53 protein-coding genes and 1 pseudogene (2 of these 54 only partly in view) are annotated in these 55987 nt (G+C 71.6%); 27 read left to right on the top strand and 27 right to left on the bottom strand.

What is annotated here, in order from left to right:
- Both AC6I72_RS32960 and AC6I72_RS32955 read left to right on the top strand, forming a co-directional pair.
- On the top strand, positions 1-1735 hold the 3' portion of the coding sequence (locus tag AC6I72_RS32960) for a glycoside hydrolase family 3 C-terminal domain-containing protein (RefSeq protein WP_498005120.1). The gene continues 734 nt to the left of window position 1, outside the view; the window shows 1735 of its 2469 coding nt (coding positions 735-2469); its start codon lies beyond the left edge, outside the window; the stop codon is at positions 1733-1735.
- 1 nt (position 1736) lies between these two features.
- Positions 1737-2975 carry a serine hydrolase domain-containing protein gene (locus AC6I72_RS32955; protein WP_498005119.1) on the top strand — a complete coding sequence of 413 codons (1239 nt, stop codon included), beginning with the start codon at positions 1737-1739 and terminating at the stop codon, positions 2973-2975.
- A gap of 318 nt (positions 2976-3293) precedes the next feature.
- On the opposite strand, the gene AC6I72_RS32950 is transcribed toward AC6I72_RS32955, so the two are convergent.
- Complete coding sequence (locus AC6I72_RS32950; protein ID WP_392270381.1) at positions 3294-3872, bottom strand: TetR/AcrR family transcriptional regulator; 579 nt, start codon at positions 3870-3872, stop codon at positions 3294-3296.
- A gap of 10 nt (positions 3873-3882) precedes the next feature.
- Positions 3883-5196, bottom strand: coding sequence for a glycoside hydrolase family 1 protein (locus AC6I72_RS32945; RefSeq protein ID WP_498005118.1), 1314 nt, complete (start codon positions 5194-5196; stop codon positions 3883-3885).
- Between the two features lie 254 nt (positions 5197-5450).
- Between AC6I72_RS32945 and AC6I72_RS32940 the strand changes: the two genes are divergently transcribed.
- On the top strand, positions 5451-7076 hold the full coding sequence (locus tag AC6I72_RS32940; protein WP_498005117.1) for a family 20 glycosylhydrolase: 1626 nt from the start codon (positions 5451-5453) through the stop codon (positions 7074-7076).
- A gap of 368 nt (positions 7077-7444) precedes the next feature.
- Here the strand turns inward: AC6I72_RS32940 and AC6I72_RS32935 are convergent, their stop codons facing one another.
- From AC6I72_RS32935 to AC6I72_RS32925, 3 genes are all read right to left on the bottom strand, one after another.
- Entirely contained in the window at positions 7445-7849 is a 405-nt protein-coding gene (locus tag AC6I72_RS32935; protein ID WP_498005116.1) for a hypothetical protein, read from the bottom strand.
- A 324-nt stretch (positions 7850-8173) separates the two neighbouring features.
- Positions 8174-8584, bottom strand: a complete 411-nt coding sequence (locus tag AC6I72_RS32930; RefSeq protein ID WP_498005115.1) for a RidA family protein — start codon at positions 8582-8584, stop codon at positions 8174-8176.
- A 161-nt stretch (positions 8585-8745) separates the two neighbouring features.
- Complete coding sequence (locus AC6I72_RS32925) at positions 8746-9666, bottom strand: NADP-dependent oxidoreductase (RefSeq protein WP_498005114.1); 921 nt, start codon at positions 9664-9666, stop codon at positions 8746-8748.
- Positions 9667-9749: 83 nt separating this feature from the next.
- Here AC6I72_RS32925 and AC6I72_RS32920 point away from each other — a divergent pair, with 83 nt between their 5' ends.
- The gene (locus AC6I72_RS32920) at positions 9750-10322 is read left to right on the top strand and encodes a TetR/AcrR family transcriptional regulator (protein WP_498005113.1); all 573 of its coding nucleotides are present in this window, start codon (positions 9750-9752) and stop codon (positions 10320-10322) included.
- Positions 10323-10432: 110 nt separating this feature from the next.
- Here the strand turns inward: AC6I72_RS32920 and AC6I72_RS32915 are convergent, their stop codons facing one another.
- Positions 10433-11365, bottom strand: a complete 933-nt coding sequence (locus AC6I72_RS32915) for an XRE family transcriptional regulator (RefSeq protein WP_498005112.1) — start codon at positions 11363-11365, stop codon at positions 10433-10435.
- 232 nt (positions 11366-11597) lie between these two features.
- On the opposite strand from AC6I72_RS32915, the gene AC6I72_RS32910 reads away from it, so the two are divergent.
- Both AC6I72_RS32910 and AC6I72_RS32905 read left to right on the top strand, forming a co-directional pair.
- Positions 11598-11906, top strand: coding sequence for a hypothetical protein (locus AC6I72_RS32910; protein ID WP_498005111.1), 309 nt, complete (start codon positions 11598-11600; stop codon positions 11904-11906).
- Positions 11907-12116: 210 nt separating this feature from the next.
- The gene (locus tag AC6I72_RS32905) at positions 12117-12752 is read left to right on the top strand and encodes a hypothetical protein (protein WP_498005110.1); all 636 of its coding nucleotides are present in this window, start codon (positions 12117-12119) and stop codon (positions 12750-12752) included.
- Positions 12753-12795: 43 nt separating this feature from the next.
- Here the strand turns inward: AC6I72_RS32905 and AC6I72_RS32900 are convergent, their stop codons facing one another.
- The 4 genes from AC6I72_RS32900 to AC6I72_RS32885 form a co-directional block, all read right to left on the bottom strand.
- The gene (locus AC6I72_RS32900) at positions 12796-13884 is read right to left on the bottom strand and encodes a hypothetical protein (protein ID WP_498005109.1); all 1089 of its coding nucleotides are present in this window, start codon (positions 13882-13884) and stop codon (positions 12796-12798) included.
- Positions 13885-14252: 368 nt separating this feature from the next.
- Positions 14253-14783 carry a bifunctional DNA primase/polymerase gene (locus tag AC6I72_RS32895; protein WP_498005108.1) on the bottom strand — a complete coding sequence of 177 codons (531 nt, stop codon included), beginning with the start codon at positions 14781-14783 and terminating at the stop codon, positions 14253-14255.
- Complete coding sequence (locus tag AC6I72_RS32890; RefSeq protein ID WP_498005107.1) at positions 14780-15079, bottom strand: hypothetical protein; 300 nt, start codon at positions 15077-15079, stop codon at positions 14780-14782. Before AC6I72_RS32890 ends, AC6I72_RS32895 begins: the two co-directional genes overlap by 4 nt.
- Positions 15080-15581: 502 nt before the next feature.
- Positions 15582-16376 (bottom strand): SDR family NAD(P)-dependent oxidoreductase, encoded by a 795-nt coding sequence (locus AC6I72_RS32885; protein WP_498005106.1) that lies wholly within the window; start codon positions 16374-16376, stop codon positions 15582-15584.
- Between the two features lie 282 nt (positions 16377-16658).
- Between AC6I72_RS32885 and AC6I72_RS32880 the strand changes: the two genes are divergently transcribed.
- Complete coding sequence (locus AC6I72_RS32880; protein WP_498005105.1) at positions 16659-16805, top strand: hypothetical protein; 147 nt, start codon at positions 16659-16661, stop codon at positions 16803-16805.
- A gap of 159 nt (positions 16806-16964) precedes the next feature.
- Here the strand turns inward: AC6I72_RS32880 and AC6I72_RS32875 are convergent, their stop codons facing one another.
- The 4 genes from AC6I72_RS32875 to AC6I72_RS32860 all read right to left on the bottom strand — a co-directional run bounded on the left by AC6I72_RS32875 (position 16965) and on the right by AC6I72_RS32860 (position 23064).
- On the bottom strand, positions 16965-20060 hold the full coding sequence (locus tag AC6I72_RS32875; protein ID WP_498005104.1) for an FG-GAP-like repeat-containing protein: 3096 nt from the start codon (positions 20058-20060) through the stop codon (positions 16965-16967).
- Positions 20061-20779: 719 nt separating this feature from the next.
- Positions 20780-21073: a DUF1330 domain-containing protein gene (locus AC6I72_RS32870; protein WP_498005103.1), complete on the bottom strand. Its 294-nt coding sequence runs from the start codon at positions 21071-21073 to the stop codon at positions 20780-20782.
- A 198-nt stretch (positions 21074-21271) separates the two neighbouring features.
- Positions 21272-22705: an MFS transporter gene (locus AC6I72_RS32865; protein WP_498005102.1), complete on the bottom strand. Its 1434-nt coding sequence runs from the start codon at positions 22703-22705 to the stop codon at positions 21272-21274.
- Positions 22702-23064 (bottom strand): MarR family winged helix-turn-helix transcriptional regulator, encoded by a 363-nt coding sequence (locus tag AC6I72_RS32860; RefSeq protein WP_498006416.1) that lies wholly within the window; start codon positions 23062-23064, stop codon positions 22702-22704. Before AC6I72_RS32860 ends, AC6I72_RS32865 begins: the two co-directional genes overlap by 4 nt.
- A 458-nt stretch (positions 23065-23522) precedes the next feature.
- On the opposite strand from AC6I72_RS32860, the gene AC6I72_RS32855 reads away from it, so the two are divergent.
- The 3 genes from AC6I72_RS32855 (at position 23523) to AC6I72_RS32845 (ending at position 26774) form a co-directional block, all read left to right on the top strand.
- Complete coding sequence (locus AC6I72_RS32855; protein WP_498005101.1) at positions 23523-24539, top strand: serine hydrolase domain-containing protein; 1017 nt, start codon at positions 23523-23525, stop codon at positions 24537-24539.
- Positions 24540-24758: 219 nt separating this feature from the next.
- Positions 24759-25430, top strand: coding sequence for a hypothetical protein (locus AC6I72_RS32850; protein ID WP_498005100.1), 672 nt, complete (start codon positions 24759-24761; stop codon positions 25428-25430).
- Between the two features lie 201 nt (positions 25431-25631).
- The gene (locus AC6I72_RS32845; protein WP_498005099.1) at positions 25632-26774 is read left to right on the top strand and encodes a hypothetical protein; all 1143 of its coding nucleotides are present in this window, start codon (positions 25632-25634) and stop codon (positions 26772-26774) included.
- 121 nt (positions 26775-26895) lie between these two features.
- On the opposite strand, the gene AC6I72_RS32840 is transcribed toward AC6I72_RS32845, so the two are convergent.
- The 5 genes from AC6I72_RS32840 to AC6I72_RS32820 all read right to left on the bottom strand — a co-directional run bounded on the left by AC6I72_RS32840 (position 26896) and on the right by AC6I72_RS32820 (position 31077).
- Positions 26896-27135, bottom strand: coding sequence for a hypothetical protein (locus AC6I72_RS32840; protein WP_037853543.1), 240 nt, complete (start codon positions 27133-27135; stop codon positions 26896-26898).
- Between the two features lie 174 nt (positions 27136-27309).
- Positions 27310-28503 (bottom strand): ABC transporter permease, encoded by a 1194-nt coding sequence (locus AC6I72_RS32835; protein ID WP_498005098.1) that lies wholly within the window; start codon positions 28501-28503, stop codon positions 27310-27312.
- A complete protein-coding gene (locus AC6I72_RS32830; protein WP_498005097.1) occupies positions 28500-29279 on the bottom strand; it encodes an ABC transporter ATP-binding protein in 780 nt (259 codons plus the stop codon). Before AC6I72_RS32830 ends, AC6I72_RS32835 begins: the two co-directional genes overlap by 4 nt.
- Positions 29276-30358: a peptidoglycan-binding protein gene (locus AC6I72_RS32825; protein WP_498005096.1), complete on the bottom strand. Its 1083-nt coding sequence runs from the start codon at positions 30356-30358 to the stop codon at positions 29276-29278. Before AC6I72_RS32825 ends, AC6I72_RS32830 begins: the two co-directional genes overlap by 4 nt.
- Positions 30355-31077: a hypothetical protein gene (locus tag AC6I72_RS32820; protein WP_498005095.1), complete on the bottom strand. Its 723-nt coding sequence runs from the start codon at positions 31075-31077 to the stop codon at positions 30355-30357. Before AC6I72_RS32820 ends, AC6I72_RS32825 begins: the two co-directional genes overlap by 4 nt.
- A gap of 95 nt (positions 31078-31172) precedes the next feature.
- Between AC6I72_RS32820 and AC6I72_RS32815 the strand changes: the two genes are divergently transcribed.
- From AC6I72_RS32815 to AC6I72_RS32800, 4 genes are all read left to right on the top strand, one after another.
- Complete coding sequence (locus AC6I72_RS32815; protein ID WP_498005094.1) at positions 31173-31865, top strand: response regulator transcription factor; 693 nt, start codon at positions 31173-31175, stop codon at positions 31863-31865.
- Positions 31862-33391, top strand: a complete 1530-nt coding sequence (locus tag AC6I72_RS32810; RefSeq protein ID WP_498005093.1) for an ATP-binding protein — start codon at positions 31862-31864, stop codon at positions 33389-33391. The genes AC6I72_RS32815 and AC6I72_RS32810 overlap by 4 nt, the downstream gene beginning before the upstream one ends.
- Positions 33388-33882: a GerMN domain-containing protein gene (locus tag AC6I72_RS32805; protein WP_498005092.1), complete on the top strand. Its 495-nt coding sequence runs from the start codon at positions 33388-33390 to the stop codon at positions 33880-33882. The genes AC6I72_RS32810 and AC6I72_RS32805 overlap by 4 nt, the downstream gene beginning before the upstream one ends.
- Positions 33883-34123: 241 nt before the next feature.
- The gene (locus tag AC6I72_RS32800) at positions 34124-34915 is read left to right on the top strand and encodes a COG4705 family protein (RefSeq protein WP_498005091.1); all 792 of its coding nucleotides are present in this window, start codon (positions 34124-34126) and stop codon (positions 34913-34915) included.
- 30 nt (positions 34916-34945) lie between these two features.
- Here the strand turns inward: AC6I72_RS32800 and AC6I72_RS32795 are convergent, their stop codons facing one another.
- From AC6I72_RS32795 to AC6I72_RS32785, 3 genes are all read right to left on the bottom strand, one after another.
- The gene (locus AC6I72_RS32795; RefSeq protein ID WP_498005090.1) at positions 34946-36328 is read right to left on the bottom strand and encodes a sensor histidine kinase; all 1383 of its coding nucleotides are present in this window, start codon (positions 36326-36328) and stop codon (positions 34946-34948) included.
- Positions 36325-36987: a response regulator transcription factor gene (locus AC6I72_RS32790; RefSeq protein WP_498005089.1), complete on the bottom strand. Its 663-nt coding sequence runs from the start codon at positions 36985-36987 to the stop codon at positions 36325-36327. The genes AC6I72_RS32795 and AC6I72_RS32790 overlap by 4 nt, the downstream gene beginning before the upstream one ends.
- Before the next feature lie 640 nt (positions 36988-37627).
- The gene (locus AC6I72_RS32785; protein ID WP_498005088.1) at positions 37628-38662 is read right to left on the bottom strand and encodes a bile acid:sodium symporter family protein; all 1035 of its coding nucleotides are present in this window, start codon (positions 38660-38662) and stop codon (positions 37628-37630) included.
- A gap of 91 nt (positions 38663-38753) precedes the next feature.
- Between AC6I72_RS32785 and AC6I72_RS32780 the strand changes: the two genes are divergently transcribed.
- The 3 genes from AC6I72_RS32780 to AC6I72_RS32770 all read left to right on the top strand — a co-directional run bounded on the left by AC6I72_RS32780 (position 38754) and on the right by AC6I72_RS32770 (position 42661).
- Complete coding sequence (locus AC6I72_RS32780) at positions 38754-39593, top strand: COG4705 family protein (protein ID WP_498005087.1); 840 nt, start codon at positions 38754-38756, stop codon at positions 39591-39593.
- Between the two features lie 377 nt (positions 39594-39970).
- Positions 39971-41218 (top strand): MFS transporter, encoded by a 1248-nt coding sequence (locus AC6I72_RS32775; protein WP_498005086.1) that lies wholly within the window; start codon positions 39971-39973, stop codon positions 41216-41218.
- Positions 41219-41440: 222 nt separating this feature from the next.
- Positions 41441-42661: an FG-GAP-like repeat-containing protein gene (locus tag AC6I72_RS32770; RefSeq protein WP_498005085.1), complete on the top strand. Its 1221-nt coding sequence runs from the start codon at positions 41441-41443 to the stop codon at positions 42659-42661.
- A 302-nt stretch (positions 42662-42963) separates the two neighbouring features.
- On the opposite strand, the gene AC6I72_RS32765 is transcribed toward AC6I72_RS32770, so the two are convergent.
- Both AC6I72_RS32765 and AC6I72_RS32760 read right to left on the bottom strand, forming a co-directional pair.
- Positions 42964-43884 carry a hypothetical protein gene (locus tag AC6I72_RS32765; protein ID WP_498005083.1) on the bottom strand — a complete coding sequence of 307 codons (921 nt, stop codon included), beginning with the start codon at positions 43882-43884 and terminating at the stop codon, positions 42964-42966.
- A gap of 538 nt (positions 43885-44422) precedes the next feature.
- Positions 44423-44953: a GNAT family N-acetyltransferase gene (locus AC6I72_RS32760; RefSeq protein ID WP_366729419.1), complete on the bottom strand. Its 531-nt coding sequence runs from the start codon at positions 44951-44953 to the stop codon at positions 44423-44425.
- Positions 44954-45069: 116 nt separating this feature from the next.
- Here AC6I72_RS32760 and AC6I72_RS32755 point away from each other — a divergent pair, with 116 nt between their 5' ends.
- Together AC6I72_RS32755 and AC6I72_RS32750 are read left to right on the top strand one after the other, a co-directional pair.
- Positions 45070-45576, top strand: a complete 507-nt coding sequence (locus AC6I72_RS32755; protein WP_498005082.1) for a PP2C family protein-serine/threonine phosphatase — start codon at positions 45070-45072, stop codon at positions 45574-45576.
- A gap of 9 nt (positions 45577-45585) precedes the next feature.
- Positions 45586-46359 (top strand): class I SAM-dependent methyltransferase, encoded by a 774-nt coding sequence (locus AC6I72_RS32750; RefSeq protein ID WP_498005081.1) that lies wholly within the window; start codon positions 45586-45588, stop codon positions 46357-46359.
- Positions 46360-46734: 375 nt separating this feature from the next.
- Here the strand turns inward: AC6I72_RS32750 and AC6I72_RS32745 are convergent, their stop codons facing one another.
- Positions 46735-47691 (bottom strand): AraC family transcriptional regulator, encoded by a 957-nt coding sequence (locus AC6I72_RS32745; RefSeq protein ID WP_498005080.1) that lies wholly within the window; start codon positions 47689-47691, stop codon positions 46735-46737.
- A 96-nt stretch (positions 47692-47787) separates the two neighbouring features.
- On the opposite strand from AC6I72_RS32745, the gene AC6I72_RS32740 reads away from it, so the two are divergent.
- The gene (locus tag AC6I72_RS32740) at positions 47788-48594 is read left to right on the top strand and encodes an SDR family NAD(P)-dependent oxidoreductase (RefSeq protein WP_498005079.1); all 807 of its coding nucleotides are present in this window, start codon (positions 47788-47790) and stop codon (positions 48592-48594) included.
- Between the two features lie 171 nt (positions 48595-48765).
- Here AC6I72_RS32740 and AC6I72_RS32735 read toward each other — a convergent pair.
- Positions 48766-49043 (bottom strand): annotated as a pseudogene (locus AC6I72_RS32735) (IS701 family transposase); the annotation flags it as partial.
- Positions 49044-49152: 109 nt separating this feature from the next.
- On the opposite strand from AC6I72_RS32735, the gene AC6I72_RS32730 reads away from it, so the two are divergent.
- The 3 genes from AC6I72_RS32730 (at position 49153) to AC6I72_RS32720 (ending at position 52199) form a co-directional block, all read left to right on the top strand.
- Entirely contained in the window at positions 49153-50250 is a 1098-nt protein-coding gene (locus tag AC6I72_RS32730; protein ID WP_498005078.1) for a serine hydrolase domain-containing protein, read from the top strand.
- Positions 50247-51026 carry a MerR family transcriptional regulator gene (locus AC6I72_RS32725; RefSeq protein WP_498005077.1) on the top strand — a complete coding sequence of 260 codons (780 nt, stop codon included), beginning with the start codon at positions 50247-50249 and terminating at the stop codon, positions 51024-51026. The genes AC6I72_RS32730 and AC6I72_RS32725 overlap by 4 nt, the downstream gene beginning before the upstream one ends.
- 144 nt (positions 51027-51170) lie before the next feature.
- On the top strand, positions 51171-52199 hold the full coding sequence (locus AC6I72_RS32720) for a phosphotransferase (RefSeq protein ID WP_498006414.1): 1029 nt from the start codon (positions 51171-51173) through the stop codon (positions 52197-52199).
- Between the two features lie 473 nt (positions 52200-52672).
- Here the strand turns inward: AC6I72_RS32720 and AC6I72_RS32715 are convergent, their stop codons facing one another.
- Positions 52673-52978, bottom strand: coding sequence for a transposase (locus AC6I72_RS32715; protein ID WP_498005076.1), 306 nt, complete (start codon positions 52976-52978; stop codon positions 52673-52675).
- Positions 52979-53449: 471 nt separating this feature from the next.
- Between AC6I72_RS32715 and AC6I72_RS32710 the strand changes: the two genes are divergently transcribed.
- The 4 genes in view from AC6I72_RS32710 to AC6I72_RS32695 are tightly spaced (each overlapping or abutting the next) and all read left to right on the top strand, a layout consistent with a single transcriptional unit that may run on beyond the window.
- On the top strand, positions 53450-54640 hold the full coding sequence (locus AC6I72_RS32710; protein WP_498005075.1) for an ATP-binding protein: 1191 nt from the start codon (positions 53450-53452) through the stop codon (positions 54638-54640).
- On the top strand, positions 54637-55038 hold the full coding sequence (locus AC6I72_RS32705; RefSeq protein ID WP_498005074.1) for a roadblock/LC7 domain-containing protein: 402 nt from the start codon (positions 54637-54639) through the stop codon (positions 55036-55038). The genes AC6I72_RS32710 and AC6I72_RS32705 overlap by 4 nt, the downstream gene beginning before the upstream one ends.
- A complete protein-coding gene (locus tag AC6I72_RS32700; protein ID WP_498005073.1) occupies positions 55035-55418 on the top strand; it encodes a DUF742 domain-containing protein in 384 nt (127 codons plus the stop codon). Before AC6I72_RS32705 ends, AC6I72_RS32700 begins: the two co-directional genes overlap by 4 nt.
- On the top strand, positions 55393-55987 hold the 5' portion of the coding sequence (locus AC6I72_RS32695) for a GTP-binding protein (RefSeq protein ID WP_376365844.1). The gene runs 11 nt beyond the window's last position; only the first 595 of its 606 coding nucleotides appear in the window; it begins with the start codon at positions 55393-55395; its stop codon lies off the right edge, out of view. The genes AC6I72_RS32700 and AC6I72_RS32695 overlap by 26 nt, the downstream gene beginning before the upstream one ends.

The raw sequence follows: 55987 nt of genomic DNA, 5'->3' as shown, positions 1-55987 counted from the left end.
CCGGGTCGCCGCGCTGCGCGCCGGACTCGACCTCCAGATGCCGGGCACGGACGGCCGCACCGACCGCCAGGTCGTCGCCGCGGTGACCGGCGGCGACCTCGACGAGGCGGTGCTCGACACCGCGGTGGAACGGCTCGTCCGCTTCGCCCGGCGCACGGCCGGCGCGGTGCCCACCCGCCGCCCGGTGCCCGTCGACGAGCACCACCGACTCGCCGGAGAGGCCGCGGACCGGTGCATCGTGCTCCTGAAGAACGACTCGGCGCTGCTGCCCCTCGATCCGGCGTCGGGAAGTGTGGCGGTCATCGGTGAACTGGCCCGCACCCCGCGCTACCAGGGCGCGGGCAGTTCCCAGGTGACGCCGACCCGCCTGGACACACCCCTCGACTGCCTGCGCCGCCTCTCCGGCGGCGCCCGGGTGGACTTCGCCGCCGGCTACGTGCTCCCGGGAGCCGCGGCGGCGGACACGGCCGGGAGCGCGGCCCCGGGCCCGCACCCGGACGCGAACGCGGACACGGAGGTGGCCCTGGCCGGCGAAGCCGTACGGCTGGCGGCCGCGAGCGACACCGTGGTGCTCTTCCTCGGCCTCCCCGCCCAGGACGAGTCGGAGGGCTTCGACCGCGACCACATCGACCTGCCCGCCGTCCAACTGCGCCTGCTGGAAAAGGTCCGGGCCGTCAACCCGCGCGTGTGCGTGGTGCTGTCCAACGGCGGCGTGGTACGCACCGCGCCCTGGCAGGCGACCGTACCCGCCCTGGTCGAGGGCTGGCTGCTCGGCCAGGCCGGCGGCGGGGCGCTCGCCCGGGTGCTCTTCGGCGTGGTCAATCCCTCGGGCAAGCTGGCCGAGACCGTCCCGCTGCGCCTGGAGGACTCGCCCAGCCACCTCTCCTTCCCGGGCGAGGAGGGCCGGGTCCGCTACGGGGAGGGCGTCTTCGTCGGATACCGCGGCTACGACGCCCGCCGCAGCGAGGTGGCCCACCCCTTCGGCCACGGGTTGTCGTACACCACGTTCGCGTACTCCGGGCTGCGCGTCGTCCAGGACGAAGAGGGCGCGGCGTTCACCGTGTCGTTGACCGTCACCAACACCGGGGACCGCACGGGACGCGAGGTCGTCCAGATCTACAGCAGCGGCCCGGCCGCCTCCGTGGTCGCCCGGCCGCCGAGGGAGCTGCGCGGCTTCGCCTCGGTGTCCCCGGCCCCCGGCGAGAGCTGCGAGGTGGTGGTGGAGCTGGCGCGCGACGACCTCGCGTACTACAGCGAACGCGAGGGCCGCCGGCGGGTGGAGGGCGGTGTCTACCGCATCGAGGCGGGCTCCTCCTCGCGTGACATCCGCCTGTCGGCCGAGGTGAGCGTCGCCGGTGACCCCTCCCGGCTGCGTCTGAGCGGACGCAGCACGCTCGCGGAGTGGCTCGCGCACCCCGTGGGCGGCCCGCTGCTGAGCGAGAGGTTCGCCCGGGCCAGGCCGCGGGGGGCGGGAGCGGGCGCCATGGACGATCCGGTGATGCGCAGGTTCCTCGCAGGGATTCCGCTCGACGTGATCTCGGAGTTCCCGCAGAGTCCCGTACCGCCCGAGGAGGTGGCCGAACTGGCCGCCATGGTCGCCGCCGCAGCGCACGGCCAGGACGGCCAGGACGGCCAGGACGACCAGGACGGCCATGGCGGCCTGGACGGCCGCGGAAGGCGAGGCGGCGAAGACAGGCAGGGCGGCCAGGGCGGCCGGGACGGGGCAGGGGAGTGACGTGACGAACGGGGCGGTGGCCGGGGCCGGGACGGTCGACGGGAGTGTGCAACCCGGCTGGGAGCGGGTGCGGGACGCCTTCGCCCGGGGACAGGCGCACGATCCGGGCGCCGCTCAGCTGGCCGTCCATCACCACGGCCGGCTGGTCGTGGATCTGTGGTCCACGGGCACCGCGGCGCGGCCGGAGACACGACCGTTCGGGCCGGACCGGATCGGCGTGCTGATGTCCGTGTCGAAGGCCATGGTCGCCGTCTGCGCCCATGTGCTGTGCGAACGGGGCGTCCTGGACCTGGACGCGCCCGTCGCACGGTACTGGCCGGAGTTCGCGGCGCAGGGCAAGGCGGACACGACGGTGGCCGACCTGCTCGCCCACCGCGCCGGGCTGCCGGCCTTCACCGACGATCCCGCGGGTGCCGGGATGCCGGGGCTCCTGGACTGGGAGGCACGCGTCAGCGCCCTCGCGGCGATGCGACCGGTGTGGGTTCCCGGATCGGCCTGCCTCTACCACGCACTCACCTACGGCCATCTGGTCGGCGAGGTCGTGCGCCGGGTGTCGGGGACGAGTGTCGGCTCCTTCTTCTCCCGGGAGGTGGCCGGACCGCTGGGACTCGACCTGTGGATCGGGCTGCCGGAACGGATGGAGCACCGGTTCGTCCCCCAGTTCGCCGTCAGGGACGCACCCACGGCCGAACAGGTCGTGACGGCGATCGCGGGTCTCGGACTCTCCCCGGACGGCAGGCTGGCCGGCGTGCTGCGGGCGTCGGCGGCCGAACTGCACGCGGTCGTCGAGGCGTTCGGCACGCGACAGGGCAGGGCCTGCGAGTTTCCGGCCGCGGGGGGCATCGGCAACGCCCGCTCGCTGTCCCGGCTGTACGCTGCGCTCATCGGCCCGGTCGACGGGGTACGGCTGCTGTCCCGGGCCACCCTCGACCGGGCACGCACTCCGCACACCGATCACCTGCCGCCACCAGCGCCCCTGGACCGGGTCGACGGCCCGGACCGGTCGCGCTTCGGGCTCGGCTTCGAACTGCCCCGCCCGGGTGAACCCCTGCTGGGCGAAGGCTCCTTGGGACACGCCGGAGCGGGCGGCCGGCTCGGCATGGCCCATCCGGAGAGCGGGCTCGCGGTCGGCTACGTCTGTACGGCGATGTCCTGGGAGCCGTCCTCGGGACCCGATCCGCGCTGGGCGCGGTGGACGGCGGCCGTCAAGGAGGCGGCGGGCATCCCCGCCGTGACCTGACGTCGCTCCTCACGCGGCACTGGCATCGGCCACGGCAGCACGGCGACTCGCACGGCGGACGCTGCGCGGCAGGCCGCGAACGGTGCAGGGACGGGGCGGGAGCCGGTACGAGACCGGCTCCCGCCCCGTGCCGCTCCTGGACCCGACCCGGCCACCCTCGGCCTGGCCCGGCTCCCCCCGACCGCCCCTCTCGACACGACCTGGCCGCCCTTCGACCCGACCCGGCTGTCCCTCGACCCGGATGTCACCCGGGCGTCGCGGCCGCCCGCCCGTGGTGGACCAGGCCGGGCGCCGCGCGTCCCCTGCGCCTCTCCGCGGTCAGGCGCTCGGTTCCGCTGCGAGGAGCCGCATGATGTCGTCGATCGGCTGCTCCATGTCCACCGACCGGTCGATGAGCCACTGCAACTGGATGCCGTCGGCCACCGCCAGCAGCAGGACCGCCAGGCGTTCGGCGGGGACCACGGTGGTCATCCGTCCTTCGTCCATCCGCTTCTGGACGAAGGCGGCGACGCGGTCCCGCAGGACCGGATAGCGCTGGGCGAAGTGCTCGTGCGCCGGGTGACCGGGATCGCTGGCGGCCGCCGCCATGGACACGAACAGCTCGACCAGCCCGGGGGTCCGGGCGCTCTCCCGGATGATCTCCCGGTAACTCTCGGGGTTGGTGCGCTCGTCCTGCCGGACGCGGGCCGTCTCGTCGCGCATCCGCAGCACCTGCGTCAGCAGGTCTTCCTTGGAGTCGAAGTAGTGCATCAGGCCGGGCAGGCTGAGATTGCACCTGGCGGCGACCTTGCGCAGCGAGGTCCCCCGGTACCCTTCGGCCGCGAAGATCTCCAGAGCCGCGTGCAGGATCTCGGTGCGCTTCGCCTCGCCCTTCTCGTAAGGACCCCGTTTCGCCATGCCGACCAGCCTAACCCGCGGCCGGGACGCCGGCGGGGGCGGTGGCCGGTCCGCCGGGGATGCGTCCGGCGCGGGCCAGCGAACCCAGCCAGCGGGCCGACTCCTTGGGCGTGCGGGCGAAGGTGTGCGGGTCGACCGAGATGAGTCCGAACGTCGGCCGGTAGGAACCCCACTCGTAGTTGTCCAGGGCGCTCCAGTGCAGGTAACCGCGCACGTCGACGCCGTCGCGCATGGCCGCCGCCAGGCTTGCCAGGGCATCCGTGGTGTACGCGATCCGCAGGGCGTCGTCGCCGGTGGCGATGCCGTTCTCGGTTACCAGGACGGGCACGTGCGGGCCGACGACTCGGGCCGTGTGCCGCACCGCCTCGCCCAGGGCCTCCGGATAGACCTCCCAGCCGGTCAGCGTGGTGGCGGCGCCCGTCGGCACGGGCAGCGGTCCGTCGGGGCCGATGCGGTGCCGGGTGTACGCCTGCACACCGACCCAGTCGTCCTCGCGGGCCGCCTCCAGGAAGACGTCCTCGCGCGGCCGGGCGTAGGCGGCGGTGACGTCCTCGGCTCCCGGCTCGGCGTGGTAGACCTGGTTGGCCACCGTCCAGCCCACCTGCAGTCCGGGAACGGACGATCTCAGGACGGCGGACGCGGCCCGGTGGGCGCGGATCAGCGCCTGGGTGACCTCGGCGTCCGGTTCGACCGCGCCGGGATCGAAGACCGCGGCACCTTCCTGGCGTTCCTGAGCCGGGGCCGCGGGAGCGGACGGAGAGCCCGTGGCGGTGCCGCCGGAGCGCCGTGCGGCCCGGCGCACCAGGGTGTGGATCAGCGCGACCATGTTCGGCTCGTTGATGGTGGCCGCGTAACGCACGCCGGCGCCGAGGATCTCGCCGGCCGTCTGAGCGTAGGCCGCGAAGAGCTCACTCGAATCCGGTGACGCCCAGCCCCCGAGTTCGCTGAACCAGCGCGGCGAGGTGAAGTGGTGCAGTGTCACCACGGGGGTGAGACCCCGTTCCAGGGCACCGTCCACCATCGCGCGGTAGTGGGCGACGGCCGCGCGGGACACCTGACCGCGCTCGGGTTCGATGCGCGCCCACTCGATGCTGAACCGGTAGGCGTTGAAGCCGAGTTCACTCAGCATCCGCATGTCCTCCGGCCAGCGGTGGAAGCTGTCGGCCGCGTCCCCGCTGCGCTCGGCGACGAAGCTGCCCGGCCGGTTCTCCAGGGCCCACCAGTCACTGGAGACGTTGTTCCCCTCGACCTGGTGGGCGGAGGTGGAGGCACCCAGCAGGAAGCCGTCCGGCAGCACGAGACCGGGCTCGTTCGAGGGGGTCATGGACAGACTCCTTCCGCAGGGAGCCGGGGCGGCGGACGGCCGGGACACGACTCCGTGAAAAGCGTTCATTGATCGGTTTTCGTGTTAGCGTACAGGCGGACCCGGCCCGGCAGGAAGAGGCGACAGGGCCTCCCGCGGGGACACGGCCCGCCGCACCAGGGGCCCGGCGCCGCCCTGACACGGATGCCGGGCCCCTGGCCCCGGCTCGCCCACGCGGCCGGTACAGGTCCCGGACCAGCCCGTTGGAGGAGACCATGAACGCCGTCATTCCCCGTCCCGCGCGGCAGGCAGCGGCAGCCGGCGGCGGGGACCTGTCCGTCGCCGGACCGTGGCGGATCCGCACCCCCGACGGCCGGCTCGCCGCCGTCGCCGAGACGGTGCGCGCACTGCTGGAACCGCACCTGGGCGAGCGTCTGCTGCCACCGGGCCCGGACGACAGCGCCGCGGACGCCGGTCCGGCCGCCCTGACCCTCACCCTCGACCTGGACGAGGCGTCGCCCGCACCGCACCGCACCCCTGTGGGCATCAGCCCGCGCGGCCTGCCGGAACCGGTGGACGAGTCCCACCGCCTCACGGTCACCGACCGCGGCATCACATGCCGGGCCGCCACCCCCGAGGGCGTCTTCCGGGCCGCCACCACGGCCGTCCAGCTGCTCACCGCGTCCGACGGCACCCTTCCGCCCCAGGAACTGACGGACGCACCGCACTACGCGTGGCGCGGCCTCATGGTCGATCCGGCGCGCGGTCACCTCACCCCGGACGAACTGCGCCGCCTCGTCGACCTCGCGGCGCTCTACAAACTGAACGTGCTGCACCTGCACCTGACGGACAACGAGGGCTGGCGGCTGCACATCCCCGCCGAGCCCCGGCTGACCGCCCCCGGTGACGACGGCACGGTGCGCCCGTTCTACACCACCGAGGACTACCGCGACCTGCAGGAGTACGCGGCGGAGCGCTTCGTGACCGTCGTCCCCGAGATCGACCTGCCCGGCCACTGCGCCGCCCTGCGCGAGGCCGTGCCGGGACTTCCGGCCGCGCCCGCCCCGGAAGAGCTGGCGGACCGCTTCCCGTTCGTGCCGCCGCTCGACCTGGCGGACCCGGCGACCCATGACGTCGTGGCCGCGATCCTGGCCGACGTGTGCCGGCTGACCGTCGGTCCCTACGTGCACATCGGTGCGGACGAGGCCGTCGGGATGACCGCGGAGAGCTTCGCCCTCGCGGTCCGCGAACTGCGCGCCCTGGTCGAGGCGTCCGGGAAACGGCCGCTGGCCTGGCAGGAGTCCTCACGGGCGGGAGTCACCGAGGACACCGTCGTCCAGTTCTGGGTGGACGTGGCGATGATGGACCTGCCCGACACGGAGGAGGAGCTGAGCCATCGTCCCGAACTGCTCAGGGCCGGACTCACCCCCGGGCTCATCAAGGCCATGAAGACGTTCTTCGCCCCCGCCGATCACGACGTCGCCCGCGTCGTCGAGGGCGGCGGACGCATCCTGCTGTCCCCCCAGTCCCACCTCTACCTGGATCGTGCCTACGCCCCGGACGTGACGCCGCCCGACCAGGCCGCGACCGCCGCCCGCCTGGGATTCCCCACCTACCGGCCGCGCGGGGTCCGGCACGCCGCCGCATGGGACCCGGCCGCCCACGCGATCCCGGATGAGCGGATCGCCGGGATCGAGGCCACGCTCTTCGGCGAGTCCGTCGAGGGACTCGACGACGCGACCACGCTGCTGCTGCCGCGCCTCGCGTCCGTGGCGGAGACCGCATGGACCGGCCGGACGCCGGCCTGGCCGGACCACCGGGCCCGCCTGGCCCGCCACGCACGGATCTGGCAGGACAGGAGCCTGGCCTACTTGGCCTCCACGGAGATCCCCTGGCCGTGACCGGGCCCGTACACCGGACCGAAGCCGCTCCGCCAGCCGGCTCGTACGCCTCCTCCAGGAGCCGTACGAGCCGGCGGGCGGCGGCGGAGAACCGACGGCCGCCCCGCGGAGAATCCGTCCGCGGGGCGGCCGTCGCTCACCTCACCCGGTGAAGTAGAAGTACCTCCAGGCGCCGCTGGTCGTGGAGTTGACGGTGTCGCCCGACGCGCCGTTCACGTAGGAAACGCGCACGCGCATCCGGTAGCCCGGGTCGTGCGTCGCGGGGGTACGACATCGAAGAAGGCGACGGCTCGCCCCTCACGGCCGACCTGACCGCCGGGATCGCGACCGACTCGTGGCGGGGCACGGCTGACCGGCCCAGTCCGCCCTCACAGCCACCGTTCGGCCGCTTCGACGCTGTCTCCGCCGCTGGTGTTGAACGCGACCGCGGCCTTCGGCGCATATCGCCGGACCAGGTTCACGACCTGCTCGAAGAGCGGCAGGAGAGGCTCCGGCTTGCGAATCCCGCCGCCGATGACGACGACGTCCCACTCGCGTGCGGACAGCGCCGCGATCAGCGTGGGCTCTGCCGACCCGTCCACTGAGATCAGTGTCATGGAGGCATCGATGGCATGGGCACCAAAACGCGCCAGCTCCTGGTCGAGGCCCGCCCGGATGGCGTCCCCGTCCATACCGGGCACCGTGTTCGGATCGACTCCGAGAATGAGAACGGAGGGCACGCCCGGGAAGACGGTCAGCTGCCTGCGCTGGTTCCCCGACGCGCAGACGCACATGCTCACCTTCCCGCGGACATGCGATGGGAGTCTTCTCGCGGCAGACGGTTCTGCCGACGTCACAGCGGGGTGCCCGGGTGTACACAGCACCGCGTCCCGCCAGCTCGAACAGCTCATCGCCCCGCACGGTCCCGCGTACAACTCGCCCCGGAAGCGTGACACTTCCGCGAACGCTTCCCTTGCAGCAGCATCAGGCAGCAGACTCACCCTCACGGCCTTCGTCATGGTCACGTGCACTCTGGTCGGAGCACATGGTCGGACGAAGGCCGCCCCAGCGTCCGGTGAATGTCCGGCCGGGCTACCCAGTTCGCGGTCCGTGCGAAGTCAGTCCGGCAGCGCCACGGTGAGGTCCACCTCGACGAGCTGTCCGGAAAAGCCGAGCTGGGCAACGCCCAGGAGCGTGCTGGCGGTGGTGAACGCCGGGCCCAGGGCAGACTCGGTGAGCCGACGCCATGCGGCTCCGAGAGCGTCCCTCTCGTCGCTGCGCACGTAGATCACCGACCGGACCACGTGGTGTGGCTGGGCATTCGCCGCGGCCAGGGCAGTGAGCGCGTTCGCGACCACCTGGTCGACCTGCGTCTCGAGGGAACCGGCACCGACGAGATCGCCGTTCCGGTCAAGCGGGCACTGTCCCGCCAGGTAGGCCGTGCGCCCTGCCTCCACCACCGTGATGTGGTGGTAGCCGGGCGTCTGATGCAGCTGCTCGGGGTTGATGCGGGTGATCTTCTCAGTCATGTCCGCGAGTCTGCCTAGCGTGGGGCCGGCGCGCACCGCAATTTCCCCAGCGGCAGGCACCCCGCAGCAACCTGAAGGGGCGCAGTGCGCACTGAAGGCCGGCGCTGGTCCGGCACGGGACCACCACTGAATGCCGCTCGCTCGGTCCGCCTTGTGCCGGTTCACAGCGCGATCACGATTTTGCCGTGGACGTGCCGCTCGGCCTGCGTCGTCACGGCTTCGCGAATCCGCTCGACCGGGAAGGTCGCCGCGATCGGCACCGTGATCTCGCCGGAACGGATCGCGTCGGCGATCCGTTCCAGGGTGCCCGGGGCCGCGTCTAGGGCGCCCAGCTTGCGCACACCGCGCGGCGGGGCGGGGCCGTCGGCCACGACGGTGATCCGCTCGGGTGCCACGCCGAGCTTGAGCGCGGTCTCGGCCGCGTCCCTTCCGAACAGGTCGGTCGCGGCGGTGATCCCCTCGGGCGCCAGGTCCCGCACCCGGTCCGCCAGTCCAGGACCGTACGCCACGGGTTCGGCGCCCAGCCCGCGCAGGAATCCGAACGTGCCCCCGGAGGCGGTGCCGAGCACCCGGGCGCCCGCGAGCTTCGCGAGCTGCACGGCGAAGATGCCCACGCCGCCCGCAGCCCCGCCGATCAGGACGGTGTCCCCGGGGCGGAGCCCGAGCGCGGCGAGCGCGGCGGCGGCCGTCAGACCGGACACCGGAAGCGTGGCCGCCACCTCGTCGCCGACACCCTGCGGGGTGTGCCAGAGCGTTCCCGCGGCTGCCTTGACCAGCACGAAGTCGGCGACGGACCGGCCGATCGCGGCCCCGTACACCCGGTCGCCGATCGCGAATCCCGTGGCTTCGGCGCCCGCCTCGTCCACCACTCCGGCGAAGTCGCTGCCGAACCCGGCCGGCAAGGTGATGCCGAACCGCGCCGCCATGTCGGGCTGCGTGGAGATCTGCCAGTCCATCGGGTTCAGCCCGGCGGCCGTGACCCGGACTCGGACCTCGTCCGGCGCGGCGTGCGGCTCGGGTATCTCCTGCACTTCGAGAACTTCGGGACCGCCGAAGCGCCGGTAACGCACAGCTCTGCTCATCGGTGACCTCTCCTGGTCAGTGATGGGACTTGGTCCCATGAACCGTACACCAGTGATGGGACCAAGTCCCGTACACTGCTCCCATGGCTCGCTGGCAACCCGACGCACCAGGACGACTCGCCGCCGCCGCCCTCGACCTCTTCGAGGAGCGCGGCTACGAGAACACGACCGTGATCGAGATCGCCGAGCGCGCCGGGCTCACCAAGAGCACGTTCTTCCGGTACTTCCCGGACAAGCGCGAGGTGCTCTTCGGCCGGGGCACGATCACCGGCCTGCTCACCGAAGGCATCGCCTCCGCGCCGCCGACGGCCGGGCCGCTCGACGCCGTGGCGGACGCCCTCGATGCGCTCGGCCGCACGTTCTTCACCGTCGAACGCCGCGAGTTCAGCCGCCGGCGCCAGACCGTGCTGAACGCCAACACGGAACTGCGCGAGCGCGAAGCCCTGAAGCGGATCGACCTCACCGCCTCGATGATCGAGGCCCTCGACCGCCGTGGAGTGCCGAGCCTGAGCGCGCGCGTGGCCGCGAATCTGGGCAGCCTCGTCTGGGAGATCGCCTACGATCGGTGGATCGCCACCGACAACACCGAGGGTTTCGGCCGGCTGGCACGGCAAGCGCTCGCCGAAGTACGCGCGGCCGGGGCCTTGGGCCACTAGGGTCCGTCTTCAGAGATCATCCTGGTGGTGGATCATGGTGCCGAGGTGCGTCGGCGCCGGGACTGGCGCGCACCGGCCCCGCACGCCCGGCCGGCCGCGACCGGTGCCGCTCAGTCCCGTCGTACCAGGAACCGCTGGTCCGCGGAGTCCGCGCACCGCTGCTCCGACGCCTCCGCCCCCTCCTGGGAGTCGGCCAGCCCGACGCACCGGCCGCTGCCGACCACACGGAACCGGAACCCGTCACCGAGCGGTTGGAGCCGGAAGAGCGTGCCCTGGGCGCAGTCGTTGCGGGGTTCCAGCATCCCCTTGACCGGGCCGGTGTTCAGGACCGTGAGGCAGCCCTTGCCCTCCTGCGGGTGGTGCCACTGGATGCGGTACAGGTTCTCACCGGCCGGTTCGAGATACGTCCGCGGGACGGTCGCCTCCCCGCACGGGAGCTGGACCGCGACGGCGTTCGCGTAGGCACCCGCGCGGTCGCGGCCGTCCGTGAGGCAGAACTCCGGCGTACGGGCGGGCCGGAGGGTGACCCAGCCGCCGAGAGCCGCCGCGCGCTCGTCACCGGAACTCCCGTCGCCCCCTTCGGACAGCAGCCACCACAGACCCAGGCCGAGCAGCGGCACGACGCACACGGCGACGAGGCCGGCCGTACGGAAGTGGCGCCACAGCGAGGACGGAAGCGGCCTCGGGGAAGTCAACTCCGCGTACTCCGAGCCGGGTCGACTCTCCACGGGCGTCGGCCGCGCGGGCCGCTCCTGCTCGACCGTCCCCGAGGCGATCCGCTCCCGCGCGTCCTGCCACATCCCCACCCGCTCACCGTCCCCGCACGCCCTGACGAACGCGGCGAGCACATCGGGCCGGGGCAGATTGGTCCGCCCCAGGACGTCGGCCAGCGTGCTGCGCGCCAACGTGTCCCCGTTGCGCGCGGCCTTCACCTCCAACTCGCGGTAGGTCAGACCAGAACGTTCCTTGAGCCGTCGCATCGACTCGACGAAGCCGGCCGGGTCCCGGGCGTTGTACGGCGACAGATCCCCCAGGTTGCTCATGGACGTCATCCTGCTGTGCCTCCGGAAGCGGGGACAACGCAGGATTCCGCCATGTCCTGCCGTCCGGGTCCGTCCCGGACAACTCTCTGACCAGCACGGACAGCCGTTCCTTGTCCGGGACGGCCGACGCCTCTTGCCTCCCGGCGCCGCCGATCAGCAGTCTCGGTGACGTCCCGGCCGACAGAGAGCCGGACCGGGCACCATCCACCCACCACGAACGAGGAGCATCCGCATGCGCATCCGTCGACTCATGGCGACCGCCGGCCTCGGTACGGCCCTCGCCCTCGGCGCCACCGTCATCCCCGCGGCAGCCGCCCCCACCGTGACCGGCTCCTACCCGTCCTCCTGCAGCGGCTGGACCGACTGGTACGCCGGCCACGGCCGCGGACACCTCAACTGCGCCGGCGCCGGCCGCGACATCAGGGTCACGGTCGAGTGCGGCGGCGGCGTCGCCAAACGCAGTGCCATCGGCTACGAGTACGCCAAGGCCGAATGCCCCCGGGGTCTCGGCGCGACCGGTCTGAGCGGACGGTTCGTCTAGGCCGGACTTGGCCCGCCAAGGGCGGTCGCAGCGAGAGGCTGGGGCCGCCCTTCCCGCGCTCGTGGAAAATACCCGGCTGTCGGCTGTCGGCTGTCGGCTGGGGCCACTAGTGAGTGCCGCGGGTTGGACGGGTAAGTGCTGCCCTGCGGGACCGGTGGCTGCCTGGGGGTGATTACGGATTGCTGGCAACCGTTGCGTAGGGTGATCGTCATGAGATTGAAGATTGTCATCACCTTGGGTGTGGCCGGGCTGCTGGCCACGGGATGCGGCGGGAAGTCGGATTCGAGTGCCGCTGACGCCAAGGCGTCGGCGTCGGCGTCTGCCCCGGCAGCGATGGCGCAGAAGCTGACGCGACCGGCCGCAAGCCCGGAGCTGGAGCCGTCCCCCTCGCCCGCCGGCAGCGCGCCGTTCTCCGACCAACTCGCCTACGAACTGCGCTCCAAGACGCTGAAAATGGCTGATGCTCCGGGCAGGACGACCGCTCAGTGCCCGAAGGCGACGGGGTCGAAGAAGGGCACGAAGGTCACGTGCACCACCACCTACGAGGGCCTGGAGATTCGGTGGGAGGTGACCCTCGGCGACAAGGCCCCCTGGTCGGCCACCGGTGACTACGTGTCCTACGAGGCCACCCCCAGCACGGGGATCCTCACCCGGGACGGCGTGGCGCGGGTCCTCTACGGCAACTTCAGTCCCGAGTACGTGCTGTGCAACGACATCCCCAAGGCGGTGCTCGCGCCGCTGAACGCCCCGTCCAAGTACAGCTGCGAGCCGGTCGACAAGGGCAAGAAGCCGACCGGCTACGGGACTCCGGTCCGTGCCACCGAAGGAGGCCCTCGCGCCTACTGACCGGCCCGCCTTTGCCCTGAGCCGGGGCGACCGAGGCCCGAACTCACGGAGTGGCTGGCGGCCGCCGGATGAATCCTGACGTTCCGTCACCCATCTGATCGGGCCTCGCCGTTGCCGTGGCCCCGGCGTCGGCGCAGACGGGGCGGGTGCGGGCGGCATAGGAACGAGCGGCCACGACGAGACCGATGCCCAGACCGCCGAACGCGAGGCCGCCGAACTCGACGAACCAGGTGATGCCCGAGCTGGAGGTGAACGGCGGTGACGGCTTGATCCTGGGCAAGGCGCCGAGAGCCATGAGCGGGGCCATGATGATGAGGAAGACCCCGTACATCGTGAGTGGGACACCGGTCAGCCAGGCCGGGATCAACGGCAGCAGGCGCGGGACCCGTCGTCCGGACAGGAACAACGTCCAGCGGGGGAACACCTGGCCCCACACGTGCAGCAGCCCCAGCAGCAGGAAGATCCCGGCCATCGCGGCCAGCACCGTCACGTCGATCCCCGCCGACGCGGTTGCCTTGGCCGGGCCCGACGCGCCGGCGTTCGTCGTCCTCTGCCAGTCGTCGCCCGCGACGCCGAGCGCGCTGCCGCCCAGGGTCCAGATGGTCTTGGCCCCCGCCCACGGCAGAAGTCCGCACATGAGCAGGTACACCGTGACGCGGGTCCGCCTCGGGGCTCGGGAGACGGCTGGGTGGGCGAGCGGGCCGTCGCCGGCGCCGGTGTGCGGACGCCCGCAGCGGGGGCAGTCGCCGCGCAGCCGCCGGCGATACGACAGGCCGACGAGGAGCAGAAGGGCCGCGCCGGCCGTGTTCAGCAGCACCTGGGCCAGTCCGGTGGCGCTTTCCACTCCCGAGAGCGTCGCGATCGTCACGAAATAGATCGGCAGCCCGTTCATTCCCATGACGAACACCAGGAGCGCCACGATCAGCACCGTTGCCACCGCATTCTGGCCGGTTTTGGCGAGAGTTCGGGTGCCGGCCAGGCAGGCGCCGCCGGCCAGGAGCGCGAGGGCCGCCAGGAAGAGCTGGACCCCCGGCGCGTACGCGGAGTGCTCCTTCCATTGCACGGTTGTGTCCGTCACCGCCCAGGTGACCTCGACAGCGGCGTACAAGACCCCCCACAGTGCCGCGACCATGGGCGTCCACACCGGCCACCGCCGCCACCACACCATCCGTCCCGGGCCTGCGGCCGGCGGCTCGGGAACGCCACCTGCCTGAGAGTGCGCAGGAACAGCCATCGTGACCCCCGTACATCCGGATTGCCGACGCTCCAAAATTCCGCGTCACCCGCGCCGATCACATCGGTCCCGCGGATCATCCGGCTTCCCCCGCGCGGGGGAAGCCGGACCGTGAGTGTCAGCCCGGCCGGTGATGTGTGTCGCCTCCCCTGCCGAGTTCACGCAGCCGGCCGAGGGCGGCCCGGGGCGCGGTGATGCCGGGCAGGCGCGCCGGTGTTACCGGACGCCGCACTGCGTCCACCGGGTCTCATTTCGGCAACTGCCCGTCAGATTCCGCAGGTTGCGGGAGGCACCTCCTGCCACCGTTTCCGGAGACGACCGGCGAGCCAGTCGGGCAGCGGGGCCACCGGCACATCGTGCACGACCAGGTACGGCAGGCCGCCCACGACGGAGCCGGGCCCGACCAGGTACCCGCCGCTCCGGCGGCCAGGGCCTCGGACGTCGATCCGGGGGCCGAGCGGCGACCGCGGTCCGGAGAAGCTGCCGATGGTGCAGTCCGCCGGCACCCGGAAGTACAGGTGCAGTCCGCCGCGAGGCGTGGAGACGGTGAAGGTGCTCGGCCAGTCCTTCATGCTGCTGGACGGGTCGTCCAGGTCCAGGGCGACGGCTCGTGAGGCGCGGCAGCCGACGCCCACGTTCCCGCCGCCGGCGAGCAGTTGAGGGAGTTGGGCCTGGTCCAGGGTGGTGCGCTGCTGCCACCCGGGTGCCGGGACTCTGCTGCCGGCGGGAAGGGGGAACAGCGCCAGGCCCCGGTCCATCGCCCGTGCGGCGGCGGCGATGCCGGCCGCCGGGGTCACGATGCCTCGTCCTCGGTGTCGTCGTAGTAGCAGACGCAGGTGCCGTAGGGGCCACCGTCCTCACTCCCGCACTCCGGGCAGGGGGTGGGGTCGTACTCCTCGTAGTAGCTGCGGAGGTTTGCTGCCGCGACGTCGACAGCCTCCCGGTACGTGGTGACGTTCGGATGCACGGCGAGGAGGAAGCACAGGCTCTCGCGGTCCTCGGACTCCAGGAGCGCGATGGCGTCAGTGTGTTTCACGCCGTAGCGGCCCTTGAGGGAGGCCAGGGCCTTCTTGCGTGCGTGGTTCTGCGGCATCTCGAACTCTTTCCTGCGGCTGTGGCGATCCCAGACTCACCGGCCGCTGAAGAGCGAGGCCAGCGAAGTGAAGTGGTGACGATGACTCGGCGCGGAGCACCTTTGGCGTGAGTGTTCGTTCTGGGCCGAACGCACCGGGCCACGAGCCGGGCCCACGGTCATGCGACCGCAAGCATGACTGTAACGCATCGAGACCCACGGCGCGATCCGTACGGAGATCGATGAGCCGTGGTCAGGAGCGGCGGTGCACGCCCGGGGAAGCGAAGGACCTGCTGGCCGAGGCCGGGGAAGCGAAGGACCTGCGGGCCGAGGCTGTGGAAGCGAAGGACCTGCTTGCCGAGGCGGCCGTGGCCAGGGCGCAGGAGACCGTCCAGGACCACCCGCGCCCGTGCGGACCTCGCAGCATCCTTTCTCCCGTCCGTCCGGCTGCGAGCGCCTCAGCGGGGGGCCTGACGGGCGCCGCTCGGCGGAGCCCCCGGCCGGGGCGGGACCGGATCCGGGCTCAGGGGAGGATCGAGTCGACGTAGCCGCCGTCGACGCGTACGGCGCCCCCGGTGGTGGCGGAGGCGTAGGGAGAGGCGAGGTAGACGACCAGGTGGGCGATCTCCTCCGGCTCGATGAGGCGTTGCAGCAGGGACTGCGGACGGTACTTGACCATGAACTCGTGCTGCGCCTGCTCCCAGGGCAGCGCGTCGCCGACGAGTTCACGGACGAACGACTCGACGCCGCCGGTGTGGGTCGGCCCGGCGATGACGGAGTTGACGGTGACACCGGTCCCGGCGGCGTCCTTGGCGAACCCGCGGCTGACGGCGAGCAGCGAGGTCTTGGTCATGCCGTAGTGGATCATCTCGGCGGGGATGGCCACGGCCGAGTCGCTGGCGAGGTTGAGGACGCGGCCCCAGCCGCGCTCCTTCATACCGGGCAGATAGGCGCGGATGAGCCGGACGGCGGAGAGCACGTTGACCTCGAAGTAGCGGCGCCACTCGTCGTCGTCGATCTCCAGCGGCGGGGCGGCGCCGAAGATGCCGAGGTTGTTGACGAGGATGTCGGCCGTCGGCACGGCCTCCAGCACGGCGGCGGCGCCCTGCTGCGTGGCCAGGTCGCCCACGGCGCCGGTGACGTCGTCGCTGCCGGATTCGGCACGTACCGCGCGGACGGCCTCGGCGACGCGCTCCTCGCCGCGTCCGTTGACGGCGACGCGGGCTCCCGCGCGGGCCAGGCCGGTGGCGATGGCCTGGCCGATGCCCTGGGTGGAGCCGGTGACCAGAGCGGTACGGCCGGAGAGATCGATCTGCATGACGGGTTCCCCTCGTCGAGGTGGTGGAGTTTTCGCGGCGGTTCCCGGCATCACCGGTACCCGGCCCGTCCGAGGGGGACACACCGGTTGCTCCAGGGACTCCCAGGGTGTCGGCCACGACGCCGGGCCCCGTCAGCTTTCGGGTGTGCGGTCGGTTCAGGGTGTCGCGAGCGCCTTGCCGACGTCCGCACCAGGGCGAAGCCGGACCTAGGAGCAGGCCGCGGCACCTTGGAACGGAAGGAGCCCGTGGACCGGCCGACAGAAGATCAAAGGGAGGGTGTCGTGACGAGGCAGGTATCCGAGACGAGCGGCGTCGACCCGCCGGCCTTCGGGGACGACGAGACCGTCCGGCCGGTGGTGGGCGACGAGACCACCATGAGCCGGCGCTTCAAGGGCGACGGCCCGGACGGCCGCTCGCTCTACGGGTGACCGCTCGGACGGCCCCCCCGCCCGCACCGCGCTCGCCAGCCTGCACCGCCCTCCGTTCCTCCCGCCTGCTGCGCCCGTTCCCCCCGTCTGCGCTGCCCCGGACACGACGACCCCGGCCGGGCGATGCCGGCCGGGGTCGCAGGGGGTGTCCTGGCGGGATCAGAACAGGCCCTTGTACGTCTGCCAGCCGGTGCCGATCTTCGCGCGGGCGCCGAACGATCCCTTGCCGTTGCCGTTGTTGCGCCACAAGGCGCCGGAGGTGTCGCGGGAGACGAGGTCCGCCTTGCCGTCGCCGGTGAGGTCACCGACGCCGACGACGACGTTGTACGACGCGCCCCAGCCCGTGGCCACCTTCACGCGGGCCTTGAAGACTCCGGTGCCGGTGCCGTCGTAGCGCCACAGCGTGTTGGAGCGGTCCTGGACCAGGAGGTCACCGCGGCCGTCGCCGGTCAGGTCGCCGGCGCCCACGATCTTCTTGTAGCCCGACCAGTTCGTCGCGAGCCGGACCCGCGCCGACAGCTTGCCCGTGCTCGTGCCCTTGTAGAGGAACAGCTCGCCCGTCGACGCGTTGCGCGCGATCAGGTCCGCACGTCCGTCGCCCGTGAGGTCCCCGGGCGAGGTCAGCACGTCGTACTGGTTCCAGCCCTTGCCCAGGGTGATGTGCGGGGTGCTCGTCAGGAAGGACTGCCCGAGTATCGTGTGGTACACGCGTAGTTCGCCGCTGCTGAACCGGACGAGGATGTCGTTGCGGCGGTCGCCGTTGAGGTCGCCGAACGGGACCAGCGTCACGGAGGACGGCCAGCCCGGGGCCCGCAGGCTCTCGCCGAGGCCGCCCGTCCCGTTGCCCGGCCGGTAACTGACCTCACCGGACGAGGCGAGGGTCACGAGGTCGCCCGTCCCGTCCGGTTCCCTGCTGGCGAAGTCGGCGAAGTCGTGGCGCACGGCGGCCCCTGCGAAGACCCGTACCGTCTGCGTCACCGTCGTCGCCGGTCCCGAGCCGTCGGCCGGGGGCGCCGTCAGCCGGAAGGTGTACGTGCCGTTGGGGACGAGCGCGCCCTTGGCGTCGCGCTCGTCCCAGTGTGCCGTCAGGTTGCCGGCCACCGCGCCGCCGGAGAGCGTACGGACCGTGGCGCCGGTGACCTTGCTGGTCAGCGTGGCCTTCCAGGAGGCGGCGGGCTTGGAGAGCAGGCCGCGCCACTGCCACCACGGGCCGGTGGCCGGGCCGCTCTGCGAGAGGTGGTTGCTCACCTCGGACTCGATGACGCTCAGCGGCTGGGTGGCGACGCCGCTGGGTACCAGGTGGATGCGGCGGTCCGCGTCCACGTAGGCCGCTGGCCCGCCGAACTTGTCCACGGTCCAGGTCACCCCGCGCACACTTGAGCTGCTCGCGGCGCGGTCGGCGATCTCGCGGGTGGTGGTGGCGCCGCCGGCGAAGGAGGTGAGCAGGAGCGCCCGGGTCGAGGAGTCCTGCCGCACGAGGTAGCCGTCGCCGAGCAGCGCCTGGCCGGCGGGGACGGGGATGTTCTTCTTCGCAGTACGGTCCCAGACACCGGCCGTCGCGGTCGGGCCGCACGACCAGTAGATCCAACGGCCCACCGCCTGGAGCTCCTTGGGAGTGCACGGAGCTTTGGTCGCGACGGTGTCGACGGTCTTGCCGGTCTTCAGGTCCTTCGCGGTGAGCACACCGGCGCCGGAGCCCGGCGTCCACAGTCTGGTGCCCCAGACGGAGGCGGCCGTGACGGAGCGGGTGACAACGGGCTCCAGGTCGGAGTAGACGCCGAGGTCGCCCACGTACTGCTTGGCCGGGGAAGAGCCGTTGACGAGGGCGTAACGGCCCGTGATGTCGAGGACCGAACCGGCGGCCGAGGGCAGGTAGAAGGCGGCTTTGCCGTCGAGGGACTGGACGTATGATCCGCTGCCGTCGGGGTCGGAGTCGGCGGTGAACGTCACCACCTGTCCGTCGCCGGTCGCGTACGGGCCGGTCCCGCGGCCGATGTCCCAGGCCCGCCAGGCCGGTGCGCCCGGCGTTCCGTCGGCGGCGATCCGGCGCGTGACGTAGGAGCCCAGGAAGCTGCTGTCGGCCTCGTCGGTGGCCAGCGTGCCGTTCTGCAGCGACAGCCGGTTGATCCGCGCCGCCACCGCCGGGACGTCGGTCACGTCGGTCACCGTCGGGGCGCCCGTCCCCGTGTCGGCGATCCTGCGCACCGCCCAGTGTCCCGCGTCGGCGCCGCCGACGGTCAGCAGAGTGCCGTCCGGCGCCGCGACCAGGGAGTCGTTCGCGTGCCGGAGCAAGGTGACCGCCTCTCCGCCGGCGAGGGGGACGGCCATGAGCCGCTCACCCCGCTTGTCGACCGAGTCGGACGGCTCGGGCGGCACGGAACGGGCCACCACCAGCCAGCGTCCTGCGATGCCGACGGACGGGGCGCCCTCGGTCCCGGGCAGTTGCACCGTGGTCTCGGCGGCGGACAGGTCGGCGCGGTCCAGGACGTGTGCCGTCGTACCACCCGCCCCGTATCCCGTCAGGAACCAGACCAGCCGGTCCGCGCTCAGCGCGACGGACGTCGGGGCGACGGGCACGGTGACGTCACTGGTGACCTTCGCGGCAGCCAGGTCCACGAGGGCCAGGTGCCGCTCCCCGTTCGCCAGCCCGTAGCTGACGACGGCGGTGCCGGCGTCGCCGGCCAGCACCTGGAAGTTCGTCTTGATCCCGGTCGGCCAGCCCTCGACGAGGGTGCCCTCGGCGGGCGCGCCGTCGCCGTACAGCCACAGCACGCCGCTGCCGTCGGCGGTGCGGGCCGGGCTCAGCACATGGCCGCCGTAGGTGCCCCAGTACGTGCCGTGGGTGAGGGAGACCTCGGTGGCGGTGCCGGTGGACATGTCCTTGAGGACGACCGTCCGGGTGGACGGCACGGCGTCGGCGACGATGTCGGACGACGCCCCCAGGTAGGCGGGGATCACGGACGGGGGCAGGGTGCCCAGCTCGGTCGTCGCGCCGGTGGCGTACGACGTCCACAGGTAACCGGAACGGCCCTCCTGCACATGCAGATAGCCGGTGGCACCCGCGGTGTGGATCCGGTCCGCGCGCGGTGTGTAGCGGTCGGCCTGGAAGACCTTTTCCGCCGCGAAGGCGGTGCTTCCCACGGCGTTACCGGCGTTCTCCGCGTCGGCGCCGACGGCGAGCGAGCCGGAACCGGCCGTCACGGTCAGGACGGCCAGCGCGGCGACGACGCCACGGGCGGTGGTACGACGGGGCATTGACGCCTCCTGGGCCTCTCAAGGAAAAGGCGTGACGGGATGGCGACGCAGCTCAGACATGCGTCGACGACTGCAGAAAGTTCCCGGCCCCCCGGCCGCCCCCCGTGCACAGCTGCACGAATATAACAGCAAGCCCAGTGGCCTCAAGCGCCGTTGTGATGTGCCAGGCAGCACCCTGAAGGCGTGTCAGTTCCGAAGGGGCTCCCGACTGCCTTCCCGGACCGGTTCCGGCGTCGCCCACCATGGCGCCTCGCCCCGAGGCCGGCGGCCCGGAACCGGCCGCGCCCGGCCGTGGAACCGCACGCGCCTCCCCGGCTCCACCACCGGCCCGCCGGACATCGCGCGACCCCGTCCTCGTCCCGCCGCCGCGCTCGGCGAACCCCCGCGTCACCACCGCGGCGATCCGCTGCCTGGTCTGTTCCTTCTTGCGTTCACGAAGACCTGCCGCCCAAGCGCACCTAGCCACAGTCGGTTCAGAACAAGCTCGGTCCGGCATCCGGTCCGGATGCGTCGGCCTTCTGCCCGGCACGACCTGGTCGCTCCCGCTCTGGTACCCGAGTGCGACGAGCGGCACAGGCAGCGGCAGTTGACCGGTGAGGTACGGCGCAGCCGGAGCCGGAGCCGACCCGGCGCACGACGGCAGCGTTCGCGTGTGGCGGCCGTCACCTCGTCAGAGCTGCGGATGACGGAGCTTCAGTGGAGATCCGACCGGACCTCGGTCAGTCGACGCCTTCGACGATGCGGAAGTCGCGCTCGACGCCGTCGGAGAGGGCGGCCAGCGCCTCCTGGCAGGCCGCACTCTCGTGCGCCGCGACGGCCTGCTCGAAGCTGTCGAACTCGATCAGGACGGTGCGCTCGGCGATTCCGGCGTCATGCGCCACGACCCGGCTGCCACGGGCGAGGATCCGACCGCCCCCCGCCTTGACGGCCGGACCGGCCAGCTTGTTGTAGGCGGCCAGCTTCTCAGGGTCTGAAATGGTGCGACAGGCGCTGACCCAGTAGCCCTTGGGCATGGAACCTCCAGTGTTGGGACGAGTGCATCTGACTTAGAGCTGCGAACAAAAGTGGGCCCCGGCGGCCGGCGCCCGGCACGCGCCCTCGCCGCGTTGCCGAAAGGCCCTGGTAGCTCCGCTACAAGGACCTTCCGGCGCCTTGCGATCGCACGCACCGGACACCGCCCGCTGATCGGAACCCACTTTTGTTCGCAGCTCTTACGGGTTGGTCTCCGACGAGCGTCGGCGGGCGAGAGCGAGGCTTGTCAGCGCTGTGATCGCCATGGCGTCGATGCCGGCCAGCGCCGCGGTGGTGTAGGCGCTGTCGTCGGGGAAGAGGTGGCCGGGGCCCGTGCCCGCGGCGAGGATCAGGCCGCCGATGGCGCTGCCCAGGGAGTACCCGACGCTGCGGACGACGTAGTTGAAGCTCATGGCGCTCGACGTCTCGCTCTTGGGGGTGACGGCCAGGATGACGCCGGGCATCGCGGCCGAGAAGCCGCCGACGCCGAAGCCGAGCACGCCCATCGCCGCGAACAGTTCGGCCAGGTCCGACCGGGCCGCCGCGAACAGGGCGAACCCGCCGCCGACCACGACGGCGCTGCCGGCCAGGAGCAGGGGGCCGGCGATCCGCGTCCGGACCCGCGGCGTGAGCTTGCCGGCGACGAACCCCAGCACCGAGAACGGTATGAGGACCAGCCCGGCGACGAAGGTCGTCAGCCCGAAGCCGTAGCCGGCGCCGTGCGGCGTCTGCGCGTACCGGGTGATGAGCGTGAGCAGGAGGTACATGCCGATCCCGCCGACGAACATGGCGAGGTTCGCCCCGGCGACCGCCGGGTGCCGCACCGCCCGCACATCGACCAGGGGCGTCGTGCTGCGCAGCTCGATGACGGCCCAGACGCAGAGCAGTACCACCGCGACGACGGCGAGGCCCGCCGCCACGGCGAGGTGCCGGCTCCACAGATTCCGTTCGCCGGCGAGGAACAGCACCAGGAGCAGCGCAGCGGCCAGGACGGCCGCGCCCGCCGCGTCCACGTGGGCGGAGCGGCCTTCGGGGGCTTCGGGCAGGGAGCGCCAGGCGGTCAGGAGGGCGGCGGCGGTGACGACCAGGCCGAGGCCGTAGGCGGCCCGTACCCCGCCGAGCTCGGCGAGCAGTGCGGCCAGCGGATAGCCGACGCCGGCCCCGATGATCGAGATCACCGAGATCAGGGCGATCACGGCCGCGCTGCGCTCCTCGGGGAGGTGGTCCCGGGCCACGCCCATCATCAGCGCCGTCAGCCCGAGCCCGACGCCCTGGGCCGCCCTGCCCGCCAGCAGCCACGCGAACGGCAGCGGCAGCACGGTGAGCGCGCTGCCGGCGGCGACGACCGCCAGCGTGGCGAGGATCGTGGCCCGCCGGTGCGGGCCGGCTCCGAGCCGGCCCAGGACCGGCGTGGCGACGGCGCCGCTGAGCAGCGCGACGGTCAGCGTCCACTGCGCGCTGCCGAGCGAGACGTGGAACGAGGTCGCCACGCTGGTGATGAGCGGCGTCCCGAGGCTGGCGACCGCCGCCACGACCAGAGCGATGAACATCAGGGCGGGGACCAGCAGCCGCGCCTCGGAACGCGCCACCGGGGACGCCTTCACCGCGGCCCCGCCGACCGGTCGCCCGGTCACTGCTTCGGCCCTTCGCGGTCCTGGCTTTCGAGCTCCGCCAGATGCTTCAGCGCCGGAAGGGCCGCCACCAGCGCCTCGACCTCGTCGCCGGTGAGTTCGCCGATCAACCGCTCGAACGCGTGGACGCCCGTCTGGTGCCGCGTCCGGACGTAGGAGGCGCCGGCCTCGGTCAGGCACACCAGCGTGACCCGCTTGTCGGACGCGTCGCCCCGCCGCTCGACCAGGCCGGACTCCTCCATCACCCGGACCAGGGCGGTCATCGCGGGCTGGGTGACGCCCTCGACCGCGGCCAGATCGGTGATGCGCCGCGGGCCGGTCCGGTCCAGGGTGGCCAGGGTGGCGGCGGACGTCAGGCTCATGTCCCGGGGCAGGCGTCTCGCGGCCCTGGTGGCCAGGCCGTAGAGGGCGGCCCCGATGGCGGCGGACGCGCCGGAAGCGGTGTTTTGACGACGACTCATGCTCGAAGCATAGCCTTTTTATATTCATAGTCTATGGAAATGTCAGCCGGCGCCGGCCGGACGTGAGGCAGCACAGGCAGCACACTGTGGAGAACCCGACCGCGGAACTTCCGGTCAGCCGGATGGTTCGCCGGACGCGCCGTTCCTAGCGTTGCCTCATGTCGATCACGCGGAGTCGGATCAGTCGTCGGGCAGTGACCGTGCTCGCTGTCGTCTTTCTGGCGTCACTCTCCACGGCGGAAAACGGAGCGGCGGCCCCCGCTCACCCGTCCCGGTTGCAACGGGACGCCGACGCCCTGCGCGACGACGGCGTCACAGGCGTGTCGGTGAGGCTGGAGACGCCCCACGGAACACGGACCGTGAGCAGCGGGGTCGGTGACCTCCGCACCGGGGAGCCCGTGGCCACGGACGGCTATGTGAGGATCGGCAGCACCACCAAGACGTTCGTCGCGGCCGTAGTGCTCCAGCTCGTCGGCGAAGGGCGCCTGTCGCTGGACGACACGGTGGACACGTGGCTGCCCGGCCTGGTCCGCGGTCACGGCAACGACGGTCACCGGGTGACGGTACGTCAGCTGTCGCAGCACACCAGCGGGTTGCCCGACTACATCGGCGACGTCGTCCCCGATCTCAGCGCGGCCGGGTATCGGGAGAACCGCTGGAACACCTACACCTCCCGGCAGCGGGTGGCCCTCGCGATGCGGCACCCGCCGTCCTTCGCGCCCGGTGCCGGCTGGGAGTACTCCAATACCAACTACGTGCTCCTTGGCATGGTCATCAAGGCGGTCACGGGCCGTTCGTGGGAGCACGAGGTCCAGGCCAGGATTCTTCGGCCACTGCGACTCACCCGCACCCTCACTCCCGGCGACCGGCCGTTCCTGCCCGGCCCTCATGCCCGCAACTACCAGCAGTTCGAGCCGGGTGGCGCCCTGACCGACACCACCGTCGCCTACCTGCCCTTCGACGCAGACGCCGACGGATCGATGATCAGTACGGCCGCGGACGTCAACAGGTTCTTCACGGCCCTGCTGCGAGGCAGGCTCCTGGCCCCCGCGCAGCTGGCCGAGATGCAGCGCACGGTCGAAGTCCCCGCCGGCCGCGGCTTCCCACCAGGCACGCGCGACGGGCTCGGCCTGGATCGGACGCCGCTGTCCTGCGGCGGCGGATACTGGGGGCACAGCGGTGATGGATTCGGATACCTGGTGTGGCCCGCCACGACTGCGGACGGCAGGACCACCGTCACGGTTTCCTTGCACAGTCGGCCGGGGGAGGAAAGCAGCGCCGCGCGGCAGCTCCAGGACGTCACAGCCCTCGTCGATCGTGCACTGTGCTCCGCCCGCCGCTCTTCCGGCACCCACCTGGACAGCCGGTCACGCTGAACGCCAGTCGCGACACCCCACCCGCACAGCCTGCCCCGGTCCGCCGCCGGAGCCCGACCGCCATACTCCGGCCGGTACCCGACCGCCCGTGCGAGGGCGGCCGGATCACCGGACGCAGCGGCCCACTGCGACGGGGCACGGGGGCGGGGCATGTGGCAAAGGCGCCTTCACCGAGCCGGCCGCGCTGTGTTGTCAGTGGCGTGCGCTTGGATGGGCCGCATGACCGTTCACGACGTTGCCGAGGCGCTTCCTGACATCCCGACGCTGCGGGACCGGTGCCGGGCGATGGCCATGCTGGAGACCGTGCTGAACCCTGACGGTGCGCGCTGCCACTCCTTCAGCCGGGCCTGGTCCGAGGCGGAGGAGGTCGCCTCCATGCGCAACGGCTCGGGGGACGAGTTCGACATCATCTTCTCTCCGGCGGGGGCGTACGTCCGAGGCTTCGACCACGAGTGCGCGATGAGCCCGTATGCCGACGGCGCGCCCTGGCCGGGCGTAGTGGATTCGGTCCCCGAGGTGTTCCGGAGTTGCGTCGAAGAGCCGGCCTTCACAGACGACGGAATGCCCATAGTGACGGCCTGCATGTGGCGCGAGACGGGAAGTGAGCGCTGGGAGGCAGGAGAAATCGACTTCCCCGAGGACGACGCCGACCCTGACGGCTCGGGTTGGCTGTTCCAGCTGCTGGTCGACCCGTCGCCGGAGGCTTTCCAGGAGTTCGCCGAGGACTATTACGAGATCCCGGTCGACATCCACGCGGTGCGCCACATACATGCCCTTCGCCCACTGACCCAGGACGTGGTCACCGCTCTGAACCACACGGTGTCGTTGGGGGACCTTGCCGACGCGGCCGCCGCGATCGGCTACGCCGTCGCGAGCAGCCCGGCTCCCTGACCCGAGCCTGTCACCGCCGAAGCCCACACTCAAGAAAGTCCATGAGTACTCGCGTGAGTACTCGTGAGTGCCCGTACTCAAATCCCGCGCATCAGGCTGACCTTGTCTTCGGTGTCTGATACACCTGTCGCCGTTGTCATGCTCCGTCGACCGGCGGAAGCGGGGGACCCGCAGGAGCGGGCAGAGGGTGGGTACAAAAGGATGACGTATCGGCGTGTGTTCGGGCCGGCGCTCTTCGGGTCGCTGTTGCTGGCTGCACTGCTCTGGTGGGCCGGCTCCAGCGTGCACGCACTCACTCTGCCCGGTGCCACACGGTTCCTCGGCCCCGACCAGGCGAACCGTCTGGTGGCGTGGACGATGCCGTGGTCGACCGGTCTCCCGTCCTCGAACCGGTTCGCCGATCCTGTCGGCGCGGCCGGTCACGGCGGGGACTACGCGGCTCTGAGGCAGACCGCCATGCGGGTGCGGTACGCCGCGCTCGTCCTGTTCTTCCCCTGCGGCGCGCTGCCGTTGCTGCGCCGGCTCTCGGGCCGCGGCGTCGGGCGCGCCGCGGTCTGCGCGGCGGCCCTGTGGGGATGGGGCATCGTCGCGGCCGTGCTCGCTGTCACTGTCTCGGCGCCCTGGATGGTCGCTTCCGGCGGATCGGCGGCCTTCCGCCTGCTGCCCCACCTCGCGGGCGCCATGTCCCAGGGCCGTGAACTCCCGGTGGGCGCCGCCCTGGTGGCCGCAGCGGCGACCACCGGTCTCATGACCCTCCTGCGGCGCGAAACGACGCCGCAACCACGCCCGGCCGTACCGACCACGGCCACCGCACGGCTCGCCGCGACCCTGGGCACCGCCGTGGTCGCCCTCGCCCTCGTCGTGCTCTCCAACGACCGGGTCGCCGGGCACATCCAGACCGCGTTCGGGGGCGGCGGGCGGCTGTCCGAGCCCGGTGACCTGCTGCGGCAGTGGATCCAGCTCAGCGCCTGGACCATGCCCACCGGCTCCACCTTCGGGCACTGGCTGCTGTACCGGCTCGGCGACGTGGCACTGCTCGTCATGGTCTGGTGGGGGCTGCGGCTGCTGCCCGTCCTGCTCGACCGCGTCACCTGCCCTGCCTGTGCGCTCGGCGCCGTCGCCGCCACCACCCTCGGTGTCGAGGTGAGTGAGATCTGGACGTCGCTCCTCTCCTGCCGGGGCAGCACCGCCGGACCCCTGCTCTACTACGTCTCCCTGGGATCAGGCGTGTCCGCGGCCCTCGTCTTCGGCATCCTGGCCGGCTGCGTGTGCGCGGCGACCGTGCGGCTGCGCGGCCGCACGCAACCGCCTGCCCCAGCCCCGGCACAGACCCAGCCTGCCTGACCGGTCCGAGGCTCGCCGTGGCCGCGCAGTTGCTCACGCGGAACCGCGCCGGCCGCGAACTCCGGACCCGCCGGGAGGACCGGACGAGGCTGTGACGGGGCTCGGGTGGCCGTCGCGGGGGTTACCGGCCGGGCCAGGCCGGCGGCTTCCCGAAGTCGACGGAGCGCTGCTCGACTCCCATCGGACGCAGCTCGACCTCGGCACTGACCTTCTGCAGCTTGCCGCCGAAAGAGACGACGGCGGCGACGACCTCCTGGCCGGTGGCGCCGGAGCGCATCGCGTCCTGCACGAAGGCGGCGAGTTCGTCGAGTGTCATGAACTGCTTCTTCGGAGCAGCGTGTTCGATCTTCTTCAACGCCATGGCGTCTCCTCCCCAAGGATCTGGCGTCAGCGTACGCGGTGCTGCGCGGTCACGTGCACGCGGTGACGTCAGGGCAGCAAGGCCCATGCCATGGGCGCCCCGTCCCCGCTGGTGGGCCCGGGCAGCCCGGTGACGTCGCAAACATGCCCGCCCGCCGTCACCGGCCGCCGCCTCTCACGCTGCTTGCAGGGCCTGCATCGGATGGAGCCGCGACGCACGGATCGCCGGATAGAGGCCCGCGAGCACACCGATCAGGAGAGTGGCGCCAAGCCCCCCCGCCAGGGACCAGGGCGGAACCACCGCCGACCACCCCTGGACCCGCGCGAATCCGTACGTCACCGCCGCTCCCAGCAGCGCCCCGACCGCCCCGCCCAGCGCCGCCAGCAGCAGCGACTCCGTCAGGAACTGGAGCCGGATGGCGCCGCGGGTCGCACCCAGCGAACGGCGCAGGCCGATCTCCCGACGGCGTTCCAGGACCGAGATGACCATGGTGTTGGCCACCCCCACACCGCCCACCAGGAGGGCCACCGCGCCCAGGCCGAGCATCAGGGCCGTCAGGCCCTCGCCGGTGGCCGCCTTGGCGGCGAGCGCGTCCGAGGGACGCGAGACCTTGACACCCGTCGTGTCACCGGGGCTGACGGTGCGGGCCAGGACCGCCCGCACGTCCTCCACCGAGCCGTCCCTGGAGCGCTCGAAGACGGTGGTGGGGTGGCCGTCGAATCCGAAGTAGCGTTCGGCGGCCGGGAATCCGACCATCGCCACCCGGTCCAGGTTGGGAACCAGCTCGATCGGCTCGAGGATGCCCACGACGACCACACGGATGTCGTTCATCATGATCGTCTCGCCGGTGCGGGTGATGCCGAGGCGCTCCGCCGCCACTGCCCCGAGCACCGTGGTCGGGAGCCGTTCGCCGGCCGGGTCGAGCCAGGCACCCTTGCCGACCTCCCCGCCGAGCGCGGACAGCAGGTCCAGGCGCACCGCCTGCGTGGTGACACCGGCGGTGCGTTCCGGCGGCACGACGTCGCTGCGGCGGATCCGGGCGTCGACATCGGCGCTGGCCGTGGCATGCAGCACCGGGCCGATGCGCTCGACCATCGCGACCGCGTTCTTGGGGAGTTCGGTCTTCTGCCCCATGGCGTCCCTGCCCGCCTCGGCGGTGAGGAGGTTGGTGCCCAGGCGGTCGAGCCGGGCCATCAGGTCCGCGCGACTCGACTCGGACAGGCCGACGACCGCGACCATGGTCGCGATGCCGATGGCGATGCCGAGCGCCGAGAGCACCACGCGCGCACGGCGCGCGCGAAGGCCGACGGCGCCGACCCGCAGCACGTCGGGGAGCGAGAGGCGGGACGGTACGAGGTCGTTCGTCACCGGTCCGCCCCTCGCGTACCGCAGGCGGACCCGGGGCAGGAGCAGGCGGTGTGCCCGGCACCGGCACACGCGGCGGGCCGGACACCTCCAGGTGTCCCGAACCGCGAGTCCGCCACGATCTCTCCGTCCTTGAACCGGACCCGGCGCGGCAGCGCGTCCGCGATCCCGTTGTCATGGGTGATGACGCACACGGTGGTGCCGGACGCGTTCAGTTCGTGCAGCAACTCCATGACGACAGCGCCGGACGCGGTGTCCAGCGCCCCGGTGGGCTCGTCCGCCAGCAGCAGCCGAGGGTTCCCCACCAGGGCGCGCGCGATGGCCACTCGTTGTTTCTCACCGCCCGACAGCTCGTCCGGAGTGTGGCCGCGCCGGTGGTCCAGCCGCACCCTGGCCAGTGCCTCGCGGGCACGTGCCCGCCGCTTTCCCCGCGGTACGCCGGCGTACAGCAGCCCCTCGGCCACGTTGTCCACCGCGTCGCGCCCCGCCGCCAGGTGGAAGTGCTGGAACACGAAACCGATGTGGCGGGCGCGCAGCGCGGAGAGCCGCGAGTCGGAGAGCCCGGACACGTCGTACCCGGCGACCCGGACGGTGCCCGAGGTGGGCTTGTCGAGGGTGCCCATGATGTTGAGCATCGTGGATTTGCCGGAGCCGGACGGGCCCACCACGGCGACCATCTCACCCGCGTCGACGGTCAGGTTCACTCCGCGCAGTGCATGGACGCCACCGGGGTACGATTTGGCCGCATCGCACAGTTCGATCACCGGGGCCGATGTCATGACTTCGCCACCCCGACCTTCAGACCCTCGCGCACGTCCCGTCCGCTGACCTCGATCAACCCGTCGGCGGTCATGCCCGTCTCCACCCGTACCGTGGTGGAGGTGGTGCCCCGGACGATCTGGAGGCCGTAGCCGCCGTTCTCGCCCCGCAGTGCGACGACCGCCTCGACGGGGACCGCGAGCACTCCCTTGTGCGCCTCGCTGACGAACTTCACGCTCGCCGACACCGTCGTGTCCTCATCCGACGCGGCCTTCGCCCCGCCGGCCAGGACGACCTCGACGGTGATGCCCTCCTGCGCGCCGGCACCGCCCCCGGCGCCGGAGTCCTCCGGGCGGACGGTCCCGGCGACGTGGCCGGCCACGGTCTTCCCGCTCGGCAGGGTGACCTGGACCCTGGTCCCGCGTGCGGTGAGCGGTCCGTCGGTCTGGTCGAGCCGGGCCCGCACGACGGGCCTGGTGGAGGCGACCGTGAGGACCGGGGCGTCCGGGCCCACCTGGTCGGCGAGCGCCGCGTCGGCGGAGACCACCTTGACCGGGCCGGGCTGGAAGACGACGTCGCCCCGGCCGACCCTGCCGGTGGCGTCGCGGTTCAGGGACTTCTGCCACCGCTTGACGGCGGCCTCGGTGTCCGTGTCGTACCGCGTGTCGACGTACAGGTCCGCCCCGTACCCCAGGTCACGCAGGTTGCGCTCCAGTTGGAGCACGTCGCTGCCCCGGTCGCCGGCCTTCATCTCGCGGAACATCGGGACCGGCCCGTAGAGCAGGGTGACGGGCTTGTCGTTCAGTTCGTACAGGGCCTGCCCCATCGTCAGTGTCCTGCCTTCGGAAGCGGCCACCGTGACGGTGCCCTGGACGGCGGACTTGACCGCGCGGCGCTGGGCGAAGTCGAGCTTGCCGTCGACCGTCTTGGACTGCACGAGGTCGGTGCGTACGACGGTCGCGGTGGCCGGGGGCAGGTCGCCGCTCCTGCCGGAGGCGCCCGCGCCGCCGCGGCCGTCGCCGAGGAACAGAACGCCCCCGGTGACGGCCGCGGCGACGGCCACGGCCACGAGCGTGAGGAGGGTGGTGCGGCGCTTCACTGCATGCCGTCCAGACCGTCGAGCAGCTTCGAGGCGCACGCCTGGCGGGCCTGCTTGTACGCAGGCGAGTTCGAGTCGATGGACGGGGACGCCGGGTTGGGATCGCCGCCCGGCTGGACGTTGCCGCCGCTCATGGTGGGGTTGGTGAACCTGGAGACGCCGTTGTCCCGCATGCACTTGGCGTGCGCGAGCATCGACTCGTAGTCCTTCTGCTGGTCCCGCTCGGGTTCGGCCGCCATGGCGGCCTTCAGCTGGTCGACGCAGCTGCCTCCCTTGCCGCCCTTGCCGCCCTTGATGCCCGCGTTCGCGCCGGGCCGGGCGCCGATCTCGTTGACCTTGTCCCAGTCGAGGTACCCGCTGAGCTTGGGGTCGGGGAAGTCCTTGTAGCCGCCCACGGTCCGCATGCACTGGACGTATTTCAGCTGGGCGTCGTAGAACTCGCTCTTGCCCGCGGGCCGGCTGCCCGGGCTCGTGCCGTCCTTCCCGGCGCTCGCGTCGTTCCTCGCCGGCGCTTCCGGTACGTCGGCGATCGTGTCGTCCTTCTTCGCCCCGCCGGCGTCGCCGTCCCCGCCACCGCAGCCGACGGCCAGCGAGAGCACGGACACGGACACGGTCACGCAGGCGGCCAGGCGCAGCCGGGCGTGGGCGACTCGACGGTTCGTCCTGATGGGGAAGTTCATGCGCCCCACGCTCGCCGCCGTGGATGATGAACCGTCCATGACCACATGATGAGAACGTAACAATGCCCCCGACCTGCGGATCCGCCCCGGTCCGGCTAGGCGGAAGAAGCCCGGACATGCCCATAATCGGTCCCATGCCGCATGTACTGCTCATCGAGGACGACGTGTCCCTACGGGACGCGATGGAGCTGGTGCTGCGCCGGCACGGCTACGGCGTGGACACCGCCGCCACCGGTGAACAGGCCCTCGCCCTGCTGGCCGGGGAGCACGGGGCGCGGGTCGAACTGGCCGTACTGGACCTGATGCTGCCCGGCATGGACGGCTTCGAGGTGTGCCGCCGCATCCGCGCGCGCTCGGCGATCCTGCCGGTCATCATGCTGACCGCGCGTGGTGACGACTCCGACATCGTGACCGGGCTGGAGGCCGGCGCCGACGACTACGTCGTCAAGCCCGTCACCGCGCCCGTGCTGCAGGCACGCATCCGGGCCGCGCTGCGGCGGGCGGAACCCTCGGCCCGACAGGGGACGGACGACGATTTCGCCGGTCTGGTGATCGACCGGGGCGCACTGACCGTCACCAGGAACGGCACTCCCGTCCCGCTGCCGCCCACCGAACTGAGGCTGCTGCTGGAGCTGTCGGCCTCACCCGGCCGGGTCCTCAGCCGGGAGCAGCTGCTCGAATCCGTCTGGGACCACACCTTCCTCGGCGACTCCCGGCTGGTCGACGCGGCGGTCGGCAGGCTGCGGGCGAAAATCGAGGAGGTACCGGCCAAGCCCCGGTACATACAGACGGTGCGCGGGTTCGGATACCGCTTCGGACCGCTGTGAACCGTACGGACACAGCCGGTGGGGCCGCGCGCCGTGCCGCCTCGCCGCGCCGCCCGTGGCGGCTCGTCGGCGGGCTGCGCACCCGGCTCGTCATCACGTTCGTCCTCGTGGCCCTCGTCAGCGCGCTGACCGCGACCACGCTCGCCTACCGGGACGCCCGCACCGCCGTCCTGCGGCGCACCCAGGACGCCGCGGTGGACGGACTCCGGGAGCGGATCACCACGGTCGCCCCCGACCTCGACGTACCCCCGGACCACGAGTCGTTGTCCCGGTTCGCGGCGAAGGTCTCGGACGGGCTCGGCGCCCGCATCGTGGTCGCCCGCTACCAGAACCTCGTCGCGGTCTCCGACCCGCGCGCCGACACGAGGGAACGGATCACCGTCGAACTGCGCGCCGCGGTGATGACCGGAGGCGGCGCCCGGTTCCAGCGGGTGATGTGGCGGGGGGAGCCGTACCTGGTCGTCGGCATGCCCGTGACGTACGCCGACGGCGACCGCCGCGCCTCCGCTCTGGAGGTCTACGCGATCACTGATCTGCGGGCCGAGCGCGACGACACCGCCGCCCTGCTCGACTCCGTACGGGCGGGCACCGTGCCGGTGGTGGTCCTGGCGGCGGTCCTGGCCCTGCTGGCCGCGGGCACGGTCCTTCGTCCGGTGCGGAAACTGGGCCGGGCCACCCGGGAGCTCGCGACCGGAGACCTCGGCAGCCGGGTGGCCGTCACCGGGCACGACGAACTCGCCGAACTGGCCCGCACGTTCAACGAGACCGCCGACGCGCTCCAGGCCTCCGACGCGGAACTGCGTGAGCAGGAGGCGAAGGCGCGCCGCTTCGCGGCGGACGTGTCGCACGAACTGCGCACACCTCTGGCGGCGATGACGATGGTGGCGACCGTCCTGGAGGAGGACGCCGACCAGCTGCCGCCGGACACCGCGCGGGCGGCCCGCACCGTGGGCGCGGAGACGGCACGGCTGACCCGGCTGGTGGAGGACCTGATGGAGATCTCCCGCTTCGACGCCGGTGCGGCACGGCTGAACGCCGCCGAGACGGACCTCGCCGACACGGTGCGGGCGTCCCTTGCGCTGCGGGGCTGGACGGAGCGGGTGGAGACCCGTCTTCAGGAGGGGCTGCGGACGGTGGTCGACCGGCGCCGCGTCGACGTGATCGTCGCGAACCTGGTGGGCAACGCGCTGCGGCACGGGGCCCCGCCGGTGACCGTGACCCTCGGGACGGCCCGAGCGGCGAACGGCGGCGACGAGGAGTGGGTGACGCTGCAGGTCGCCGACCACGGCCCCGGGTTGCCGCCGGAGGCCCGGGAGCGGGTCTTCGACCGGTTCTACAAGGCGGACGTGGCCCGTACCCGCGGCGCGGCGGACGGCGGCGGACAGGGCAGCGGCCTCGGCATGGCGATCGCGGCGGAGAACGCACGGCTGCACGGGGGCACGATCGACGTGGCCGACGCGCCGTGGGGCGGCGCGGTGTTCACGCTGCGGCTGCCGCTGCGGCAGGGAACGGGGGACAAGCGATGAGGGGCCGGCTGCCGGCCGTGGCCGCGGTGCTGGGCATCGTTCTCACCGGCTGCGGGGTCCCGCCGACCGGAGTGGTGGAGGCGGGCGGGCCCGCGTCGGGACTGACGAGCGGCGCACGTCTGTACTTCGTGTCCGCCGGCGGACTGCGGGCGGTGCCCGTGGGCGACAGGGAGATCAAGGATCTCGGCGCGGTGGTGAAGCTTCTCCTGCTGGGGCCGCCGCCCGGCGGACGGGCCGGCGGTCTCACCTCCTACGTCGAGCTTCCCGGCTTCTCAGCGACCGGGACGGGCACCCGCGTGACCCTGCACCTCGACGGCCCCTACGCGGGGACGGGGCGCGACCAGGGCACGGGGCAGCTGGTGTGCACGCTGGCCCGTGCCCAGTCGGTGCTGGCCCCCGGGATCAGGACCGACGACGTGGAGGTCGTACTGAGGCCGGCCGAGGACCCCCCGCTGGGCCCCTACCGGTGCGCGGAGTTCCTCAACAGGTGAACATCTCCTCGTTGCCCGCGGCCGGCAGCGGAGCGGGCAACGGGCGGGCTCTTCAGACACCAGGCCGATACGGCAACACGGCCTCTACCACCGGCCGCGCGCTGCTGACCAGCGCATCGGCCCGGGTGTTCAGGTTCCGTTCAGGTCCGGCCGAGTCTCGGGCAACTCCCGTACCGGAAGCGCCAAAACTCTGGCAAAGGGGTCTGGGACGAGGGCCGGGCCCCATGTCATGGTGCCTGCCATGTCGACTGATCACCTCACTCACGACCGGCCCGCGGGCCACATCCGTCACGCGGCGAGCAAGGTGCCGGAGGTGACCGTCTATTTCTGGATCATCAAGGTGCTGACCACCGGGATGGGCGAGACGGCGTCCGACTTCCTGGCCCACCTGCTCGGCCCGATCCCCGCTGTCGGCCTCGGCGGCGTGGCCCTGGTGGCCGCTCTGGCGGTGCAGTTCGCCGTCCGCCGGTACGTGGCCTGGGTCTACTGGACGGCGATCGTCATGGTCAGCGTGTTCGGCACGATGGCCGCCGACGTCCTGCACGTCGGCCTCGGGGTGCCGTACACGCTCTCGACCCCGTTCTTCATGGCCGCGCTGGCCGGCGTCTTCGCCCTCTGGCACCGCGTCGAGCGCACCCTGTCCATCCACAGCATCCGCACCCGGCGCCGGGAGGCTTTCTACTGGGCCGCCGTGCTGGCCACGTTCGCACTGGGCACCGCGGCGGGCGACCTCACCGCCACGATCGGCCTCGGCTACCTGGGCTCCGCCGTCCTGTACGCCGCCGCGATCGCCGTTCCGGCCGTCGCCCACCGGCGGGGCAGCCTGAACGCGGTGGCCGCGTTCTGGGCCGCGTACGTCATCACCCGCCCGCTCGGCGCCTCCGTCGCCGACTGGATGGCCGTCGGCCACGACAGGGGCGGACTCGGCCTGGGCCTGGGGCCGGTCACGCTGTCCTGGACGGTGGCCATCCTCGGCTTCGTCGGCTACCTGGCCGTCTCGCGAAGGGACGTCCAGCGCGACATCGCGGCGTGACGGGCCGGTGACGCCGGATGCGGCCTGCTGTCACCCGGCGGCGGGCAGGCTGACCACGAACCGTGCCCCGGGGGTGTGCCCGGGGTCGTATGCCACCTCGCCGCCGGCGGAGCGGGCCAGGCGTCGCGCCAGCGGCAGTCCCAGGCCCGCTCCACCGTGTCCGTCACCGGGATCCGCGCGCTGACCCGGCTCGAAGAGCTGTCCGGCGAACGGGGGCGGTACACCGGGCCCGTCGTCGACGACGTCGACGCGTACGCCGCCGGGCGCCCGGCAGGCGCGGACGGCGACCTCGGAGCGGGCGTAGCGGCAGGCGTTGTCGAGCAGCGGGCTGACGATGCGTTCGAGGAGGGCGTGGGGGACCCCCGCTTCCAGGGGCGGGCCGTCAGCGGTCACCGTCACCCGGCTCGGCGCGTCGACGGCTTCGGTGAGGCGCCGCAGCGTGGGCAGGACCTCGGCGGTGCCCGGGGCGGTGAGTGCGCCGCCGCGGGCGTCGTCGAGCAGGGTGTCGCAGATGGTGCGCATGGACTGGGCGGCATCCGCGATGACCTTGTGGGTGGCCCGGGTCTGGTCGGCGGTGCGGGGGCGGGTCTGCCACCAGTCGAGTTCGGCGATGATCCGGCTCAGGGGTGTACGCAGCTCGTGCGAGAGTTCCCCGGTGAGCCGGCGCTCGTGGCGCAGGACGGTGCGGATGCGGTCCAGTATGGCGTCCAACGACGTTCCCAGGCGGGCGAGTTCGGCAGGGTGCCGCACGTGGCCGAAGCGTTCTTCGGAGGCGACGGCGCTCCACTGGCCGGCCTGGTCGGTCATCGCGCGGACCGGGCGCAGCGCGCGGCCCACCGCCAGCCGCGTCAGAGCATAGGTGCAGGCGAGCATCACGACGTCCAGCGCGAGCGACCCCACGAGCAGGGTGTCGGCCGAACTCCGGTAGGGGGAGAGGTCGAGCGCGGTGACGACCAGAGCCCCGTTCCTGCCCGAAGACACCGGCTGCGAGCACAGCCGCAGCGGTCCGCCCACGTCGGCGGTGACGCACCGCCGCCCGCCGTGCCCGGCGAGGGAGTCGGCGACGCGGGTGAGGGGGCCGGCGTTCGGCGGCTCCTCCAGCAGACGTTCGCCGGCGTAGATCCATACGTTGGCGTCGAGGAGTGCGTCGTGGGAGGTCTCCAGGACACGTACGGTCGTGCCGGTGGTGTCGATGGTCGTCGCGACGGCGGCGGCGCGGGTGCGCAGTTCGTCGTCCGCCTGGTGCTGGAGGCGGTGCTGGGCGACGGCGTTGAAGGCGACGGTGAGGACCAGCATCAGCAGTGCGGCGGTGGTGAGGGCCACGAGTGAGAGCCGGCCGCGCAGTGTGCGGGGCGCCAGACGGTGGAGGAAGGCGGTCATGGCGGGCCGCGGCCGGTGGCGGGTGCCGCTCATGACAGGCGGTGGCCGAGCCCGCGGGCCGTGGCGATCGTCCGCTCGCTGCCCGCGTCGCGCAGCTTGCGGCGCAGTCGGGTCAGGTACTGGTCGAGGGTGTTGTCGTGCACGCGGGCGCCCTCGGGCCAGGCCGCCCGGACCAGATCGCGGCGGCGCACGATGCCGCCGGAAGCCGCCATGAGCGCCGCCAGGAGACGGAACTCGGTCGGTGTCAGGTCTACGGGCACGCCTCGGACGGTGACCGCGTGCCGGACCGCGTCCAGTGCCAGGTCACCCGCTGTGCCGGCAGGCGGCGGGGCGGCCCGTTTGAGGGCTGCCCGCAGGCGGGCCGCGAGCTCGGCGAGGTGGAACGGCTTGGGCAGGTAGTCGTCCCCTCCGGCCGAGAACCCGGACAGCCGGTCGCTCAGCCGGTGGTGGGCGGTCAGGAAGATGACGGGGGAGAGGAACCCGTTCGCGCGCATCGCCTGGCACACGTCCCGTCCGTCGGCGTCGGGCAGCCCGATGTCGAGCACGACGGCGGAGACGCCGGCGGTGGCCAGTCGCAGGGCGGTCGCGCCGTCCGGTGCGGGCACGGGGTAGAAGTCCTCGTCGCGCAGTCCGCGCATCAGCACGTCACGCAGGGCGTGATCGTCCTCGACGACCAGGATCGTCTGGCGCATCGTTCTCCGTAAGTTGTCGGGCGGCCCGGGAGGGTCGGGCGCGGCTCATGGGTCTCTGCGTTCAGTGGCTTGCAAGGGGTGGCCGCCCGGTTCTCCGGGGGCGCCCTGGCCGCTGAGGGAGACGGGCGCTTCGGAGATCCACCGGGCGGTGGACATCTCCGGCACGTCCTCCGCGCTGCTGCCGGCCCTGCTGCAGACGGTCTACCGAACTGTAGACGGTCTACTGGCCTGTAGACGGTGGCGGAGTGAGGCGTGTTCCCCTGGCGGACGCGAGGGACGAGAGGCGGCCGGCCCGGCGAGCCCGAATCCGCCGTCCTGGCCGGGCCGTGGGCCGCCCGGGCCCCGCTCGCACCAGGCCGGGTGCGGGCCGGGCTCGGCACCGCCCGGCCCGCACGGCGGAGGCGACGACGATCACCCGGCCGCACGAGAAGGCCGTCATCGACCGGGAGCGGCAGGGCCGCGGCTGCGCCTGCCTCCCCGTGCAGGAAGCGCCCGGCCTGACCGCGCGGCGCACGCCCACCGGACTCGGCCGGGGACACCGCCCCGGAGACGGTCCCGGCCCGCTTCGTGGCCCAGCTCGGTCCCGGCGGCGAGGACACCTGCGCCCGGCTCCGACGTGGAGGCCGGCGGCTGAGAGCGTTCAGGCGCCCGCCGCGGTGGGAGCCGGTCGCAGCCGGGTGACGATCCGGCTCGCGGCGGTCTTCTGCAGCAGCCCGTAGGCGAGGACCGGCAGCAGCAGGTGCGGTTTGTCGGGCAAGGACGCGGTGATCAGCACGGCGCTCGCGCTGCTGTTGTTCATGCCGCAGGCGAGCGTCAGCGACGAGGCGGTGCCCGCCTCCAGCCGCAGCAGGCGGGTGGCGGCCCGGCCGAAGACGAAGGAGAGCAGACAGACCAGGGCCGCCACCGCCAGGGCGGCCGCGATCAACAGCGGGCGCGGCCGGGTCAGGACGGATCCCAGGGCGCCACTGGCGTTGACGTAGGTCAGGACCACCGAACCGGCCATGGCCGACGGCGCCACCGTGGTGACCAGGCGGCCCAGCCAGGGCGCGGGCAGGACGAGTGCGCCCAGCAGACCCGCCGCGCAGGGACAGACCACGGTGGTGAGGGCGAATCCGCCCTGGGCCAGCCGGCCGGTGGAGGCCAGGAGGTGTGCGTAACCGCCGCTGAGCAGCGGCGACAGCGTCGCCAGCAGCGCGGGGGTGGTGAACGGGCTGAGGAGGGTCGAGCCCAGGACGAGACCCACCATCGTCGGCTGGTCTCCCTCGCTCTTGGCGGTCCACACGGTGGCCCCGGCGGCGACGGGCATCGCCACGATCAGGATCAGCGCGGTGAGCAGCCCGCTGCCGCCGTCGGCGTCGGGAGTGCGCCGCAGCAGGAAGGCGACGAACGGCACGACCACCAGCGGGATCCCCGAATGCAGCACCAGCCCGGCCAGCAGGGCCTTCGGATGCCGCAGCAGGCCACCCAGCGCGCCGAGGGGGACCTGCAGCCCGGCCGAGAACAGCATCAGGGACAGCAGGAACGGTGCGGTGCGCAGGGTCAGGTGCGTCGGCGGCAAGGGATGGACGCGACGCAGCCACAGGCCGGGACCGGGCAGGAACAGGGCGAGAGCATAGGACATGACGACGACGCGGCCGAGCCGGTGCCGCAGCCAGGACGCGGCGCGAGTGTGCATGGCCCCATCGTGATCAGGGCGGACCCGGCGGGCGGAGAAAGCCGCGCGGCAGTCAGGAAGCGTTCAGGTAACCGCCGGCAACATCCTGCCCATGACCCACGAACTCTCCGGGACTCCCGAGGCCGCACCGGGCACGCTTGCCTCCGCTCCCCCCTCCCACCCTCTGCGCTGGAACAAGGTCCCCGAGGTCACCGCCTACTTCTGGATCATCAAGGTGCTGTGCACGACGGTCGGCGAGACCGCTGCCGACCTGCTCGACGAGAAGGCCGGGCTGGGCCTGACCGGCGTGTCCGTGCTCATGAGCGCGCTGCTCGCGGTGGTCCTCGTCGTCCAGTTCCGCACCACGGCGTACCGCGCCGGCGTGTACTGGCTCGCCGTCGCCCTGATCAGCGTCGTCGGCACACTGATCAGCGACAACCTCACCGACGACATGGGCGTGCCGCTGGAGGCGAGCACCGCGGTGTTCGCGCTCCTCCTCGTGGCCGTCTTCGTCGTCTGGTACCGGCGGGAACGGACTCTTTCCATCCACAGCGTCGACACCCCCGGCCGTGAGTCGTTCTACTGGCTGGCCGTGCTGTTCACCTTCGCCCTCGGCACGGCCGCCGGCGACCTCGTCTCCGAGCGCATGGACCTGGGCTACCGGCTCTCGGCGGTCCTGTTCGGCCTGGCCATCGCCGCCGTCGCGGTCGCACACTTCGCGCTGGGCCTGGACGCGGTGTGCAGCTTCTGGATCGCCTACATCCTGACCCGCCCGCTCGGTGCCTCGATCGGCGACTACCTCTCCCAGCCGGCCGGCGACGGCGGCCTCGGGTTCGGCACCGTCGTCACGAGCGGGCTCTTCCTCGCCGTCATCCTCGGCCTGGTGGTGTACCTGGTGGTGACCCGCAAGGACGTCGCGAACCCCGCGCGCGTGACACGGCAGGCGGCCTGACCGGCTGGAAGGCGTTCAGGCCACGTGCAGGCGATCACCGCGGTGGCCCTGGCCGTTCGGCCGCGCTCCTGCCACCACGAGCCGACGACGATCTTCATCCGTGACCCCGTCAGCTTCCGCGGGGAGGCGCTGTCGTGGATGGCATCCCGCGCCCCCTCCGCACCTGACTGCCGCAGCCTGCCGAGAGAGGATGTGTCTGCCGGACTCGTCCGGTGAGGAGGAGAGCGCCACAGGAGAGGGTCCGGTGTTCAGGAGGCGAAGTCCGGCCTGCCGGGCACGCGACACCCTGGGGAGGAACCGTGAAGCCGGCCCGCACCACGTCCGCTGCGCCCGAACCGTCGGACAGACCCGTCCGGGGGCTTTCGGCGTGGCGGTTCGTGGTGGTGTTCGGAGGCGTCAGTCTGCTGATGGACTTCGTCTACGAGGGCGCTCGTTCCGTCACCGGTCCGCTGCTCGCCCATCTGGGCGCCTCCGCGGCCTTGGTCGGCGTGGTCACGGGGGCGGGTGAGGCCGCCGCGCTCGGACTGCGTCTGGTTTCGGGACCGCTGGCCGAGCGCAGCCGCCGCTTCTGGGCATGGACCATCGCCGGGTACGTGCTGACCGCGGTCTCCGTCCCGGTACTCGGCCTGACCGGCGTGCTGTGGGCGGCCTGCACCCTGGTGATCGCGGAACGCGTCGGCAAGGCGGTGCGCTCCCCGGCCAAGGACACACTGCTCTCGCACGCCACCGCTGCCACCGGAAGGGGCCGCGGCTTCGCGGTCCACGAGGCGATGGACCAGGTCGGCGCTCTCGTCGGCCCGCTCACGGTGGCCGGGGTCCTCGCCCTCACCGGCGGCCACTACGCACCGGCGCTCGGGGTGCTCGCGCTGCCCGGCGTGGCCGCCCTCGCGCTGCTGCTCCGGCTGCGTGCCAGGGTTCCCGATCCGGTGGGCTACGAGACGACCGCCGGCGCGGCAGCGCCGCCCGAGGAGCCGGACGCGCCGGAGGAGCCGGACGCGCCGGAGGAGCCGGACGCGCCCGAGGAGCCGGGCTCGCCCGAGCGGCCGGTCCCTGCCGGGTCCCGTGAGGGGAAACTGCCGCGGGCCTTCTGGGCCTACTCGGTCTTCACCGCAGCGACCCTCGTCGGTTTCGTCACCTTTGGGGTGCTCTCCTACCACCTGGCCGTCCGGCACCTGGTGCCGACGGCGATGGTGCCGGTGCTGTACGCGGCGGCCATGGCGGCGGACGCGGTGGCGGCGCTGGTCACGGGCTGGCTGTACGACCGGTTCGGTGCCCAGGTCCTGGTCGTCCTGCCGCTGCTGTCCGCAGCCGTTCCGGTCCTCGCCTTCACCGACACGGTGGCGGCCGCCGTGGCGGGTGTGCTGGTGTGGGGCGCCGCGGTCGGGGTTCAGGAGTCCACGTTGCGTGCCACCGTCGCCGACCTCGTACCCGTGGGCCGCCGGGCCTCCGCGTACGGTGTGTTCGCCGGGATCATGGGCGCGGCCGCGTTGGCCGGTGGCACCTTGGCCGGGGTCCTGTACGACGTCTCCGTCCCCCTTCTGATCGTCGTCGTCGCCGGCATCCAGGCCGCCGCGCTCGTTCTGCTGTGGGTCACCCGGGCCGTGCGGTCCACGCCCGCCCACTGAGTGGCGAACGGCTGCGCGCACCGGGCGTTCTCGTCACCACGCCGGGGTGTCCGACGACAAGCCCGGTTTCCGGACCGGTCGGGCCGGTGCTGCTGGTGTGCCGGTCCTGGCCGGCGCCTTCCGGGGGCGCTCCGCCGGCGCATCGCCTCCCTCCCGCTGAGGAGATCCCCCATCAGTAAAGGCAGGTTAAAGTACGAGCGCACAGCCAAGGGAGGGATGCACATGGGAAACCGTTTTGCCCGGGGGACGGCGGCGCTCGCCGGTCTCGTGCTCGCCGGCACCGCCGTGGTAGCCGTGAACGCCACTTCGGCAGCGGCCAGTTCGTACGACTGCCCGACGGGCTACTGGTGCGGCTGGTCGGGCCAGAGCGCGACCGGGACGATGTACAAGACGAACAAGAGCGTCGCGGACCTGGGCAGCTGGGACAACAAGATCCACTCGTACGTCAACCGTACGAAGTCCGTCGCCTGTCTCTACGACGACAAGAACTACAGCCCCTGGGGCGGTTACTTCCCCGCGGGCCCCGATGGCGCAGGCGAGTACTCCTCGTCGCCCACCGCGACGATCAGCTCGGTCAAGTTCACCCGCACCGAGCGCGAGTGCTCTCAGGGGGCCTACCCGAGCTGGTCCGCCGAGGTGTCCCCCAAGACACCCGGTTTCGGTGACATGAACGGCGACCGCAGGGCCGACGTGATCGCCCGCGACGAGGCCGGCCGGCTGTGGCTGGCCTCGGGAACCGGCACCGGCAAGCTGATCGGCACCGGCGGCTGGAACGCCATGAACGCCCTGACCCGGCACGGAGACTTCAGCCGGGACGGCCGCGAGGACCTCATCGCCCGCGAGGCATCCACCGGCAAGCTCTGGCTCTACCCCGGCACCACCACCGGGTCCCTGGGTACCCGCAAACTCATCGGCACGGGCGGCTGGAACGGCATGCGCGAGATCACCGCCGTCGGTGACCTGACCGGCGACGGCCGCGCCGACCTGATCGCCGCCGAGAAGTCCACCGGCAAGCTGTACCTGTACCCGGGCACTTCCACCGGCACCCTCGGCTCACGCAAACTGATCGGCACCGGCGGCTGGAACGGCATGAACGCACTGGCCGGCGTGGGCGACATGAACGGCGACGGCCGCCCCGACCTCTATGCCCGCGAGGCCTCCACCGGCAAGCTCTGGCTCTACCCGGGCCGTGCCTCGGCCCTCGGCGGACGCGTCCTGGTCGGCACCGGCGGCTGGAACGCGATGGCGAACCTCATCGCGGTCGGTGACTTCTCCGGCGACGGCCGACCCGACCTGGCCGCCGTCACCAACGACAAGTACGTCATCGACGGCAGCCCCGGAAACCTCGGCTGGCTGGTCACCTACCAGGGCCGCGGCAACGGCCTCCTGGCGGGCGGCGAGCGCACCAACGGCGAATGGTGGGGCCTGAACGGATTCTGCTAGAGGTCCTGTCGTCACATTCCCGTCGTCCGCCCGGAGGGCGGGCCTCGCGGCGTCAGGTGCGTGCTCTCGGCGTGCCGGGCCCTGACCCTCGTACTGGACGTACTCGGGTCTGGGCCCGGTGCGGCGAGAGTGCGTGCATGGCGTCGCGAGGCAGGCGGGAATTCGACGACAGGGCTAGGGCGTGTCACACCCACGGCGCCCGGAGGATACGGCCCCTCCGGGCGCCGTGTCGTTTCCTTCGGAGTCGCTGGTCGGTGTCAGGAGGGCCCGGCCGGGTGTGCGCGGCCGGGCCCTTCGCGGGGTCAGGACCTGGTGAGGGTGATGTCGGTGCTCTGGTAGCCGGTGTCGACGGTCACCGGGTAGTCATGGTCGTCCGCCCTGCCGATGCCGCGGAACACGGCGGCGCCGGGCTGGAAGGGGACGGTGGGCTCGATGTTGCTGGGGAAGGAGACGGTCCACGGGGCGGCGACGCCTGGCTCGCAGGCGACGACCAGGTCCTCGTAGGAACCGGACGCCGTCCCTTGCTTCTGCGTCTGGTAGGCGCTGGCGGTGAGGGTGATGCGAGCCGGTTTGTTGCACGTCACCTCGCCCCCGACGGTGATTTCCCCGGTGCGCTGGTCGACCGAACCCGTGGCGTTCAGCCGCATGCCGATGGCGAGCTCCGCCGGGGGCTCGGGCATATGGGCATGGAGTTCACCGCGCACGGGCAGTGTGGAGCCGCTGCAGTACCGCTCGAAGGTGGCGTCGATCTCCCGGATGTAGCCGTAGGGGCCGTAGGCGATGTGGGAGACGGTGAACGAACCGGTGCCGCTCTCGCAGTAGCGGTCGGTCGAGCTGAACTGCAGCTTGGGGTCCTCGGGCCGGGCCTCGGGCCAGCTGAGGGCATGGGTGTAGGTGACGCCGGAAGTCAGCTTCTGGCCGTAGGGGGCTTGCATGTCCAGGTACCAGCGCTCGCCCTCGTCCGTGACGACCGTGGCACCCACTGCGGACTGGGAGACGGGTCCTGAGATGTCGAACATCTGGGTGGTCTCGGGAGTGTAGGCGTAGGACCGGCCGTCGGTGATGTACTCGCCCGGCTCGCCGCCGAAGCTGAGGGAACCCGTCACTGCCTCGTGGGCCTGGGCCGTGCCCGTCAGCGGGGCCGCCGACACCGCCAGGGCCAGGGCCGCCGTGAGGACGGCCGCGGTTCGGGCCAGGCCGTGGCCCAGCGCGCTGATTCTCATCGAGTTTCTCCTCCTTGCAAGCGGTCCCGGTCCTGACGGACCGGGCTGGGTCGCACTGCCGACGTATGTCAGGTACCGGTCAATGCAGTCCTGAGAGGGGGGGCGGCGATCGATCTCCTCGGCAGCACGTGCGGGAACCTAACATCGGCCACTGACAACACAGGGACCACACAGGGAATCCACCGCTGCCTGGCCACCCTGAACCCGGGTCGGACGTCGGCATCCAGGGACGGGGGAGACCTGTCACCCGCCTTGCGCCGTCGCTCGGCACCTCGCCGCTCACGAAGCTCCGACCCGCACCGGGCGAGCCACGGGCCGGCCAACTCTCCGACGAGAGCGCGGAGATGTGCGGACGAAACCCCGCAGACGGCAGGATGGACCAAGGCCGTAGGGGCCACTGACTGGGCACACTCGAAGAACCCTCACGGTCACTGCCGTGTCAGGGCTGCCCGCTGATGATCAATGGGTGCGGCTCTTCCGCGGGAGTCGTCCGAGCGGGGAACTGCCCTGCGGAAGAACAGACACAGCCCGCAAGGCATCAGGGCCTCAGCAGCCCGCCCACCCACCAGTCGTGCGGCTTGCCGTCGTTGGCGATGCCGCGATTGCGCAGTGTCCCTTCGACGGTGAAGCCGAGTTTCTCGGCGACGGCACGCGAGCCGGTGTTCCCGGCCATGGCCCACCACTCGATGCGGTGCACGTCGAGCGTGGCCCAGCCCCAGTCGCACAGGGCCCGGGCGGCCTCCACCGAATACCCGCGTCCGCGCTGCTCCCTGACCGCCCAGTAACCGAGTTCCCAGACCCCGCGGCTGATGAGGGTCAGGCAGTACGAACCGACCAGGGCGCCGGTGTCCTTGCGGAACGCGCCGAGGGTGTAGTCCCTGTCCTCGGCCCACTGGGCGGGCAGCTTCTCACCCACCAGCTTCTCCGCGTCCGCACGCCGGTACGGCACCGGCACCGGGGTGTAGAACTGGATGTCCTCGTCCTGACAGGCTTCGTACACCGCATCCACGTCGGCAGCGGTGAAGGCCCGAAGCACCAGACGGTCGGTCTCAAGAGTCACCGGATCCATTGCGGCAGTATGACCACCACCGACAACCAGCGACCAGCGAATATCCCGACCGTGCGCGCAGCCGCTGATCGCCTCGGCCGGCGTCCTTGCCGCCTTCCCGAACACCGCCCGTACCGATGCGACCGCGCAGGACGGTGAACGCCCTGCGCAGAGCCCGCCGCGCAGGGCGCGGCCTCCTCGACCAGGCCTACGCCGCCCATGACGCGATCATCCGTCACGGCCGCGCCATGACCCGCGGTCAACTGCTGCGCATCCAGCTGGAGACGGTCGCCTGCGAACTGGTCAACGCCGGCCACCCCTGGCCTCTGCGGCTGCGCGGCGACAGCGTCGAGGAGCTGACCATGGCGGTGAACATGCCCTTCGGAGTGCTGGCCCCGGTCGCCTACCAGGTGCAACGGCTTGACCTGCGGCCCGGCGACCGCCTGGTCCTGATCACCGACGGCAAGCGCGAACGAGCCACCGCCACCGTCGGCCTCGCCGCGCTCCTGCTCGCCACCCGTGACGAGCATCTCCGAGAAGTGGTCCGAGCCCCGATCTCCGCAGTTCACGAGGCCTGCGGAGGCTCTCTGCCCGACGATGCCATCATGCTGGTCCTCGAACGCGCCCAGGACCCAGCACGGTAGTCTCGGGTCATGCCCGAGACATCGGTGGCACACTTCTACGACGAACTGGCCGATGACTATCACCTGATCTACCCGGACTGGGACGCGAGCCTCCGGCGGCAGGGGAACGCTCTGGATGCCCTGATCGGCCAGGACCGCGCGACGGTGCTCGACTGCTCCTGCGGTATCGGCACGCAGGCCATCGGCCTGGCGCTGCGCGGGCATCACGTCACCGGGACCGATCTCAGCCCCCGCGCCGCTGCCCGCGCTGCCCGTGAGGCCGCCCGCCGAAGCCTGAGCCTGCGCACGGCCGCCGCCGACATGCGACGCCTCCCGTTTCCCGATGGCCGGTTCGACGTCGTCGTCTGCGCTGACAACTCCCTGCCCCACCTGCTGACAGAGCAGGATGTGCGCACCGCCCTGGCCGAGATGCGCCGCGTGCTGCGTCCCGCAGGACTGCTACTGGTCAGCACACGCCCCTACGACGAGCTGCTGCGCGACCGCCCCGTCTCGACGCCTCCACAAGTCCACCGGACCGCCGACTGCGCTGACGGCACAGAACGGACCGTCACCTTCCAGCTCTGGCACTGGCACGACGACGGTGAGCACTATGACTTGGAGCACTTCCAACTTCTTCCGGCAGAGGGAGAATGGCGCGTGCGGGTCCGCCGGACCACCTACTGGGCGCTCGGCCAGGACCGGTTGGCCGGCCTCGCGGCCGAGGCCGGGTTTGCCGACGTCCGGTGGCGGCTGCCGCAGAGCACGGGGTTCTTCCAGCCGCTGCTGGTGGCCGAGCGCGCCTGATGTCCCAGTCGGTCCTCCCGGCGGAACGTGTTCGGGCTCCGGCCTGCTGGAGCAGCTGCTCGCAGGTCCGTCCGCCGACCACAGTCGGTGTATCTTGCGGATCATCCGATCCGGGTGGATCGGGTGAGACGGCCGCTGGGTCTTGTTCTTCGGCGTAGTGGCCGCGCGGGGGAGTGCTCGCGGGAGCCGTCGTTTCACTCGGGGTGTTGATCGTCCGCGAGCTGTCTGGCCGGCGGACGGCCGCGCGCCTTTACGCACGCCGCGAGGTGGTGTGGGGTGTGGCCTCGGGCTCCGCCGGACGGAGAAGTTCCCCATGGTCGTAGGCGGTCAGTGTTCTGCAGACTGCAAACCCCGGCCACGTCTACGACGTCTGCGTCAGGGACTTCTCGGCTGGTCGCCGCCGCTGTCCGTGAGCGCCGGGGCCATCTGTCGGAGGTGGGTACGAGAGCGGGTGACATCGGTGGCGGGCGGTGCGCCGTACACGGCGCGGTAGTCGCGGGAGAAGTGCGACGCGCTGCGATAGCCGACGGTACGGGCGGCCTGAGCTGCTGTCTCCCCGAGAATCATCATGCGGTGCCGGGCCTCGCCGAGCCGCAGCCGCTTGAGGTACTGCATCGGAGTCATCGAGGTTGCCTGTTTGAATCGTCCGAAGAGCGTCGATTCGCTGGTGTGGAGGGCTGCCGCGAGCATGGGCATCGTCCATGGTTCGCTCATCTTGTCGGTCAGGTACGCAACTGCTCGGGCAACCACGGATCGCTCCTCCCCGTTCGTCGCGGCGAGAATGCGGGGCGCCTGTTCCGTCTGCAGGAGTCGAAGAATGACCTCACGTGCGATGGCTGGACCCAGAATCGGGATCGTCTCCGGCTCATCGAGCAGTCCGACGAGCCTGGCGAACGCGTCTGCGAGGCCTGGGGTCCACGTGCCGAGCCGTTCCAGCGATCCGGTGGACTGGTGGGAGCGGTGAGGAAGGGCAACGGCGACCTCCCGCACGAGCAGAGGATCGAACTCCCAGGTCACCGACAGGAAACTGCCGGCAGCGTCGGTCTCGACCACACCCGCGACGACCGGAAGATCGACGGGAGTCACCAGGAAGCGTTCACTGCCCCAGACGTCGTCGTCCGCGCCGACGATGGAGCGCTTTCTTCCGGCGAGCACCACGGCGAGCGAGGGCGCATAGCGTTGGAAGAACAGGGGCGTGGCGCCATGAACACGCGACAGTCGCAGGCCGAGCCTTGCTGCACGCGCCGTGTCATCGGCATGCCGGGCGACGATGCCGGCCGAACGCACGAGGCTCGCGGTGACTGCAGGCGCCGTGCTCGCACTCCCCTCCACCGACCTCATATTACGCGATCAAGCCTCACGGGATCAGGCAACAATGCTGCGGATTCCGGCAAGCCCGTGGTCGGCTCGAGCGCCCAGCATTGAGGCATGCAACAGAATCAGGCACTCCAAGAGCTCCTTGAAGCCCTTCCCGCCGATGAGCGGCTGCGCGGCAGGACGGCTCTGATCACCGGATCGTCCAGCGGCATCGGGGAGGCGATCGCGAAAGTCCTCGCCGCCTCCGGCACCGAGGTCGTCGTGTCCGGCCGGAACTGCGACCGCGCCGAAGCAGTCGCGGACGCGATTCGCGCGAAGGGCGGTACGGCGCACGTCGTGACCGCGGCTCTCGACGCGGAGCCTGCGGAGATTCGCGAGTTCGCCGCGCGAGCCGAGGCCGCCCTCGGGGGGAGCATCGACATCCTCGTGAACAACGCCGGCGTCTACCCCGGCGGCAGCACGGCGGACGTCACGGACGAGGAGATGCAGGCCCTGTGGGCGACGAACATCCGCGCACCGCATGTGCTCGTCGCCACCCTGGCTCCTCGTATGGCCGAGCGCGGCCATGGATCCATCGTCAACATCGGCTCCTGGATGGCACGAGTGGGTGTGCCGTACATGGCGCTATATCCAGCCACGAAAGCAGCGATCGAGCAGCTCACGCGCGCCTGGGCAGCGGAGTACGGACCGAGCGGCGTGCACGTCAACACAGTCGCCCCGGGAGCGACGGCTACGCCCGGCAACGGAGCCTTCGTCGATGTCCTCGCAGCGATGACGAAGGACACCCCCGCGGGGGCGCCCGTGCGCCCGATCGACATCGCCTACGCAGTTCGCTGGCTGGTCAGCGACGAAGCGGCGTTCGTCCACGGCGCAACCTTCGACATCGACGGCGGAATCGACGCCACCCGCATGAGGTAGGGCACGTCCTCATGCTGCAACGCTGCCTTCGTGACGGGTGGCCGGTCCGGGGACCGTGTCCGCGGCGTTCGTAGTGGCTGGTGCGGGCCTGGTGTTGTCGTCGGCGGCGCCAGGCCGACCAGTGCAGGACGTGCTCCACGGGTGTGGGCCGGCGGTCGGTGAGGCGGGTGATCAGCCGTCGTATCTCGGCGAGGCTGAGGTGGATGAGCTGGGAGGATCCGTTTCTGCTCCCCCTGCATCCAGCTCGCGGGCTCGCAGGACGGTCAGGCAGACGTGGGCGGCCATGGCGAGGGCCATGTGGCGGTGCCGGCCTGGGCAACGGCGGACCTGGTCGTCGTCCGGATGCTGCGGCGGGCGATCACCCGGGGGCGGCGGTCGGGTCGGTGTCAGGGCCGCACCTCGACGCGTGCCCAGTCGTAGATCCGCAGGCCGTGAGCCTCTGCGCCGCAGCACCCGTGACGTGACGTGCGCCACAGTTGAGGTTGACCCGAGGTCAGGGTGCAGGCTCTCCGCAACGGCCCGGCACCGAGCGGGTCCCACACGACGCGGAGGCGCACCATGCCCAGCAATCCCACCCCCTGGGGCCCGGACCGGCCGGAACTGCAGAAGGCGATCGAGGAGATCGCGGCATCCGGGATCCTCGGGGTGCAACTGCGGGTCGACGACGAGCGCGGCGCATGGGTAGGCAGCGCCGGATGCCGTGAACTGGGCGGCAAGCAGCGTCCCTCGACGGACGCGCACTTCCGGATCGGCAGCACCACCAAGAACTTCGTCGCGACGACAGTGCTGATGCTGGTCGCCGAGGGCCGGACCAGCCTGGAAACCCCGGTCGCCGACCAACTGCCGCGGCTCGGCCTCGACCGCCGCATCACCGTACGGATGCTGCTCCAGCACACCAGCGGGATCTTCAACCACACCGGGGAGTACTACGAGGACGGGACGGTCGCCGCCGGCATCCCCTGGCAGGGCAAGGAGTGGGTGGACCTGCGCTTCCACACCTACGAACCGGAAGAACTGGTCCGGTTCTCCCTCACCAGGCCCGCCCGGTTCGAGCCGGGGGCAGGCTGGAGCTACGCCAACACCAACTACGTGATCGCCCGGCTGCTCGTCGAAGAGCTCACGGGCCGCCCGTTCGCCGAGGAACTGCGGCAACGCATCCTGGAACCGCTGCACCTGACCGGCACGCTGGCGCCGGGCGCCTCCCCCGAAATCCCGGACCCCCACAACCACAGCTACTACCGCTACGACGACGCAGGGGTGGAGCGCACGATCGACATCACCCGGCAGAACCCGTCCTGGGTCGGCGCCGGCGGCGACATGATCTCCACCACCGCGGACCTGCACACGTACTTCCGCGCGCTCATGGGCGGCCTGCTGCTGCCGGAGGGAGTGCTGGCCGAGATGCGCATCCCGGAGCAGACCATCGGCTACGGCCTGGGGATCTTCGCTCAGGACCTGGGCGGGGGCCGCACCGTCTACCATCACAACGGCGGCCAGGGCGGCTCGGCGGCCCTGATGTACGCCTCGGCCGACGGCACCACGACACTGACCGCCGGGCTCAACTACGTCGACGACCCCGGCCTGTCGCTCGCCGCGCCCTTCCAGAAGGCCCAACAGCGACTCGTCGAGGAGGTGTTCGGCACACTGGGCGCATGAGCAACGGAGTCACGATCGGGCAGGCCGCGGCCTTCGTCGGCGTCACCGTGAAGACGGTGCGGCACTACCACAAGCTGGGGCTCGTCGCAGAGCCGGAGCGCGACAGCTCCGGCTACCGGCGCTACGGCTCGGCCGACCTGCTGCGCCTGGTGCAGGTGCGCACCTTCGCCACCGCCGGAGTGCCGCTCGCCGGCATCGCACCCCTGCTGGCTGCGGACGGCGCGCAGTTCACCGCCGCGCTCGCCGACGTGGAGCGCCAACTGCTCGACCACATAGCGGAGCTGACCGCTCGGCATGAAACGCTGCGTCGGCTCGCTGACGGCGACCGGGCCCTGCTGCCCGACCGGGCCTGCGCCCTCCTGGAACGCATGCGCGCCCTCGGCTTCGCCGCCGAGTACGTCGCCACACAGCGCGAGGCGCTGGTCCTCGCCAAGGCGCTGATCCCGGCCGGCTTCGACGGTTTCCTGGCCGTCCAGGAGAGCCGCCTGGCCGATCCCGCCTACGTGGAGCTGACCCAGCGCGGCTGGGAGGCCGAGAGCTGGGACCCCGACGACCCGCGCATCGAGGAACTCGCGGCAGCCCTGGCCGACCACTACCTCGCGCACCCCGAACTCCTCGATGCCAGCGGCCCCATGCGGGCGTGGGCCACCGCCGCCGCCCGCTACGGGCTGATCAACAACCACGGCGAGGAACAGGCCCCCATCTCGGCCCGTCTGACCGCACTGACCGAACAGAAGCTCCGCGCGGCCGGCTTCCGCGTGCCCCGAGTACCGTGACCCGCCAGCACATTCACCACCACAGGGCTCACCCGAGCAACCATGCGCCATCACGAGTTCAAGTTCGGTGAGCGGCCACGCGGACAGTCGGAGCAATGCGGTGGCGTAAAGGCAGTTCACGCGCAAGCGTGCGAGCATGAGTCCATGTGGTCACGACTGCCATTCGGGGACGGGCTGCGGTCCGAGCTGGGCTCACCTCGTCAGGCTCGCCGGCTGGGAAGCAGCCCGCGCTCTCGCGTATGGCGAGCCGAACTGTCCGGCACACCCGTGGTGGTCAAGCAGCTCGTCGACGCTCCAGAGGCGGCCGAGAGGTATGCCCGCGAAGTGGCGGCGCTGAAGCTCGCGTCCCGGGTCGACCCACCCGTGGTGCCGACGCTTCTCGGCACCGACCCGGACGAACGCGTCCTGGTCCTTGAGTACTTGGAGCACCAGCCGCCCCGGGAAGGCTGGGTGGTCGACTACGCCACTGCACTGGCCCGGCTCCATGCGGCCACCAGCACCGACGACACAGGCACACTCCCCGCCTGGTCCGGCCCGACCCGAGGCGACATCGACTCCTTCCTCGGACTTGCCTGGACGCTCGGCGTCGCGGTTCCGGCCGGAGTCCGAACCGAGCTGGACGACCTCGTAGACCGTCTGGCCGGCACACCGGGCCATGCCCTGCTGCATGGCGACCCCTGCCCCGGCAACGACATGCACACCAGCAGCGGCGTCCGGTTCATCGACTTCGAACAGGCCTCGCTGGGCAACGGACTCGTGGAACTCGCCTACCTGCGGTTCGGCTTCCCGACCTGCTGGTGCGCCACGGCCCCGGCACAGCCCCTGCTGCACGCAGCAGAGACCGCCTATCGCGCGACCTGGCGCGACGCGACGGGCACCGATGCCCAAGAAGGTCTCACCGATGCATGTGCTGCCTGGCTGCTACGCGGCGACGCACTGGTCCAGCGAGCCGAGCGTGGAACCGTCGACCACCTGGCCGAGATCCCGAACCGGGACTGGAAATGGGGCACGGCAACGGCCCGGCAGCGACTCGTTCACCGTCTCGGAATCGTCAGCCAGGTGACCGCTGACAGCAGTGAGCTCAACGGCCTGGGACAACTCGCCGCGGCCGTCAAGGGAGCCATGCTCACCCGATGGCCCACGCTTCAACCACTGCCCCTGCACAGGCCGTAAGGCGTCAGCCCGCAATCTGGGCCACGACCTGGTCGCGAACCACAAGCCATGGAGTTGCGACGCTCTGTGATCACTGGGGAGACCTGTTCCCGCTTCGGCGTCGTGGCTGGCCGAACCACTCCGGGTCCTCCAAGGGCCCCGGCGCGGGCGGACCCGGACGCCGAGCGGTCACCTTCGGCCTCCAGCGAGACGGTTGACTCCTGCCGCCGGCCTACGGGGCCAACCTCACCCGCCGTCGACCCACACCGTCACCGAATCTGACGGACTACCGGCAGGGACGCACCACAGGACGGGCTGATACGAGAACCGGCAGCCCAGAGTGGCGGTCATGACTGTGCGTGAATGTCTGCTTCGGGGAGCAGCGCGCCGGCGACCTTGGCGGGCCCACCGCCCCGTGGACGAGAGCATCGTGGGCCTCGTCTGGAGTGACGGGCCTGCTGTTACGGGGCGTCAGGTCACCGGGTGGAAGCGGTTCACCAGCGCGTCTCCCCGGCGAAATGCGTCGCCTCCTCGCGCTGGATCTCGCGTTCCTCCTCCAGCTCGCGGGCCTTCTGGCGCAGAGCGGCGTTCTCCGCCTCCGACGGTGCCGGCGGCTCGGTCGGCACCTGAGCCCGGCGTCCCCGCGGCCGGCTCGCACCGGCTGCCCGGACCCGGTTCCGCAAGGTCTCGGGATCGATCCCCGGACCGGCAGCGACCTGCCGGATCGTCGCCTCGGGCCGCGACCGGTCCAACGCGACCGCGTCCGCCTTGAACTGCGGCGGATAGATCTTCAGGACCACGAGATGTCCGTTATCGGATCCTCGGCATCCAGTGTCTGGTGTGTCCAGGATCAAGGGTCGAGGTCCGCGATCGCATGATCGGGTGAGCGAGTCGAAGTCCACCGGCACGGGTCTTCTGGTGGAGGAGCTGGCTGCCCGCCCCGCTGTGCGGGGCGCGGCCTGGCTGCCACCCGATGGCGGCCGACGACGCCCGGCGTCATGGACCGCCCAGGCCGCGGCGTTCCGCTTACCCCGACGGAGGCCGGACAACCGCCGTCAGGTGGCGACCGCTGCGGCGGGCTCCGGGCGCCCGCGCGCTCACGCGGTGATCAGTCAACACTACTAAATGATATGGTCATTGGACTTGCCGAGCGGGACGTCCCCCTCACGAGTCGCTGCCGGCAAGGCGGTTCGGGCGGCGAGTGCGGCCGCCGCCAAGGGCCTCACGGACAGGTTCCAGTAACTGGACTCCAGTCGTTTGAAGAGAGTCATATGACGAACTACTTGCAGGATCCGGCGGTGTGGGCGTTGGCTGCCGGCGTCCCTGCTGCGGCCACGCTCGCTGTGCGTCAGCGTAGGACGATCAGAGCTTTACGCCAGGAGGGACAGGGGCTCGAAGAGTCCAACGCCGGGCTGCGGAGCCGCTGCGTCGACCTCGAAGCCACCATCGCCGAACTGCGCAGCGGTTACGACGAGGTCGTCCGGCAGGCCAAGGAGGAGGCGGAGAACGCGACGAAGACCGTGCTGAAGTCCGCGATGCGGACACTTCAGGGTCTTGCCGCGGAGCAGCAGAAGGCCATCTCCCAGTTGCAGCAGAAGTACGGCGACTCGGCTGTTCTGCGGGACATGCTGGACATCGACCACATGAACAGTCAGTTCGGCAGGCGCGCGCAGTCCATCGCGGTGCTGTGCCAGGGCTGGCTCGGCAGACAGCGGGATCCTGCGTCGGTCTACGACGTGATCCGCAGCGCTCAGGGGAGGATCCGCCACTTCCCGCGGGTCGAGATCCTCTCACAGGTCAACTTCGCCGTGATCAGCCGGGCGGTCGAGCCGGTCGCGCTCGCGGTCGCCGAACTGCTCGACAACGCCACGAGCTATTCGGCACCTGAGACCGTGGTCGAGGTCAACGTGCGCACGGTGCCGAGCGGTATCTGCATCGTGATCGACGACGCGGGCGTCGGGATGAACGAGGAGGAGAAGACCCACGCCTCAGCCCTCCTCTCGGGTGCGCGTGCGGCCAGCGTCAGCGATCTGGGCAACCCGCCGCAGTTTGGCTTCGCGGTCATCGGCGCCTTGTGTGCTCGCTACGAATTCAGCGTGACGGTCGACACCGCCTCTCCCTACGGTGGCGTCCGTGCGGTGGTTCTCCTGCCGAAGGACCTGCTCACCAGCATGCCGGAGCCGAAGCCCACCACCGCTCTGACGGACCCGGGCTCGAACGGGAGCGAGCCGGAGGCTCCGGGGACCACGGCCGACGGTCTGCCCAAGCGCAGGCGCAAACGCAGCATGAGTGTCGTGTCGAACAGTGAGCCGCCCGCCCGTCCGCTCGCTCGTTCGAGCAGCGAGACGGCATCGATCATGGGTGCGTTCCAGCGTGGCACCGATCGCGGCCGGACCGCACTGCCGGACTTCGCGCGCCAGCCGGACCGCGCCGACGTACGCAAAGGACCTGACACCCCGTGAATACTGATCTGTCCTGGATGCTCGACAGCGCACTGGAGATTCCCGGGGCCCTGCACGCGGTCCTGATCTCCGCCGACGGACTGCCGATGTCCCGCACCGCGGAACTCGGGCGTGATTCGGCCGAGAGGGTCGCTGCCGCGATGAGCGGAGTGCAGTCGCTCAGCCGCTCCCTCGGGTTCTTCTGCGACGACGACAGCCTGCAGTGGCGCCAGACCCTGGTCGAGTTCGACGGCGGCTGGGTGTTCCTCGTCTCGGCCGGACCCGGCGCGTACCTCGCGGTCGCGGCGTCACCCGAGGTCGACATGGCCGACATCACCTTCCGCATGCAGCAGCTCGTCGGCCAGCTCGGCAAGGAACTGTCGACACCTCCTCGTGAAGGCATCGGTCACCGCCCATGACCGACCATAGCCTTCCCGAGTCCGAACTCGAATCCGCTCACTTAGTCCGGCCCTATGTCATCACCGGCGGACGGGATCTGCCCGGCGAGGACCAGTTCTCGCTGATCACTCTCGTCACGACGGCCACCGACCAGCGGCAGCGTCCCACTCGGCTCTCTCCCGAGGAGCAGCAACTCCTGGAGATGTGCTCGGGCGGCTACCTCTCCGTCGCCGAGATCGCCGGCCACACGCGTCTCCCGCTGGGCGTGCTCAAGGTCCTTCTCAGTTCCCTCGCCGAGGGCGGCTACCTGGTCACCCGCGCGCCGGTGCCCCGGGCTCGCCTGGTCGACCAAGAACTCCTGCAGGAGGTGCTGGATGGTCTCAAGGCCCGTCTTGGATGACGACGCCTACGTACGGAGCGGCGCGGAGCAGACCGCTGTGAAGATCCTGGTCGTCGGACACTTCGCTGTCGGCAAGACCACACTCATCAGCACCCTCTCCGAGATCACCCCGCTGTCCACCGAGGAGAGCATGACCCGCGTCTCCGAAGCCGTCGACGACCTCAAGGGAGTACGGGGCAAGACCACCACCACGGTCGCCCTGGACTTCGGGCGGCTGACGCTCAGCGACCGCGTGGTGCTCTACCTGTTCGGCACACCGGGACAACAGCGGTTCGTCAACCTCTGGCAGGACATGGCCCGCGGCGCCCTGGGAGCCCTGGTCCTGGTGGACCCCGAGCGGCTGGCGGACTCCTTCGCCGTCATGGATCTGATCGAGGAGCACGGACTCGACTACGCCATCGCCATCAACCACTTCGACGGTACCCCTGCACGTACGGAGGCGGCAGTGCGCGAAGCGCTCGACCTGCTCCCCGACACCCCGGTCGTCGTCATGGACGCACGGGACGAGAGATCGTCGACAGACGCACTGATCACGCTGGTTCGCTACCTGCAGCAACGCGCCGCCTTGG

The sequence above is a fragment of the Streptomyces sp. Xyl84 genome, assembly GCF_059731885.1.
The sequence above is the reverse complement of the archived record's forward strand: the minus strand, read 5'-3'. Positions and strand labels throughout refer to the sequence as shown.

Excerpts from the sequence above, each read along its gene's own strand:
- AC6I72_RS32950 (WP_392270381.1), bottom strand. The coding sequence starts at position 3,872 with ATGGCGAAACGGGGTCCTTACGAGAAGGGCGAGGCGAAGCGCACCGAG.
- AC6I72_RS32945 (WP_498005118.1), bottom strand. The coding sequence starts at position 5,196 with ATGACCCCCTCGAACGAGCCCGGTCTCGTGCTGCCGGACGGCTTCCTG.
- AC6I72_RS32940 (WP_498005117.1), top strand. The coding sequence starts at position 5,451 with ATGAACGCCGTCATTCCCCGTCCCGCGCGGCAGGCAGCGGCAGCCGGC.
- AC6I72_RS32935 (WP_498005116.1), bottom strand. The coding sequence starts at position 7,849 with ATGTGCGTCTGCGCGTCGGGGAACCAGCGCAGGCAGCTGACCGTCTTC.
- AC6I72_RS32930 (WP_498005115.1), bottom strand. The coding sequence starts at position 8,584 with ATGACTGAGAAGATCACCCGCATCAACCCCGAGCAGCTGCATCAGACG.
- AC6I72_RS32925 (WP_498005114.1), bottom strand. The coding sequence starts at position 9,666 with ATGAGCAGAGCTGTGCGTTACCGGCGCTTCGGCGGTCCCGAAGTTCTC.
- AC6I72_RS32920 (WP_498005113.1), top strand. The coding sequence starts at position 9,750 with ATGGCTCGCTGGCAACCCGACGCACCAGGACGACTCGCCGCCGCCGCC.
- AC6I72_RS32915 (WP_498005112.1), bottom strand. The coding sequence starts at position 11,365 with ATGAGCAACCTGGGGGATCTGTCGCCGTACAACGCCCGGGACCCGGCC.
- AC6I72_RS32910 (WP_498005111.1), top strand. The coding sequence starts at position 11,598 with ATGCGCATCCGTCGACTCATGGCGACCGCCGGCCTCGGTACGGCCCTC.
- AC6I72_RS32905 (WP_498005110.1), top strand. The coding sequence starts at position 12,117 with ATGAGATTGAAGATTGTCATCACCTTGGGTGTGGCCGGGCTGCTGGCC.
- AC6I72_RS32900 (WP_498005109.1), bottom strand. The coding sequence starts at position 13,884 with ATGGTCGCGGCACTGTGGGGGGTCTTGTACGCCGCTGTCGAGGTCACC.
- AC6I72_RS32890 (WP_498005107.1), bottom strand. The coding sequence starts at position 15,079 with ATGCCGCAGAACCACGCACGCAAGAAGGCCCTGGCCTCCCTCAAGGGC.
- AC6I72_RS32885 (WP_498005106.1), bottom strand. The coding sequence starts at position 16,376 with ATGCAGATCGATCTCTCCGGCCGTACCGCTCTGGTCACCGGCTCCACC.
- AC6I72_RS32875 (WP_498005104.1), bottom strand. The coding sequence starts at position 20,060 with ATGCCCCGTCGTACCACCGCCCGTGGCGTCGTCGCCGCGCTGGCCGTC.
- AC6I72_RS32870 (WP_498005103.1), bottom strand. The coding sequence starts at position 21,073 with ATGCCCAAGGGCTACTGGGTCAGCGCCTGTCGCACCATTTCAGACCCT.
- AC6I72_RS32860 (WP_498006416.1), bottom strand. The coding sequence starts at position 23,064 with ATGAGCCTGACGTCCGCCGCCACCCTGGCCACCCTGGACCGGACCGGC.
- AC6I72_RS32850 (WP_498005100.1), top strand. The coding sequence starts at position 24,759 with ATGACCGTTCACGACGTTGCCGAGGCGCTTCCTGACATCCCGACGCTG.
- AC6I72_RS32845 (WP_498005099.1), top strand. The coding sequence starts at position 25,632 with ATGACGTATCGGCGTGTGTTCGGGCCGGCGCTCTTCGGGTCGCTGTTG.
- AC6I72_RS32840 (WP_037853543.1), bottom strand. The coding sequence starts at position 27,135 with ATGGCGTTGAAGAAGATCGAACACGCTGCTCCGAAGAAGCAGTTCATG.
- AC6I72_RS32830 (WP_498005097.1), bottom strand. The coding sequence starts at position 29,279 with ATGACATCGGCCCCGGTGATCGAACTGTGCGATGCGGCCAAATCGTAC.
- AC6I72_RS32820 (WP_498005095.1), bottom strand. The coding sequence starts at position 31,077 with ATGGACGGTTCATCATCCACGGCGGCGAGCGTGGGGCGCATGAACTTC.
- AC6I72_RS32815 (WP_498005094.1), top strand. The coding sequence starts at position 31,173 with ATGCCGCATGTACTGCTCATCGAGGACGACGTGTCCCTACGGGACGCG.
- AC6I72_RS32805 (WP_498005092.1), top strand. The coding sequence starts at position 33,388 with ATGAGGGGCCGGCTGCCGGCCGTGGCCGCGGTGCTGGGCATCGTTCTC.
- AC6I72_RS32800 (WP_498005091.1), top strand. The coding sequence starts at position 34,124 with ATGTCGACTGATCACCTCACTCACGACCGGCCCGCGGGCCACATCCGT.
- AC6I72_RS32795 (WP_498005090.1), bottom strand. The coding sequence starts at position 36,328 with ATGAGCGGCACCCGCCACCGGCCGCGGCCCGCCATGACCGCCTTCCTC.
- AC6I72_RS32790 (WP_498005089.1), bottom strand. The coding sequence starts at position 36,987 with ATGCGCCAGACGATCCTGGTCGTCGAGGACGATCACGCCCTGCGTGAC.
- AC6I72_RS32785 (WP_498005088.1), bottom strand. The coding sequence starts at position 38,662 with ATGCACACTCGCGCCGCGTCCTGGCTGCGGCACCGGCTCGGCCGCGTC.
- AC6I72_RS32780 (WP_498005087.1), top strand. The coding sequence starts at position 38,754 with ATGACCCACGAACTCTCCGGGACTCCCGAGGCCGCACCGGGCACGCTT.
- AC6I72_RS32770 (WP_498005085.1), top strand. The coding sequence starts at position 41,441 with ATGGGAAACCGTTTTGCCCGGGGGACGGCGGCGCTCGCCGGTCTCGTG.
- AC6I72_RS32765 (WP_498005083.1), bottom strand. The coding sequence starts at position 43,884 with ATGAGAATCAGCGCGCTGGGCCACGGCCTGGCCCGAACCGCGGCCGTC.
- AC6I72_RS32760 (WP_366729419.1), bottom strand. The coding sequence starts at position 44,953 with ATGGATCCGGTGACTCTTGAGACCGACCGTCTGGTGCTTCGGGCCTTC.
- AC6I72_RS32755 (WP_498005082.1), top strand. The coding sequence starts at position 45,070 with ATGCGACCGCGCAGGACGGTGAACGCCCTGCGCAGAGCCCGCCGCGCA.
- AC6I72_RS32750 (WP_498005081.1), top strand. The coding sequence starts at position 45,586 with ATGCCCGAGACATCGGTGGCACACTTCTACGACGAACTGGCCGATGAC.
- AC6I72_RS32740 (WP_498005079.1), top strand. The coding sequence starts at position 47,788 with ATGCAACAGAATCAGGCACTCCAAGAGCTCCTTGAAGCCCTTCCCGCC.
- AC6I72_RS32730 (WP_498005078.1), top strand. The coding sequence starts at position 49,153 with ATGCCCAGCAATCCCACCCCCTGGGGCCCGGACCGGCCGGAACTGCAG.
- AC6I72_RS32725 (WP_498005077.1), top strand. The coding sequence starts at position 50,247 with ATGAGCAACGGAGTCACGATCGGGCAGGCCGCGGCCTTCGTCGGCGTC.
- AC6I72_RS32720 (WP_498006414.1), top strand. The coding sequence starts at position 51,171 with ATGTGGTCACGACTGCCATTCGGGGACGGGCTGCGGTCCGAGCTGGGC.
- AC6I72_RS32710 (WP_498005075.1), top strand. The coding sequence starts at position 53,450 with ATGACGAACTACTTGCAGGATCCGGCGGTGTGGGCGTTGGCTGCCGGC.
- AC6I72_RS32700 (WP_498005073.1), top strand. The coding sequence starts at position 55,035 with ATGACCGACCATAGCCTTCCCGAGTCCGAACTCGAATCCGCTCACTTA.